Genomic DNA, 55,728 nt, shown 5'->3' with positions numbered 1-55,728 from the left:
GGCGCCTACGCGGTCTGCCAGTTCACCGGGCCGAATGTGCTGAAGGTCACCACCAGCAAGGGCGAGTGGTACTTCGTGCCGGGCATGGGCCAGCCGGCGACCATCGCCACCCCGCACGACATCGCCCACTGCGTGATGGCCTCGAACTTCACGATGTGAGCGCCGCTCAGCCGGGCGCGTAGCAGTCCTGGACGGGAGGCTCGGCCTTGGGCAAGGGCGCCTCGGCCCCGCCCGTACCGCCCCTGGGCCAGCGAGAGGTGACGAAATGGCCGGAGTCCGGGGGCCGGAACCGGCGCGGGGGCGCCTTGGGCCGCGAAAGCTGAGCCTTGAGGCGCGCCAGCAGATCGTCCAGGCTCTCGTCGGAGCCGGTCTGATCCTGCATGAAACTGCGCTCTGTCATGACGCAGCGTTATACGCCTACGGGGCTTTCAAAACCACCCCGCGAGCCGGAACCCGTGCTATCGCGGCTCACGTCTTCGAGATCAGGGAAGGGACATATCGTGAAGCTCTTTAACTCCATCGGACCCAATCCGCGGGTCGTGAACATGTTCCTGGCCGAGAAGGGGGTGACCCTCGACAAGGTCGACGTCGACCTGCGCACGGGCGAGAACCGGCAGGCGCCGTACCTGGCCAAGAACCCGTCCGGCCAGACGCCCTGCCTGGAGCTGGACGGCGGCGCATACCTCAACGAGATCACCGCCATCTGCGAGTATGTGGACGAGAAGTTCCCCGGGGGCTCGCTGATCGGCGCCACGCCGGAGGAACGGGCGGAAACGCGGATGTGGACGCGCCGTGTTGACCTCAAGGTCTGCGAGCCGATGGCGAACGGGTTCCGCTACGCCGAAGGCCTGCCGATGTTCCAGAGCCGCATGCGCTGCCTGCCGGAGGCCGCACCGGGCCTGAAGGCGGTGGCTCAGGACGGCCTGCAGTGGTTCGAGGACCACATGGTCGGCCCCTACCTCTGCGGTGAGCGCTTCAGCCTGGCCGACATCCTGCTGTTCGCCTTCCAGGACTTCGGCAACGTGGTCGGACAGCCCCTGGATGCGAAGTACGTGAAGCTGAACGCCTGGTTCGCCGCCGTGAAGGCCCGCCCCAGCGCAGCGGCGAGCGCGTAGCGGCTTTCCCGCCCCATCAAGGGAGAGAAAAGCGCGACTTACCCCACCTTGCGGTCGCGGCCTTCCCAGTACGGCTTGCGTAGCTCGCGGCGCAGCACCTTGCCTGAGGGGTTGCGCGGCAGGGCGTCGATGAAGTCCACGGTCTTGGGCGCCTTGAACCCCGCGATCCGCTGGCGGGCGTAGGCGATGATGTCGGCGGGGGCGGGGTTCGCGCCGGGCGCGGCCACCACGATGGCCTTCACCGCCTCACCCCAGCGCTCGTCCGGGACGCCGATGACGGCGGCGTCGGCGACGCCCGGGCAGCCCAGGATCGCGTTCTCCACCTCGGCCGGATAGACGTTCTCGCCGCCCGAGACGATCATGTCCTTCACCCGGTCGTGGACGAAGAAGAAGCCCTCGGCGTTCATGTATCCGGCGTCGCCGGTGCGCAGCCAGCCGTCCGGGCGGATGGTCTCGGCGGTGGCCTCCGGACGGTTCCAGTAGCCGGCCATGACGATCGGCCCACGGATCTCGATCTCGCCGATGTCGCCGACCGCGACCTCATGGCCCGCCTCGTCGGCGATCCGGGTCTCCAGCGTCGCCCAGGGGCGCCCACAGGCGCGCATCAACTCGCCCCGATGTTCGCTGGGCGCCAGCGTCGTGCCGGCCCCGGTGGTCTCGGTCATGCCGTAGAACTGGATGAAGCCGCAGCCGAACGTCTCGGTCGCCTTGGCCAGCACCGCTTCGGAAATCGGCGAGGCGCCGTAGCTCACGGTCTTCAGGCTGGAGAAGTCGGTGGTCTCGACGCCCGGCGTCTGCAGCAGGGCGTTGATCATCACGGGCGCCAGGAAGCTGTGCGCCACCCGTTCGACCGCAATGGTCTCCAGGACGCGCGACGGGACGAATTCAGCCTGCAGGACGATCCGCCCGCCGGCGGCGAGGCCGGAGAAGCTGATGTTGGTGCCGGCCACATGGAACATCGGCATCAGGATCAGCACGGTGTCGTCCGCGCCGTACGCGAAGCCCTCCACCTGGTGTCGAAGCGCCAGGAACGCGGCATAGTTGGCGTTGGTCAACCGCACGCCCTTGGGCAGGCCCGTGGTGCCGGAGGTGTAGAGCTGCAGGACGTCGTCCGTGGCCTGCGGGGTCTCCAGCCGGGGCGCCGGGGCGGCGTCGCGCAGCGCGGCATAGGACTCGAACGCCGGGTGTTCGCCGCCCACCGCCACCACGCGGATCGGCCGCCCGGCATACTCGGCCACGGTCGGAATGCAGTCGAAGAACTCCGGGGTCACGAAGAACACGTCCGCGCCCGAGTCCTTCAGGATGAAGGCGATCTCGGGGACCGCCAGGCGCGAATTGATCGGCGCGAAACAGGCCCGCGCCTTGGCCACGCCGAAGAAGATCTCGTACCAGGCCTCCGACGGGCGTCCCAGCCAGGCTATCCGGTCGCCGGGCTTCACGCCCAGGCCCTGCAGCGCCGCCGCGACCTGGTCCGACCGGCGGTCCAGCTCCGCGTAGGTCAGGTCGCGGCCCTCGAACGATACCGCCACATGCTGTCCCCGCTCGGCGCCATGGACGCGTGGGATGTCGATCAGGGTCTTGATGGGATCGTCGATCATGGGGTTCCTCTCGGCCGGGCTTGTGGCCGCCCGTCTCCGCAGACTTGCTAGCCGAAGCCGCGCCGAGCGCCAACCGGCGCCCCGGCCCGCCTCACGTCACCGCCGCCCGAGCCTGGAACGCCGGCTGGTCCCAGGCCCGGGTCTCCAGCACCTCGCGCAGGATTTCCACCGCGTCCCAGACGTCGGCGTAGCGGACGTAGAGCCCCGGAAAGCCGAAGCGGGCGATGTCGGGCGCGCGGAAGTCGCCGACCACGCCGCGGGCGATCAGCGCCTGGACCAGGGCGTAACCGTCCGGATGGGCGAAGGAGACGTGCAGGCCGCGCTCGGCGATGTCACGGGGCCCGATCAGCCGCAGGCCCCGGCCGGCGCAGCGGTCCTCGACCAGCTGGATGAACAGCGCGCAGAGCGCCTTGCCCTTGGCCTCGACGGCGGCCGCCGAGGCCTCCAGCAGGATGTCGATCCCGCACTCCAACGCCGCCAGCCCCAGGATCGGCGGCGTGCCGCAGAGCTGGGCGCGGATGTCGGCGGCCGGGCGGAAATGGGGCTCGAACGCGAACGGCTCGGCGTGGCCCATCCAGCCGCTGAGCGGCGAGCGGACCGCCGCCTGGTGCCGTGCGGCGACGAACAGGAAGGCCGGCGCGCCAGGGCCGCCGTTCAGGTGCTTGTAGCCGCAGCCCACCGCCAGGTCGGCGTCCGCGCCGTTCAGGTCGCCGGCCAGGGCGCCAGCCGTGTGGCTGAGGTCCCAGAGCGCCAGCGCGCCCTTGGCGTGGGCCGCGGCGGTGACGGCGGCCATGTCCCACGTCCGGGCCGAGGCATAGTGCACGTGGGTCAGGGCCACGAGTGCGGTCTGCTCGTCGATGGCGCCGACCACATCCTCGGTCGGGACGATCTCCAGGGTCGCCCCGGCCAGCGCCGCCAGGCCCTCCAGCACGTAGACGTCGGTGTGGAAGTTGCCGATCTCGGTGAGGATCTTGCGCCGTCCGGGCCGCAGCGACAGCGCGCCCGCCGCCAGCTTGAACAGGTTGACCGAGGTGGAGTCGGCCACGACCACCTCGTTGGCCTGGGCGCCGATCAGCCGCGCGATCTTGTCGCCCACCCGCTGCGGCGCCTCGATCCAGCCGGCGGTGTTCCAGCTGGTGATCAAGTCGCGGCCCCATTCGCGCCGGACCAGGTCGTCGATCCGCGCCGCCGCCGTGCGGGGCAGGGCGCCCAGCGAATTGCCGTCGAGGTAGATCAGGCCCTCCGGCAGGTCGAACGACCGGCGGAAGCGGGCCAGCGGGTCGGCGGCGTCCAGGGCTTCGGCGTGTCGGCGGTCCATGCGCGCTTCTAAGCAGAGAATCGAACCTCGCCCAACAGATGGTCATCTCGCAGGCTCCCTTCCTCCTCGATGGGGGAAGGGCGGGGGATGGTGGTGTGCGCACGATGATGGGGTGAGGAGCTCTGTAAGGCGCCGGCGCTAACCCGCGCCGTCTGCGCCACCGCCGTGGCCACACCACCACCCAACCCTCCTCCATCGAGGAGGAGGGCTTTCGCTGTGCGATCCGTTGGGCGATCTCGGCAATCTTGCTTAGCGTCCACCTTGCCGCCCGGAAGGACGCTGGCGGCGCGACCCGTGCCGGAGCAGGTGCGGGGGGTCGTGGATCGGCTTGCAGCGGCGCACCCGCGGGCGCCAAGGACGGGGAGTCAGGCTGTGCCCATCGCGGTCATGTTTTCCAGGGCCATGACGTCGTTGGCGTCCTGCGCGTCCATGAGCTTCAGCAGGCGGGCGCGGGCGCGGTTCACCCGGCTCTTGATGGTGCCGAGCGCGCAGCCGCAGATCTCGGCGGCCTCCTCGTAGGAGAGACCCGCCGCGCCGACCAGGGTCAGCGCCTCGCGGTGCTCGGCCGGCAGTTGCTGCAGCGCCGCCTGCAGGGCGCGCATGGCCACCGTCCACTCCTGGGTCGGGGCGCTGTGCAGGGTGGCGGCGTACTGTCCGGTCTCGTCGCGCACCTCGCGGCGGCGGCGCACCACGTTGGTGTAGTAGGTGTTTCGCAGGATCGTGAACAACCACGCGCGCAGGTTGGTGCCCGGCTGGAACTTGTCGCGGTGGGTCCAGGCCTTGATCAGGGTGTCCTGCACCAGGTCGTCGGCGTCGGAGCCGTTGTGGCTGAGCGACCAGGCGAACGCCCTGAGGGCGGGGATCAGGCCGACGACCTCATCGCGCCAACTTGGTGCGGAACTCATACCGACCCCTAGGACTCCGGCCGTGCCGACCGACTAAGCGCCTCCCACCAGCCGCCCTTGAACGCCGCCCCGGTTCGATGCGTTCCGGCGGCGATCCCCAGGAAATCAGCGATCTTTCCGGCCGGCCGGCGTGGCGACCGCCTGCGGAGGCCGACAATCGTCCGGTCAAATGCAGCCACTTGCGCCGCAAGTGCGTTGTGCGCCGGCGAGGCGGCCCCCACATTGAGGGCCGGGAGACGGTCGCCATGCGGCCGGACGAGGGGAGTTGGCATGCGCGAGTCCGAACGTCCTGGGGCGCAGCTGCGCGGCGCCGTCCGCGCCGCGCCGTCCGACGCGCTCGAGCGCTACCAGACGTTGAGGCGAGCCTCCGAAGCGCTGACCCGTTCCCTGACGCCCGAGGACATGGGCGCCCAGTCGATGCCGGACGCCAGCCCGACCAAATGGCACCTGGCGCACACCACCTGGTTCTTCGAGACCTTCATGCTCACCCCGCACCTGGCCGGCTACCGGGTGTTCGACGCCAGGTTCGGCTACCTGTTCAACTCCTACTACGAGGCCATCGGGCCGCGGCAGCCGCGGCCGGCGCGCGGGCTGATCACCCGGCCGTCGGCCGCCGACGTCCTGGCCTATCGCGCCCACGTCGATGCCGGGATGGCCAGGCTGCTGGCCAACGGCGCCGGCGATCTCGCCGGTCTGCTGGACCTGGGCCTGGCCCACGAGGAGCAGCATCAGGAGCTGATCCTGATGGACATCCTGCACCTGTTCGCCCAGTCGCCGCTGTCGCCCGCCTTCGCCCCGCCACGGCCGCCCGCGGCGCCCGCCGAGATGACGCCCGCGACGTATGTGGCCTTCCAGGGCGGGCTGGTGGAGATCGGTCACAATGGTCAGGGGTTCGCCTTCGACAATGAGGCCCCGCGCCATCGCGTCTGGCTGGAGCCGTTCCGCCTGGCCGACCGCCTGGTGACCAACGCCGAGTGGCTGGCCTTCATGGCCGATGGTGGCTACGCGCGGCCGGAGCTCTGGCTCTCGGAGGGCTGGGCCGTGGTCCGCGCCGAGGACTGGCAGGCGCCCGTCTACTGGCGCCCCGCGCCAGGGGCCGAGGACGGCTGGCGGGCCATGGGCCTGCACGGCCTGCGCCCGTTGGACCCCGACGCCCCGGTCAGCCACGTCAGCTACTACGAGGCCGACGCCTATGCCGCCTGGGCCGGGGCGCGGCTGCCCACGGAGGCGGAGTGGGAGCACGCCGCCGCTTCGGTCGCGCCGGAGGGCAATTTCCAGACCTCCGGCCGCCTGGCTCCCCAGCCGGCGCCGGCGGGCGAGGGCCTGCGCCAGATGTTCGGCGACCTCTGGGAGTGGACCCGCAGCGCCTATCTGCCCTATCCCGGCTTCAAGGCCGCGGCCGGCGCCGTGGGCGAGTACAACGGCAAGTTCATGGCCGGCCAGTTCGTGCTGCGCGGCGGGGCCTGCGTGACGCCCGGCGGCCACGCGCGCGCCAGCTACCGCAACTTCTTCTATCCCGGCCAGCGCTGGATGTTCTCCGGCCTGCGGCTGGCCCTCGACGGCCTGGGCCAGGGACATGGCGTCTCGGACTTCGAGGCCGACGTGGTCGCCGGCCTGGCGCGGCCGAAAAAACAGGTCCCGCCCAAGCACTTCTACGATGCGGAGGGTTCGCGCCTGTTCGAGGCGATCACCGAGCTGGAGGAATACTATCCGACCCGCACCGAGATCGCCCTGCTGCGCGACGCGGCGCCGGAGATCGCCCGCCACATCCCCGACGGCGCGGCGCTGGTGGAGTTCGGCAGCGGCGCCAGCACCAAGACCCGCATCGTCCTGGACGCCGCGCCGCAACTGGCCGTCTACGCCCCCATCGACATCAGCGCCTCGGCGTTGGAGGGCGCGGCTCAGGCGATCCGCGCCGACTATCCAGGGCTGACCGTCGCCCCGCTGCGCGACGACTTCACCAATGCGCTCAGCCTGCCGTCAGAGACCGACGGTCGGCCCGTCGTGGGTTTCTTCCCCGGCTCGACCATCGGCAACTTCACGCCGGACGAGGCTCGCGCCTTCCTGGTCGGCGCACGGCGCCTGCTGGGCGCGGGCTCGGCCTTCCTGGTGGGCATGGACCTGGTCAAGGACGCGGCCACCCTGGTGGCGGCCTATGACGATGCCCAGGGGGTCACGGCGGCGTTCAACAAGAACCTGCTGACCCGCATCAACCGCGAGCTTGGTGGGGATTTCGACCTCGACGCCTTCGCGCACCGGGCGGTGTGGAATGCCGTCGACAGCCGGATGGAGATGCATCTGCTCAGCCTCAGCGACCAGACGGTCCAGGTGGCCGGCCGCGCGTTCCACTTCGCGGCGGGCGAGACCCTGCACACGGAGAACTCCCACAAGTTCACCCTGGACGGTTTCGCCAGGCTGGCGGCTTCGGCCGGCTGGACCTTGGAACGGCAATGGGCCAGCGAGGCGCCGGCCTTCGGGATGGTGCTGCTGCGGGCGTGAGGGGTGGCGCTGGTCCTGCGCGCCAGGACAGCAAGCGCAGCCTGGACGCAAGCGCCCCCCCACAGGCCGTGGGGAGGCGCGCTGTGACGTTCAGGCCGGATCGAAGGTCGGCCTACGCCTCTCGGCCGCGGGTGCGGCCGCCGCCGCGGGAGGCCTCGCCGCCCTTGCGGCCAGCCGTGGCGGCCAGATCGCGGTCCTTCGCGAAGCTGCGCTTCTCGCTGGGGACGGAGGCCCCGCCCTTGCGGGCAATCTCCCGGCGGCGCTCGGGGTTCATGGCGGCGAAGCCGCGTCGGGCGCGGGGCTTGTCGGTGTCGATGGTGGGCATTGGGGGGCTCTCCTCATCGGGGGACGTGGGGTCGAGGTCCCGCGAGGCGCTGGGGGATTGTAGGTCGTACCGTTTCGACGGCTTTGACATGACCTCTCGCGGGGGCTTGTGGGGCTAACCCCCGAGTGGCGGTCAAGGTTGCGTCGCTGCGACCGGTTCTTATTCCTGCCGCAATGCCTCGATGGGGGTCGAGGCGGTCTGCGCGCCATTTGCCACATACCGCCGCTTCGACGCAGTATCGCCCGGGGCGTCGACCCCGCGCCCTGAGGCAAGGTCATGGTCACGACGCCAGGAGGTGAAGGCCAGCGGGCGAGGCCGACCGAGCGGCTTCTGGTCTGCGCCGGCGTCGCTGCGGCGGCCTTCGCCCTGGCGTGGCTGTCCCTGGCCATGCTGGGACCCAGCCGGATCGCGCCCGTCTGGCCCGCGAACGGCGTGCTGCTGGCCGCCCTGCTGCGCCGGGAGCGCCGCGAGTGGCCGGCCATCCTGGCCGCTGGCCTGATCGGCATCGCCGCGGGTGGCCTGATGAACGGCGGCGCGGTGCGCTCGTCGTTCGGCCTGGCGCTGTGCGATCTTCTGGAGGTGGGCCTGAGCGCCACGGCGATCCGCGCGTTCGGCGGCGGCGCGCCCGATCTCTCGCGCCTGCGGGTGGTGGCGGTCGGAGGCCTGGCCGCGATCGCCTCGGCGGCGGTCGGCGCGGTCGGGGCGGGCGTCGTGCTGGACTGGCTGGGGCGGGGCTCCATCCTCTCGGCGGCCGTGGTCTGGACCCTGGCCAATGCGCTCGGCCAGATGACCGCCGCTCCGATCGTGCTCCTGCTGCGGCCGCCGGAAGGGCGGCGGGCCATCTCGCGCCGCAAGCTGGTCTGGTCCGCCTTGAGCCTGGCCGCCCTGGCCGGGACCGTGAGCCTGGTGTTCCAGCAGGCGCACTACGACCTGATCTACCTGATCTTCGCGCCGCTGCTGGTGGTGGTCTTCCAGCTGGAGGTGCTGGGCGCGGCGATCGGAATCCTGCTGACCGCGATCCTGGCGGTCGGCTTCACAGTGCGCGGCCATGGCCCCATGTGGCTGATGGCGGACGACCCGACAGAGCGGGTGATCCTGCTGCAGCTGTTCCTCCTGGGCGTGGTCGCGACCAATTTTCCCCTGGCCGCGGCCCTGGCCGACGGGCGCCGGGGCCATGACGCGGCGCGCCTGGGCGAGGCGCGCTACCGACTGCTGGCCGAGAACTCGCGGGACATCGTCTTCGAGTTCGATGCGCAGGCGAACATCCGCTATGCCTCCGCCGCGGTCCGGCAGCTGGGCTATGAGCCGGCCGATCTGGTCGGCCACAGCTGTTTCAGCTTCGTGCACCCCGACGACGTGGCGACGGCCCGCAAGGCGATGGCCGTCCAGCTCGATCCCAGCCTGGCCGACGGCGTGGTCAGCCAGGAGTGGCGGTTGCGCACCGCCGCCGGCGACTATGTGTGGGTCGAGGGCAATCCGGCCGTCTCCCGCGACGCCGAGGGCCGTCCAGTCGGCTACACCGACAGCGTGCGCGACATCTCCCGGCGCAAGGTCCTGGAGGCGGACCTGCGTCGCAAACAGGCGCAGGCCGAGGCGTCCGAACGGGCCCGGCGCGCCGCGGAGGCGCGGGCGCGCGAGAACCTGGACGAACTGGCGCGGGTGTCGCGCGTCCTTTCGGTCGGCGAGTTCGCGTCCTCGATCGCCCATGAGCTGAACCAGCCGATCGCTGCGATCGTGACCAACGGCGACACCGCCCTGCGCTGGCTGGGGAACGATCCGCCCGACCTGGCCGAGGCGCGGCTGGCGGTCGGCCGTTCGATCCGCGACGCCGAACGCGCCGCCGCCATCATCAACCGCACACGGGCGCTCCTGTCGAAGCATCCGCCCGCCTTCGCGGAGGTCGACATCGATGCTTGCGTCGATGACGTCCTGCTCTTCACGGACCTGGTTCTGCGCCGTAACCATGTCGAGGTGCGCAAACATCTGGCGGCGCGGATTCCGCCGGCCTGGGGCGACCGGGTCCAGCTCCAGCAGGTGCTGCTCAACCTGATCGGGAACGGGCTCGACGCCATGGTGGGCAATGAAGGAAGGCCGCGGGTGCTGGACATCACCACGGGAACCGATCCGGCCGGCCGCGTCGTGGTCACGGTCGAGGACAACGGCTGCGGGCTGGCGCCCGAGGTGGCGGAGCGGCTGTTCGACTCCTTCTTCACCACCAAGACCGATGGCGTCGGCCTCGGCCTGCCCATTTCGCGCTCGATCGTCGAAGCCCATGGCGGGCGCCTCTGGGCCACGCCGCGCAAGGGCGGCGGCACGGCCTTCCGCTTCACCGTGCGCGCGTCCGTGGGGCAGCCGGGATGAGCGCCGCCCCGCCCAATGTGATCGTGGTCGACGACGACCGGGGCATCCGCGAGGCGCTGGAGGGGCTGCTGCGTTCGGTCGGCCTGCAGGTCAGCCTGTTCGGCTCAGTGGCGGAATTCCTGGCCGCGCCGCTGCCGGCGCGGCCGCGCTGCCTGATCCTCGACGTCCGGCTGCCGGGGCGCAGCGGCCTGGACCTGCAGAGCGAACTCGCCGGCGCGGATGCCGGGCTGCCGATGATCTTCATCACCGGGCATGGCGACATCCCGATGTCGGTCGGCGCCATGAAGGCCGGGGCGGTGGAGTTCCTCGCCAAGCCGTTCCGCGATCAGGACCTGCTCGACGCGATCCAGGTGGCGCTCGACCGCGACCGGGCGCAACTGGCAGGCGCCGCCGCAGACACCGCCCTGCGTACCCGGCTGGAGACACTCACGGCCCGCGAACGCCAGGTCTTCGCCCTGGTGGCGTCCGGCCGGCTCAACAAGCAGATCGCGGGCGAGATCGGCGTGGCGGAGATCACCGTGAAGGTTCACCGCGGCCAGGTGATGAAGAAGATGGGCGCGCGCTCCATCGTCGACCTGGTCAGGATGGCCGACCGCCTCGACCTCGCCGGCGCCGACGGCAGACGGGCCCCTTAGCTTCGGCCAGCCGCTATACCTCCGCATAGGCAGCCCTATACATCAGGCCAACCGGCGCATCCCACGGTCGCCTTGAAACCCGCCCCGCCACTGCGAAGATGAGTCCACGCCGCGAGGCGAGGTAGACGCCTGACCCCAGGATCGGGAAGGAGTGATGGCGACGTGGCTTTGCGCACGGTCTGCATCGTCGACGACGACATCTCGTTTCGCGAAGCCCTGGAGGGCTGGGTCGGGTCGCTGGGGTTCGCGACGCAGTCCTTTGGGTCGGCCGAGGCGTTCCTGGCGGTCGAAATCCCGCCAACGATCCATTGCTTGGTCCTGGATGTGCAGATGCCGGCGCTCAGCGGGCTGGACCTGCAGGCGCATCTGCGGGCCACTGGCCATGCGATTCCGATCGTCTTCATCACCTCGCACAGCGAGCCCCACCATCGGACCCGCGCGCTCGATGCGGGGGCGATCGGCTTCCTGAGCAAACCCTTCGACCGCGACGTGCTGATGGAGATTTTCAAAAGCATCGCCTAGGGGTCGGGCCGACCGCTACGCGCCCCAAGTCGTCGCCATGTCGAACCGCCCGATCGAGGGGCCGGCGAACTATACGAATGTATAGCGCGGACATACTGAATGTCAGTGATGAAAAGACCCACATCTAATACTCGCAGCGCCCCAGCTGGACTAGCAGGACGCGCTCAGACATCCGACGAATTCAAAGGCCAATGCTGTGAGCCCCAACTGCGATCTGCCCATCCATGAGTCCGATCGCCAAGGTCAAGTCCTGCGCCTGGTCCTGGCCGGCAAGTTCGATCACGAGATCGCCGAGGAACTCGCCATTCCGCTCGCCGCGGTGGCCAGCACTCTGGCGAAGCTTGAACGCGTCGCGGCGACGACGAAGTGTTTCGACCTCGTGGTCCGGCTGGTGAATGCGCAGCGCACGGGCCAGGTGCAGACGCCGGCTGTGCCGACGCTGGGTTCCGAGCGGCAGCCCGTGCGGCGGCTCCTGCTGGCGGACGATCATGAGATCAACCACCTGACGATCCGGGCCATGGTCGAAGACCGCGGGATCGAAGTGGTGCCCGCCTTCGATGGCGCGGAAGCGCTGGCGAAATTCAAGGACGGCGGCGTCGACCGGGTCCTGATGGATATCGAAATGCCGGGGATTGACGGCCTTGAGGCCGTCCGCGCCATCCGCATGTTCGAGCGCGAGCAGGGCGCTGGCCGCACGCCGATCGCCATGTTCACCGCCCATTCCGGCCCCGAGATCGAGCAGGCTTCCAGCGAGGCCGGCGCCGACAGCTACATCGTCAAGCCGATCTCGCTCAATCAGCTCTACGCCTTTGTCGGGTCGAAGGTCGCGGCCGGGTAGACCCCGGACGCCGCTACCCCATCGGCAACTGTACCCGCGCCCGCAAGCCGCCGCCGGCCCGGTTGATCAGGCTCACGTCGCCGCCGTGGCCGCGGGCGATGGAGCGCACCACGGCCAGGCCCAGGCCGATGCCGCCGGTCGTACGGCTGCGCGAGGGTTCGCGGCGGTAGAAGGGCTCGAACACCCGCTCGGTGTCGGCCGGCGGGATGCCGGGGCCGTCGTCGTCGATCTCCACCACCGCATGGCCGGCGTCGCTGAACACCCGCGCCCGCGCCCGGCCGCCGAATTTCACGGCGTTCTCCAGCAGGTTGGCGATCAGCCGGCGCAGCGCCATCGGGTCGGCCTCGAGGATCACCTTTTCCCCCGCCTCGACCTCGGTCCTGGCGCCGGTCTCGGCCATCTCGTCGCAGAGGCTCTCTACCAGCGACGACAGCTCCATCCGGGTACGTTCGCCGGGCCGCGTCGCGTCGCGCACGAAGGCCAGGGTGGCGGTGATCATCTCCTCCATCTGGTCCAGGTCGGAGGCATACTTGGCCCGCTGGTCCTCCGGCAGGGCCTCGATGCGGAATCGCAGGCGGGTGAGCGGCGTGCGCAGGTCGTGGGCGATGGCCCCCACCATCGCCGTGCGGTCGTCGACGTAGCGGCGCAGGCGTTCCTGCATCTCGTTGAAGGCGCGCGCGGCCACGCTGATCTCGGCGGGGCCCTTGACCTCCAGCGGCGGCGCATTGGGGTCGCGGCCCAGCCGCTCGGCGGCGTCGGCGAACACCTGGATCGGCTTCGACAGCCGCCGCGCGAAGATCCAGGCCACCGGCGACATGGCCAGCCCCGACAGCGCGAACCACAGGGCGACGCGTTGCTGCCAGTCGTTGAGCAGAAACGGCTGCTGGGTCCTGACCACCGTCCAACCGCCGTCGGGCTGGCGCACGCCCACCTTGAACGGCGCGATGAGGAAGTGCTCCTCCTCGCGCCGGTCGACCCGGGCGGCGCGGTCGCGGATGATCCGCCCGACCCGACGGTCGGCCAGCGGCCCGCGCTCGCCGGCGATGACGATGCTGGCGACCGGCAGGCCCAGATCCGCCGCGATCTTGGCGCGGATGGCGGGCATCGCCTGGCCCTCGAGCTGCGGCGAGGGCGGCTTGTGCACCCGTTCCAGCTCCAGCGCCTTGCGGTCGGTGAAGACCGGCGGCGTTGCGCGATAGGTCCGCTCGATCTCGGACAGGCGGTAGAAGTCCGGCGCCGGCGGCGGCAGCATGAACAACAGGAAGGTGCTCATCGCCCAGGCCGCGACCAGGGTCAGGCCGGTGAGGGTCAGAAGCTGAATGACCAGCGGGGCCGCGGGCAGGCCGCCGGACCTCACGTGCGCTTCACCTTGGCGGTGAACATATAGCCCTCGTTGCGGATCGTGCGGATCAGGTCGTGGCCCCCGCCGCCGTCGTCCAGCTTACGCCGAAGCCGGCTGATCTGCACGTCGATGGCGCGATCGAAGGCGTCGCTGTCAGGCCCGCGGGCGAATTCCAGCAGCTGGTCGCGGGTCAGCACCCGCTGCGGCCGCTCCACGAAGGCCCGCAGCAGCGAGAACTCGCCGGACGAGAGGTTCACCACCACGCCGACGGGAGAGCGCAGCTCGCGCCGCACCAGGTCCAGCCGCCAGCCGGCGAACTCGCAACCCGCGCCCAGGGCGCCGCCGCTGGTCCGCTGCTCGGCCCGGCGCAGCACCGCCCGCACCCGGGCCAGCAGCTCGCGCGGATTGCAGGGCTTGGCCAGGTAGTCGTCGGCGCCCAGCTCCAGGCCCACGATGCGGTCGGTGTCCTCGCCCATGGCCGACAGCATGATGATCGGCGGCGCGGAGTCGGTGGAGGTCAACCGGCGGCACACCGCCAGCCCGTCCTCGCCCGGCATCATGATGTCCAGCACGATCAAATCGACGGGCCCGCGCTCCAGCGCGCGCTCCATCTCCTCGGCGTCGGCTGCGGTCTCGACCTTGTAGCCGTGCTTGCCCAGGAAGTCGGACACCACGTCGCGGATACCCGGGTCGTCGTCGACCATCAGGATACGGGCGCCGGCCCCGGCCATGTCAGTCGCAAACTCCATGGGCGGCAACGTGTGCGCCGGCCGTAACCTGCGGATGTCTCACTTGAAACCGAGGTGTCCCAATGGTGACCGAAGCGCGGCTCATTCGCCCGCCAGCACGGCGTCGGCCACGAACGGATTGGTCAGGCGCTCCTGGCCGAAGGTCGACATCGGCCCGTGGCCCGGCACGAATCGCACGTCGTCGCCCAGCGGCCACAGCTTGCCCGTGATCGCGTCGATCAGGTCCTGATAGTTGCCGCGGGGAAAATCCGTCCGCCCGATCGAGCCCTGGAACAGCACGTCGCCGACCTGGGCGAAGCGCGCCGCCCGGTTGAAGAAGACGATGTGCCCCGGCGTATGCCCCGGGCAGTGGATCACCTCGAACGCGGTCTCGCCCAGGGTGACCACGTCACCGTCGTGCAGCCAGCGGTCGGGGGTGAAGCCCTTCGCCTCCGGCATCCCCCATTTCGCGCCAGACGCGTCGATCTGGTCGATCCAGAAGGCGTCGTCCGGATGCGGGCCCTCGATGGGCACGCCGGTCAGGTCCTTCAGCGCCGCCGTGCCGCCCGCGTGGTCCAGGTGGCCGTGGGTGATCCAGATCTTCTCCAGCGTCAGGTCGTGCTCCTTCAGCGCCGCCATCAATCGCGGGACCTCGCCGCCGGGATCGATGATCGCCGCCTTCCTGGTCCTGGCGCACCAGACGATGGTGCAGTTCTGCTGCAACGGGGTCACCGGCGCGATCAGGGCGCGGATCGGCAGGGGTGGGGCTGGTGCGTTCATGTGCCCCCATGATCGTGTTTCAGGGCGCAAATTGGAAGGCCGGCGACAATCTGCCCCCGATTGCGAGGTCGGGTTGGCACAGCTAGCGTGCCGATAAGCCCTTTGCGGGCAGAATCGATATGGGAAACAGCCGTATGGCGAATGGAATGGCGCGCATCTTCCTGCGCAAATCGGTCGGGCAGATCCAGGCCGAGCATGAGCATGGGGAGCTGAAACGCTCGCTGGGGGCGCTGAACCTGGTGCTGCTGGGGATCGGCTGCATCATCGGCACCGGGATTTTCGTGCTGACCGGACGCGCGTCCGCCCAGTTCGCCGGCCCCGGCATCATGATCTCGTTCGTCATCACCGGCACGCTCTGCGCCTTCGTGGCGCTCTGCTACGCCGAGCTCGCCTCGGCCCTGCCGGTGTCGGGATCGGCGTATTCCTACACCTATGCCTCGATGGGCGAGGGGGCGGCCTGGGTCATGGGCCTGCTGCTGGTGCTGGAGTATGGGCTCGCGGCCTCGACTGTCTCGGTCGGCTGGTCGGGCTACTTCGTCAGTCTGATGCACGACTTCGGGCTCGACATACCCGCGGCGCTGCAGGCCGCGCCGGGGGTGATCGTCAAGAACCACGATGGGGTGGTGATCGGCACCGGAGTGTTGAACCTTCCGGCCATTGCCATCGTCGGCCTGGTCACCCTGCTGCTGATCCGCGGGGTCTCGGAGTCCGCGACCGTCAACAACATCATCGTCGCCATCAAGCTGACGGTGGTCGTGCTCTTCATCGCCATCGGCTCGCAGTACGTGCACCCGGCCAACTGGTCGCCGCTGGTGCCGGCCGAAATCCCGGCCCGGCCGGTGGGCACCAACATGGACATGCTGCACCAGATCTGGCGCGCGCTGGTCGGGGTGGTCACCGGCGACACCTCGCACAAATACGGCATCGGCGGCGTCATCCACGCCGCCGCGGTGATCTTCTTCGCCTACCTGGGCTTCGAGGCGGTCTCCACCGCCGGCGCGGAATCCCGCAACCCGGGCAAGGACATGCCCATCGGCATCCTGGGCGCCCTGATCATCTGCACGGTCCTCTACATCATGACCTGCGCGGTGCTGGTGGGGATCGTGCCCTACGCCGACCTGGACGTTCCGGCGCCGATCGCGCTGGCCGCCGACCGGATGCACCTGCCTTGGTTCGCCCTGCTGGTGAAGATCGGGGCCATCGCCGGGCTCTCCTCGGTGATGCTGGTGCTGCTCTACGGCCAGACGCGGGTCTTCTACACCATGTCCCGCGACGGGCTGCTGCCGCCGGCGCTGGCCAGCGTCCACAAGACCTTCCTGACCCCGTGGATCAACACCATCATCGTCGGCGTCGCAGCCATGTGCGCCGCGGGCTTCCTGTCGCTGGACGCGTTGTCGGACCTCTCGAATGTCGGCTCGCTCGCCGCCTTCGCCCTGGTCTGCATCACCGTGATCTACCTGCGCCGCAGCGAACCTGGGCTGGTGCGCCCCTTCCGGACACCGCTCTTCCCGTTGGTGCCCATCCTCGGCGCGGTCATGTGCGTCATCCTGCTGATGAGCCTGATGTCCACTCCGGCGACCCGGAACTTCTTCCTGATCTATCTGGCGCTCGGGATCGTGGTCTATTTCGTCTACGGGATCCGCAGTTCCAAGCTGGGCCGCGGCATCCTGGTCACCGGCCATGAGCCCGAGCCGTTCGTCGATCTGCCGCGCCGGGGCGACCTGGACTTGTAGCCGGGGCGGCGGCGCGCTCGCGCTCATGCTGCCGATCCACGAGGCTCTGCCGGGATTGAAGGCGGCGCTGTCCTCGGGCCGCGCCGCCGTTCTCGTGGCCCCGCCCGGGGCCGGCAAGACCACCGTGGTCCCGCTGGAACTGCTGGCCGAGCCGTGGCGCGGCGACGGGCGGATCATCGTCCTGGAGCCGCGCCGCCTGGCCGCCCGCGCCGCCGCCGAGCGGATGGCCGCGACCCTGGGCGAGCGGGTGGGCGACACCGTCGGTTTCCGCGTCCGCATGCAGTCGAAGGTATCGGCGGCTACCCGCATCGAGGTGGTCACCGAAGGCGTCTTCACCCGCATGATCCTGGGCGATCCGGAGCTGGCCGGGGTGGCCTGCGTGATCTTCGACGAGTTCCACGAGCGCAGCCTGGACGCCGACCTGGGCCTGGCCCTGGCGCGCGACGCCCAGAAGCTGCTGCGCGAGGACCTGCGCCTGCTGGTGATGTCCGCCACCCTGGACGGCGCGGCGGTCGCGCGGCTGCTGGACGACGCGCCGGTGATCGAGAGCCAGGGCCGGATGTTCCCGGTCGAGACGCACTACCTGGGCCGCGACGACCGCGCGCGGATCGAGGACCAGGTGGTCCGGGCGGTCGAGAAGGCCCTGGCCGAGAAGCCGGGCGGCCTGCTGGTGTTCCTGCCCGGCCAGGGCGAGATCCTGCGCACGGCGGAACGGCTGGCCGAGCGCAAGCGGCCCGGTGTTGAGATCGCGCCGCTCTACGGCGCCCGGGACCCCCGCGACCAGGACCGCGCGCTCCAGCCGTCGACGGCGGGCGTGCGCAAGGTGGTGCTGGCCACCTCCATCGCCGAGACCTCCCTGACGATCCAGGGCGTCCGGGTGGTGATCGACGCGGGCCAGGCGCGTGTGCCGCGCTACGACCCGGCCAGCGGCCTGACCCGCCTAGCCACGGTCCGCGTCTCCCGCGCCGCCGCCGACCAGCGCCGGGGCCGCGCGGGCCGCACCGAGCCCGGCGCCTGCTACCGGCTGTGGGACGAGGCCGAAACCCGCGCCCTGCCGGCCTATGCCGACCCGGAGATCCTCGACGCCGATCTCTCCGGCCTGGCCCTCGACCTGGCGCGTTGGGGCGCCCGGGACGTCGCCGACCTGGCCTTCCTCGACCCGCCGCCCGCCGCCGCCTTCGCCGAGGCCCGCGCCCTGCTGGTGCGCCTGGAGGCCCTGGACGCGACCGGCGTGCTCACCGCCCATGGCCGCGCGCTGGCCAAGGTCCCGCTGGCGCCGCGCCTGGCGCACATGGTGCTGAAGGCCGCCGACACCGGCCAGGCCCTGCGCGCCGCCCGTATCGCCGCCCTGGTCACCGAGCGGGGCCTGGGCGGCCGCGACGCCGACCTGCGCCATCGCCTCGATGCCCTCGACCGCGACCGCTCGCCGAGAGCCCGCGACGCCAGGGCGCTGGCCGACCGCTGGGCGGGGATGGCGGGAAAAGCCGGGACCGGCGAGCCGCTGGGCGACGGCCTGCTGCTGGCCTTCGCCTATCCCGAGCGGATCGCCAAGGCGCGGGGCGGGCAGGGGGAATTCCAGCTGGTCACCGGCCGCGGCGCCTTCCTCGAAGCTACCGACGCGCTGGCCCGCGAGCCCTGGTTGGCCATCGCCGAGCTGGGCGGCGGCGAGCGGCGCGACCGCATCCTGCTGGCCGCGCGGCTCGACCCCGCCGAGCTCCGCGCCTTCGCCGGCCAGTTCGAGATGGAGGATCGCCTGGAGGAGAGCGACGGCGGCCGTCTGCGCGCCAAGCGCCTGACCCGTCTCGGTCGCCTGACGGTCCGCGAGGAGACCCTCGACAATCCCGACCCGGCGCTGATCGCCCGCGCCCTGGCCGACCGCGTCCGCCGCGACGGGATCAAGGCGCTGCCCTGGAGCGCGGCCAGCGCCGGCCTGCGCAAGCGCGCGGCCTTCCTGCGGTCCCGCGCCGCCGACTGGCCGGATCTCTCCGACGCGGGCCTGATCGAGCGCCTGGACGACTGGCTGATCCCGCTGCTGACCGGGGTGCGGTCGCTGGCGGGGCTGAAGCCCGACGGCCTCGACGCCGCCCTACGCGCCCTCGTCCCCTGGGACCTCCAGCGCCGCCTGGACGCCGAGGCGCCCGCGCGCTGGACCGCCCCTACCGGCAACAGCTTCGCCATCGACTACGCCGCCGAGGCCGGCCCCCGCGTCGACGTCCGCGTGCAGGAGGTGTTCGGCCTGGCGCAGCATCCCACCGTCGGCGGCACGCCCATCACCCTGTCCCTGCTGTCCCCCGGCCACCGCCCGATCCAGACCACCCAGGACCTGCCCGGCTTCTGGAAAGGCTCCTGGAAGGACGTCCGCGCCGACATGCGCGGCCGCTACCCCAGGCACGCCTGGCCCGAGGATCCCGCCAGCGCCGCGCCGACGGCCCGGGCCAAGCCGAGAGGAACGTGATCTTTTCCCTCCACTTCATGGGGAGGGACAGACTGCGTAGCAGTCCGAGTGGGGAAGTGTGCGCCGGAAGGCGGCGTCGAGGAGGATCGCGGGCTCCCCACCCCGCTCGGCTTCGCCGAGTCGACCCTCACCATGAAGGGGAGGGAAACGGCCCGCTCAGGATGCGAGCTGCAGTTCCGCGGTGATCCGGTCGGCGGTGGCGCGGACGACGCCGGAGGTTCGCTCGAGCAACCCCGCCACTTCCAGGGCCGTGACGTCGGCGTGGACGCGGCGATACTGGCGGCCGAGCGCGCGGGCCAAGGCGGATACGGACGGCTCCGGGTGGGCATTCAGGTGGCGCAGCAAACGTAGCCGCTCTCCCGTCATCACGCTCGCTAGCCCCTCCCAGCTTTCAAAGGCCAAGACATCCTCGGCCACCGCCTCGCCGCGCTCGGCCCGGCGCCAGGCGCCGACGAAAGCCGCGAGGTCGTCTTCCACGGCTCCGCCGACCACGACGGTCATGCTGGTCATTTCGCTTCGTCCTTCTTTTCGCGCCGCAACTGCTCAGCCCGTATGTCCGCCAGAAAGTCCGTTACCAGCTGTTCCGGCGAGACGAACCGATAGGGCGCCTCGTGGGCGCCGAGATGGCGGTGATCCCCCTTGCCCGCCTCATTGTCGTACCCGATCCAGCGCTGCCCGGGCTTTCCGTAGTAGAGGCTGTACTTGAAGACATGCGACGATCCCCCCACGGGCGTCGTCACCTGCCACAGCTTGATCTCGGAAATCGATCCGTCATCAAAGATACGCTTGCGATGCAGGATCAGCGTCGCCTCGGGCATATGACAAAGCATGACATAGAGGGGCTATGACGTCAAGTGTCATAGCTCGCGAGATCACGCTACCCCGTGGCGGCGTAGATCATGATCCCGGTCGCCACCGACAGGTTCAGGCTGTCGGCCCGGCCGCGCATGGGGATCTTCACATTGACGTCGCACAGCGCCGCCATCTCCGGCGGCAAGCCCTGCTGTTCGTTGCCCATCAGCAGCAGGGCCGGCCTGGCGTAGGTGGCCTGGCGGTGGTCGACCTCGGCCGAGAGCAGGGCGCCCACCACCGAGCCGGTCCAGCCGGCCCGCCAGGCGGCGAACTCGGCCTCGGTCGCCTCGACCAGCGGCACGGCGAAGATCGAGCCCATGGTGGCCCGCACGCCCTCGACCGAATAGGGATCGCAGCACTCGCCCACCAGGATCACCGCCCCGCAGCCGGCGGCGTCGGCGGTGCGGACGATGGTTCCCAGGTTGCCCGGGTCGCGAACGCGGTGCAGGGCCACAACGCACTGCGCCAGGCCTGAGGTGACGGTCGCAAGCGGCTGGAAGACCTGCGGAAACACGCCCACGACCGCCTGCGGATTATCCCGCCGCGAGACCTTGGCCAGGATGTCCTGGGTGACCTCGATCACCTCGCCCCGCGCCGCCACTGTGGCGCGGACCGCGTTCTGCAGCAGCGGGTGATCGGCGGCGTTCTGGCCGTACAGCAGGATCTTCGGCGCGTGGCCGGTCTCGACCCCCTCGATGACCGTCTTCAGCCCCTCGGCGACGAACAGGCCGGTCGCGTCGCGCGCCTTGCGCATGTGCAGGGCGCGGACGGCCTTGACCGTGGGGTTGCTCAAGGAGGTGACGGTCCGCTCGCTCACGCCGACCACCGCGCGAAGAAGCTCATTCCCACCGCGCGGTCGCCGCGCGCTTCGACCAGGTCAAGTTCGCCCCACTCGATCCGTCCGGCGCGGCCGGCCAGCTTCTCCGCCAGCAGCCCGGCCAGCGCCGCGCCGGAGATCCGCTCCGCATAGGCATTCAGCACCAGGAACCTGGCGTTTTCCGAAAGAAGTTGAGCACATAAGCCGGCAAGTTGCGGCACGTCCTCGAACAGTCGCCAGACTTCGCCATCCGGCCCGCGGCCATATTTCGGCGGGTCCAGGATGATCCCCTCATAGGTCGAGCCGCGGCGGACCTCGCGCTGGACATATTTGCGCGCGTCCTCGGTGATCCAGCGCACCGGGCGCTCGGCCAGGCCCGACAGCGCCGCGTTCTCCCGCGCCCAGCCCACCGCCTTCTTCGAGGCGTCCACATGGGTCACCGCCGCGCCGGCCGCCGCCATCACCAGGCTGGCGACGCCGGTATAGCCGAACAGGTTCAGCACCCGCGGCTGGCCGTCGGCGGCCCGCACCTGGGCGTCCAGCCACGCCCAGTTGGCCGCCTGCTCGGGAAAGAACGCCAGGTGCCGGAACGCCGTGAACCGGCCCTGGAACCTCACCTCGCCCCAAGCCAGCGGCCAGCTCTCCGGCGGCCGCGGCTGGCCGAACCGCCAGCGGCCGGCGTCTTCCTCATCGGTCGGGTCGAACACCGCGTCGGCTCCGTCCCAGGCTTCGGCGCCCAGCCGGGGGCTCCACAGGCACTGCGGTTCGGGCCGCACCACGGTGTAGGGGCCATAGCGCTCCAGCTTTCGCCCATGCCCGCTGTCCAGCAGCGCATAGTCCGCCCAGCCGGTGGTGCGCATCACCTCGGCGGTGTCGGCGATCGTGGGCGGGCTCATACGCCGCCCCTTAGCGCACGTCCCGCCCGCCGACAAAGACTTGTCACATCAGCGGTTTTGGGGTCCGCTGTTACGGCTGAGACTTGGGGAGTCTGCATGGGCATTGTCGCGACGGCGACGCGGAAGACCGCGCGCAAGGCGAAGGGGGACGGGCACCTACGACGCGCCGAGATCCTGGAGGCCGCCGAACGCATTTTCGTGGCCGAGGGCTACGAAGGCGCCACGATCCGCAAGATCGCCGACGAGGTCGGGGTCTCCTCGACCGCCCTCTACATGCACTTCCAGGACAAGGGCTGCATCCTTGCCGAGATCTGCGAGCGCACCTTCCGCCAGCTGCTGACCTCCAACAGCGACATCGCCGCCCGGCCGCTGGACGCCGTGGTGCGCACCCGGATGATGCTGGAGGCCTATATGCGCTGGGGCCTGGCGCATCCGAACTCCTACCAGCTGGTCTATTGCGGCCGCAGCCCGGTGGCCGCGCCGTTGCCGGAGGGCACGGCCGAGCTCAGCCGCCAGTGCTACGACACCTTCGCCGGCGTCGTGCGCGAGGTGGCCGCCCACGGCCGGCTGCGCACCGGCAGCGCCGGCTCCGCGGCCCAGGCGCTGTGGATGGCCTGCCACGGCCTGGTGGCCCTGATGACCAGCCGCCCCAACTTCGACTGGGCCGACCGCGAGGAACTGATGACCGTCACCCTCGACGGCATGCTGCATGGCCTCGTCATCGACTGAGCCGCCTGTCCGCGAGGGGCTACGCCCTAAGGATCGCTCGCGCTCACCGCCGTCCCGACAGGCGCGCTGTAGCCGTACGCCCCGCGGCGCAGGTCCGCGGAGAGGGTGATCGGGGCGGTGCCACCGTTCATCTTGGCCCGGTAGACCTCCATGTTCTCCAGCACCCGCATGACGTAGTTGCGGGTCTCCGAGAACGGGATGCACTCGATGAAGTCCAGCGGGTCCTGGCTGCCGCCGCGCGGATCGCCGCAGAAGCTGGTCCACTGGCTGGGCCGCCCCGGCCCGGCGTTGTAGCCCGCCGCCGCCATCACGTAGGAGCCGGAGAAGCGGTCCACCAGCTGGCCCAGGTAGGCCGAGCCCAGCTGCATGTTGTAGTCGGCCTCGTAGAGGCGGCCGGGCGAATAGCCCATGCCCAGCCGCCGCGCGACCACCGAGGCCGTCGAGGGCAGCAGCTGCATCATCCCGCGCGCGTCGGCCCCTGAGCGCACGGTCGGGTCGAAGCCGCTCTCCTGGCGCGTGATGCCCAGCACCAGCGCCAGCTCCGGCGCGCCCTGCACGCCGGGCGGCGTCCGCACCGGATAGGCGCGGTCGGCCAGGATCAGCCCGCGCTGGGCCAGCGCCCGGCCGGCCTTCATCGCGGTGTCCTGGTCGCCATAGCTGCGGATTGCGTCGATCAGCAGCGCGCCTTCCACCACGTTGGGGGCGGTGTCGTCGAGGTGCAGGGCGAAGGCGCGGAACAGGTCGCGCTGGCCCTGGTCGGCCAGCAGCCGCATGGCCTGGACGGCGTCCTTGCGCTCGAAGGCGGCGCGTTCGGCGTCGTTGGCCACCGGGTCGCGCGGCAGCACCAGCGGCCGGCCCAGCTTCTCGGCGGCCAGCTGGCCGTAGAAGGTGGTCACGTGCTCGGCGCCGCGGCCGTAGAAGTTCTCGGCGGCGACCGCGTCGCCCCGCGCCTCGGCGGCCCGGCCCTCCCAGTAGAAGGCCCGCGCCCGGGTGATCGGCGACTGGCCGATCCGCTCGATGGCGGCGAAGTGGCGGCCGGCGGCGGCGGGGTCGTTCAGGCGGTTCAGCGCGATCCAGCCGGCGTAGAACTCCGCCTCAGTGGCGTCCGCCCCGACGGTGAGGCCGGAATTGGCGGCGGCCTGGTAGGCGCTCTTCCAGTCACCCGCGCGGATGGCAGACAGGGCCAGGCGGTGGCGCTCGTCCCACATCCGGTCGGCGCCCTCGGGGGTGACCATCTCCCTGGGGAAGGCGGAGACCAGGGCCATGGCCTGGGCGTCCTGGCCCTTGCGGCGCAGGTAGGCGGCGCGTTCGAAGGCGACGCCGGGCGCGCCTTGCGCCTGTGGCGTCAGGCCCGCCCAGACGTCGTCGGCGGTGCGGGCGTCGCTGCGCAAGGAGATCCGCGCCAGGGCCGCCGGCTGCTGGTCGGCCGGCAGCAGGGCCACCATGTCGCGTGCGGCGGGCCCCTGGGCGCCGTAGAGCAGGATGTCGGTGCGGCGGATGTGATCGTCGAGGGTCAGGACGTCCGGGAACCGGGCCAGCATCGCGCGCTGCACGTCGCCCTCGAAGGTCTTGGTGCGCCACCAGCTGCGGATCAGGTCGGCCGCCTCGGCCTGGCGGCCCACGGCGCGGTAGGCCGCTGCCAGCGCCATGGCGCCCTGGGCGCTCTGCGGCGCCTGGCCGGCGAACCAGTCGACGACCTGGCCGGGGGACTTGCCGGCGCTCTCCAGCAGCTTTTCAGCGGCGACCTGGCGGCGCATGGGGCGAGGAAAGCCTGACAGGTCGCGCCGCGCGGCGTCGACCTCGTAAAAACTCAGCGATTCAGCGTTGGTGTCGACCAGGGCCCAGGTGGCGGTCTTGCGCGCCACCGGATCGGTCAAGCTGCCGATGGCGCCCCGCGCCCCGTTCACGTCCCCGCGCCTGGCCGCACCGAGGGCTTGCAGGAATAGGGCGCGGTCGGCGGCGCTCAGCGGACTAGCAACCGTCTGGCGCGCCGACACCGTGCTGGGGCCCGACGTCGACTCCACCTGCTGGGCCAGCAGGTCGCCGATCGGGTCGACCGGCTGGGCGCGCGCCATCGTGGTCGCCACGACGACGGCGCATCCAACCAGCAGGGCGTTGCGGATCCTGGCGTCCAAGCGTTACTCCCCCCGACTCAGGGGTGCAGTGAATCGGCGTTGCGGGCTAAGCCTGCGCCAACATATTGTCCCGGCAAATCTGAACGTCCCCTCACCAGGCCGTATCATCACGGTCTTTTGCTTTTTTCCTCCGAACCAAAACAAAAAATGTCCGATCCCATGTTTCGCGGCGTCATGCCCGCGCTCGTCACGCCGTTCCGCGACGGCCAGGTCGACGAGGCCGCCTTCGTGGCCCTGGTCGAACGCCAGATCGCGGCGGGCGTCCACGGCCTGGTCCCCGTCGGCACCACCGGCGAGACCGCCACCCTGAACCACGACGAGCACCGCCGCGTGGTGGAGCTGTGTGTCCAGACCGCTCGCGGGCGCGTGCCGGTGATCGCCGGCGCCGGCTCCAATTCTACGGCGGAGGCGATCGAATTGACGCGGCACGCCAAGACGGTCGGGGCCGACGCCGCCCTGGTGGTGACACCCTACTACAACCGCCCCAGCCAGGAGGGGCTCTACGCCCACTACCAGGCCATCAACGACGCCGTGCAGCTGCCGGTGCTGGTCTATAATGTCCCCGGCCGGACCAGCGTCGATATCTCCAACGAGATCCTGGCCCGGCTGGCCATCCTGCCGAATATCGTCGGGATCAAGGACGCCACCGGCGACCTGGGCCGCGCCAGTGGCCAGCGGGTGGAGTGCGGCGAGGACTGGGTGATGCTGTCCGGCAACGACGACGCCGGGCTGGGCTACATGGCCCATGGGGGGCACGGCTGTATCTCGGTGACCTGCAACGTCGCGCCCGAGGCGTGCGCCCAGTTCTACAACGACGCGCTGGCCGGCCAGTGGCAGGGCGCCCTCTACGGCCAGGACCGGCTGATCCGCCTGCACAAGGCGCTGTTCAGCGACGCCTCGCCGGCCCCCACCAAGTTCGCCCTGGCCCACCTGGGCCTCTGCCTCGAGGACGTCCGCCTGCCCATCGTGCCGGCCTCGGAAGCTTCCCGCGCCGAGGTGCTGGCTGGCATGCGCGACGCCGGGCTGATCTGATGGCCGGTAAGCTGATCGCCGAGAACCGCCGCGCGCGGTTCGACTACTTCCTCGAGCAGACCTTCGAGGCCGGGCTCGCCCTGACCGGGTCGGAGGTGAAATCCCTGCGCGTGGGCCGGGCCAACATCGCCGAGAGCTATGCGGCGGTCGAGGGCAAGGAGATCATGCTGATCAACGCGGACTTCCCGCCCTACGCCCAGGCCGGCCCGCATTTCAACCACGAGCCGCGCCGGCACCGGAAGCTGCTGCTGAAGCGCAAGGAGATCGACAAGCTGATCGGCGCCGTTCAGCGTGAGGGCCGCACGATCATCCCGATCAAGCTCTATTGGAACGACAAGGGCCTGGCCAAGCTCGAGATCAGCCTGGCCAAGGGCAAGAAGGACCACGACAAGCGCGAGGCCACCGCCGCGCGCGACTGGCAGCGCGACAAGGCCCGGCTGATGAAGGGCGATCGGAGCTAGGTTGGGCCCCGCGGACATCGAGAGCCTTGAGCGGGCCACCGTCGAGGGCGTCGCCCCCGCCAAGGTGGTGGAGATCGGCGGCTGGCTGGTCCCGCTCGACGACGGCGCCATTGGCCGGGCCAAGAGCGCCGTGCCGCTGCGCCACGACCTGGACGCCGCGGCGATCGGCGACATCGAGGCCGCCTACTGGACCGAGGGCCTGTCGCCGGCCTTCCGCGTCGCCGAGGGACCTGGCCTTCAGGCGGTGCGCGAGGCGCTGGCCCGACGTGCCTACGTGGGCGGCAAGCCCACGGTGGTGAAGGTGGGCGACGTCGCGCGGCTGGCGAGCCTGCGCGACACGCCGGGCGAAATCCTGGCCGAACCGGACGCGGCCTGGGGCGCGGTGTTCCTGGGCGAGGGATTCGACCCGGAAGACGGCGCGAGCCGGGTCGCCGCCCTGAGTCGTTCGCCGGACGCGATCTATGGCCTGGCGAAGGAGGACGGCCGTACGGTGGCGGTCGGCGTCGCCACCTTCGGCCACGGCTGGGCCGGCATCCACGGCATGCGCACCGAGGCGCGCCGCCGCGGGCGGGGCCTGGCCAGCACCGTCCTGGCCGCGCTGGGCCGCGCCATCCAGGCGCGCGGCGTCGAGCGGGTGTTCCTGCAGGTGGAAGAGGCCAACGACGCCCGCTCCCTCTACCGCAAGGCCGGTTTCCAGGAAGCCTGGCGCTACCGCTACTGGACGCGCTGACCCGAAGCGTCGTCGGCAGGTCATGAAAGCGACGCCGATTCCGAGCGTTCAGCTTCTCTAAACCATCATCCGATCGGCACGGCGCCGTCATGCTGCGGCGCCACACAGGCCCCATTCCAGGGGGACCAGATGATCGCAAGCACCTCGACGGTCGGCCGATGCCGCCTCGCACTCTTCGCCTCCGCCGCCCTGGCCGTCGGTGTCTCGTCCCTGGCGCACGCCGAGGTCGCGGCGGCCACGGCGGACGACTCCTCGGCCATCGGCCTCGAGGAGGTGGTCGTCACCGCCCAGAAGCGCGAGACCAAGCTGCAGGACACGCCGATCTCGATCTCGACCCTCAATGGCGACGACCTGGTCAACCGCCACGCGCAGTCGGTCGAAGACCTGATCGACGGCTCGATCCCCTCGCTGCGGGTGGCGCCGTTCTTTGCCCGCAGTTCGGCCCTGACCATCGGCATGCGGGGCATCGGCGCTCTGGGCGACGCCAACCAGCCGGCGCGGGACCAGGCGGTCGGCGTCTATATCGACGGCGTCTATCTCGGGCGCGCCCAGGGGCTAGGCTCGGCGCTGTACGACGTGGCCCGGATCGAGGTTCTGAAGGGCCCGCAGGGCACCCTGTTCGGGCGCAACACCGAGGGCGGCGCGATCAGCATCGTCACCCGCCAGCCCAGCGGCGTGTTCAAGGTCAATGCGACAGCGGGCTACGGCAATTACAGCGCCTACAAGGCCGAGGCCCACGTCGACCTGCCCACCTTCAACAAAATCAGCCTGAAGTTCGACGGCCTGCTCAGCAAGCGCGACGGCACGACGCACAATCCGATCACCTCCGGCGAGCCCGACTTCAATTCCTACGACAAGCGCGGCTTCCACGCCGAGGCCCTGTGGAAGCCGCTGGACAATTTCAGCGCCGACTACGCCTTCGACATCTCCTATGACGGAACCACGCCCTACTATGTGCAGCTGCTGGGGCCGGGCGCCCTGGCGCGGGCGCCGCTGATCCGGCTGCAGCCGGACCGCGCGCACAGCGCCAATGTCGGCGTGCCGATCCAGCTGAGCAAAGGCAACACCTACGGCCATCGCCTGACCCTGGACTGGAACCTGACGCCCGACATCGAGATCAAGTCGGTCTCGTCCTATCGCCGGCTCAGCCAGTCGCAGTACGACAACGCCGAGGAGAACCTTTCGGTCTTCTCGCCCAACGGCTTCTTCAGCCGCTACAGCATCGCCCACACCTATCAGGACCAGTACAGCGAGGAACTGCAGGCGGTCGGCCGCGTGCCGAACATCGAGTTCGCCGCCGGCGCCTTCTATTTCCATGAAGCGGCGCGGGACAATGCCCAGACGCCGAACTCGCTGCAGTGGAACGCCACCGGCACGGGCTATACGCTGGTGACGCTGAACCTCGACAAGGTCTCCCTGGACCGCGCCAGCCACGTCACCACCGAAAGCTCCGGGGTCTTTGGCCAGGCCACCTGGACGCCGCCGGTCCTGGACGGGATCACCCACCTGACCCTGGGCGGGCGCTTCACCCACGACAAGAAGAACGGCTCGCTCGACACGGTGAACGGTGCGGTTCCCAGCTATGTCGACGCCAGCAAGGTGACGATCACCGGGCCCGTCCCGCTGGCCAAGTCGTGGAACCGGTTCGACCCGCTGGTGATCCTGGCGGTCGATGCGACGCCGGACATCAACCTCTATGGCAAGTGGAGCACCGGCTATAAGTCCGGCGGGGCCAACTCGCGCTCGCTGACCTACCGCGCCTTCAACCCGGAGACCGTCTCGATGTTCGAGGCGGGCGCCAAGACCGAGTTCTGGGACCACCGCGCCCGGTTCAACGTCGCCGCCTACACGGGCCGGCTCAAGGACGTGCAGGTCGACTTCAGCGTCATCATCCTGAACAACAACCGCGGCACCCTGGAGACCACCAACGCGGCGACTGGCCGGACGAAGGGCGTCGAGGCCGACTTCGCGCTGCAACCCCTGGAGGGCCTGACGCTGTCCGGCAGCTACACCTATACCAAGGTCAGACTGTCCAAGGCTTTCAACCCGTTCACCAATCTGCAGGCGACGGTCAATCCGCTGTATACGCCGCGCAACGCCGGCAGCCTGGCGGCAGACTACCAGCAGCCCGTGGCGATCGGGACGCTGCGCGCCCACATCGACGTCAACATGGCCGATGGCCAGTACACCAGCACCACCGACCCCAACGTCAGCGACAAGTCGGTCCTCGTGAACGGCCGGCTGGCCGTGAGCGACATTCGCATGGCTGACAGCGGCGCGAGCCTGCAGCTGTCGGTCTGGGCGCGGAACCTGTTCAACGAGCAGCACGCCTTCCTGAGGAACTTCAACGCCGCGTTGGGCACCTATGGGATCTTCAACGAACCCCGTACCTTCGGCGTCGAAGGCAATGTCCGGTTCTGATCCGAGCCGAAGGAGCGCTCCCTTGAAAACGAAACTCTTCCTGGCCCTGTCGCTGTCGGCCCTGCTGATTCACTCGGCGGCCGGCGCGAAGGTCCTGGCGGCCCAGGCCGAACGGAGCGCGCCCGATGCGCTCAGCCTGACCTGGTCCAGCCCGGATCCGGTCGATGTCTACGAGAGCGACAAGGCCCAGGTCTCGCTCAAGGATGCGCACCTGCTGGCCCGCGCCAGCACGGACGGCCACTACAGCCTCGACGGCCAGGACCGCAGCCGGCGCTACTTCGTGCTGGTGGACACCCGCGACCACGATCGGGTCGAGGTGGCCGAGCGGCTGGTGCCCCTGGAGCAGGGGTCGAACTTCCGGGATATCGGCGGCTATGTCAGGGCTGGCGGCAAGCGGGTCCGCTGGGGCCTGATCTACCGGTCCGGCGGCCAGCCCATGCTGACCCCGGCCGACGTCGCGCAGATCAAGGCCCTGGGCATCGCCCGGCTGGTCGACCTGCGCTCCAACGAGGAGCGCGTCATCGCCCCCACCCGGATAACCGGCGTGCCCTACACCGCGGTCGGCTATTCGATGGCCGAGATCATGGGCAAGGCGTCGGGCGCGCAACTTCGCAACGGGGCCGACGTCTACCGCAACATGCCGCACCTGCTGGCCCCGCAGCTGCGGGTGATCTTCCAGGACCTGCTCTCCGGCCCCGAGCCGATCGCCTACAACTGCTCCGCCGGGCAGGACCGCACCGGGTTCACCACCGCGATCATCCTCACGGCGCTGGGGGTGTCGCGCGACGACATCCTGGCCGACTATCACCTGTCGACCCGCTATCGTCGGCCGGAGTGGGAGATGCCGGAGCTCGACGCGGCCGCCCATCCGAACGATCCGGCCGTCCAGCTGTTCGCCCAATACCGCAAGGCGCCGAACTGGAAGACGCCGGCCCCGCTGATGGATGCCGATGGCCAGCCGTTCCTGCGCGGCGCCTTCGAGGAGATCGAGGCGAACTGGGGCTCGGTCGACGCCTATCTCGAAAAGGAGATCGGCGTCAGCCATGCGGACGTGGTCAAGCTCCGCGGCCTCTACCTGGAATAGGCGCGCTACTCCGCCGCTTCCTGCAGGATCACCGCTTCGCGCCCGCCGCGCACCAGGCCGCCGGGCAGGGCGCCGGTGTGCTGGCCGTCGTCGAAGGTCACCTGGCCGGACTTGACCGTGTAGCGATAGCCCTCGGTGCGCTGGACCAGGCGCTTGCCGCCGGCCGGCAGGTCGGCGATCGCCTCCGGGCGGAACAGGCGCAGCTTGTCGAAGTCGATGATGTTCACATCGGCCAGCAGGCCGGGCTTGAGCTGCCCGCGGTCGTTCAGGCCGTAGGCGCTAGCGGTATCGCTGGTCAGCTTGCGGACCAGGAACTCCAGCGGGAATTTCGGCCCCTTGGTCCGGTCGCGCGCCCAGTGGGTCAGGATGAAGGTCGGCATCCCGGCGTCGGCGATCACGCCGCAGTGGGCGCCGCCGTCCGACAGGCCGAACAGCACATTCGGGTGGCTCATGTTCTTCGAGAAGAAGTCGAAGTTGTAGGTCACGTAGCCGCCCAGCGGCTGGTAGAACAGCTCGCGCCCGCCCTCGCGGATCAGCAGATCGTACATCATCTCCAGCGGCGACACGCCGGCGGTCTCGGCCATCCCGGCCACGCTCTGGTCGCGGTCGGGCTCGTAGTCCGGCTGTTCGCCCAGGGGGAAGATCCGCCACAGCAGGCTGCCGCCGAACGCCACGGCCAGGTCTCCGGCCTCGCCGTCGCCGATCGCCGCCTTGATCAGCGGGCTAGGCTCGGACAGCAGCGCCGCGCGAACCTGCGGATCGGCCATGGCTTCGAGCCGGCCGTCGAGGTCGAGCGACGCCAGCTTCTCCTTCCAGGTCGGGCTCGCCATGAAGACGTGGAAGTTGGAGGTCAGGCCGTGGAGGATGCCCGTCGGCCGGCCGGCGATCTGCGGCCGGATGTCCATGCCGTGGGCGCGAGCCTCCTCGGCGATGTTGTACATCTTGTTGCCTTCATAGGCCTGGGCCGAGGTCGCCACCAGGGTCACCGGCAGGCCGGTCTGCTCGGCGAAGCCTTTGACCCACATCCACTCGTCGTCGTCGCCCAGGTGGTCGGAGACCATCTCGAACACGCCGTGCTTCAGACCCTTCATGCTGAGGCCCAGCGCCAGCATCTCGTCCGAGCCGGCGAAGGTGCCCGGCATGTGGACCCCCTTCAGGTCCTTGTGCAGCAGGGTCCGGCTGGTCGAGAAGCCCAGCGCGCCGGCCTCGACGCCCTCGCGCACCAGCCGCGCCATCTCGGCGATCTCGGTGGCGTTGGGCTGGTAGTCGGTGTTGCAGCGGTCGCCCAGCACATAGGCGCGGATCGGGGCGTGCGGCACGTGGGCGCCGATGTCGATCGCCCGCGGCTTGGACTCCAGCACGTCGAGGTATTCGGGGAAGGTCTCCCAGGTCCAGTCGATGCCCTCGTGCAGGGCCACGCCCGGGATGTCCTCGACGCCTTCCATCAGCTCGATCAGGAAGGTGTGCGCGTCGGGCCGCACCGGGGCGAAGCCGACGCCGCAGTTGCCCATGATCGCCGTGGTCACCCCGTGCCAACTGGACGGCGCCAGCAGCGCGTCCCAGGTCGCCTGGCCGTCATAGTGGGTGTGGATGTCCACCCAGCCCGGCGTCACCATGTGGCCGGCCGCGTCGATCTCGCGCTTGAAGCTGCCGGAGATGGCGGTCCCGACCTCGACGATCCGGTCACCCTGGATCGCCACATCGCCCACGAAGGGCGCGCCGCCCGTCCCGTCGACAATGGTCCCGTTGCGGATGATCAGGTCACGCATTGCAGCCTCCCAGCTGACATGTCTGCCGGGAGGGTACGCCGGCGCCCCCACGGAAGCGCCAGTGATTTTCGCGGCGCGCTGTCGTCGCCCTAAGGGCGGTTCCCCCTTTGATCGTCATCCCCGGCCTTGTGCCGGGGATCCAAGCCTCAGCTCGCGCGAGTGACTGCGGCAGGCCGCGCAGCGCGGCCTGCTCCCACGGCCGTGCCGGCGGGACGATGGATCCCCGGCACAAGGCCGGGGATGACGGGCCGGGTGGGGACGTGGCGACGGACGAGGACCCTAGCCTGCGCCCCGCGGCGGCATGTTCATGATCACCTCGGTGCGGCCGAGTACGTTCATCTCGGCGGGCGGCGGGGCGTCCTGGAATTCCATCCGGCGGTAGAGCCCCAGGGCGACCTCGAGCCGGTTGAAGGACTGCAGCCACAGCGTCGCGCGCCGGTGGGCGCAGAAGTCCAGGCAGGCCTCGACCAGGGCGCGCCCCACGCCATGGCCCCGCGCCGCGTCGGTCACCACCAGCTTGCAGAACTCGAAGCCGGCCGGCCCCAGGCCCTTCAGCGCGACGCCGCCGACCACCTCGCCGTCCAGCAGGGCCAGCAGGGCGTCGCCCCCGCTGCCCCCGTAGTAGGCGGCGGGGTCGGCCATGGCCAGCACGTCCTCCGGCTCGGGATCGAGGCCGATGGTCTCCTTCAGCCACGGAACCCAGATGCCCGCGAGGGCGCCGCGGTGAGCCACGTCGATGGGCCGGATTTCGAGGCTCATGTGGCTACTTCGCCAGGTCGCGCAGGATCGAGTCCCAGTGGGCCAGGTCGCCGTCCAGGGTGGCCAGGGGCGCCTTCTCGTTGAGGCCGTGGGCGAAGGATTCGCCCGGCTTCTGGAATATGCCGGAGACGCCGTAGCTGGGGATCCCCAGGGCGCGGAAGTACATGCTGTCCGAGGCGCCCGAGGCCTGGGCCGGGATCACCGGCAGGCCCGGATAGCGCGCGTGCACTGCCTTGCCGATCGCCGCCAGCACATCGGGGCGCAGCGGTGAGGCCGGGCTGTCCAGACCGCCGTCGGCCTGGCGGGTCACCGTCACGCTGGGGTCGGCGATGGTCTGGACCAGGGTCTGGCGCACGCTGTCCGACGACGTCCCCGGGAAGATGCGGCAGTTGATGTTGGCGCTGGCCCGCTGGGGCAGGGCGTTGGGCGCGTGGCCCCCGGAGAGCATGGTCGCCACGCAGGTGGTGCGCAGCATCGGGTTCTGGTTCGGGTCGGCCGACAGGGTCTCGATGGCGGCCCGGTCGGTGGGGTCGGCGGCGAACCGCCTCAGCGCCTCGCCCACGGGGCCTGGCGTCGTGGCCGCCTCGGCCAGGGCCGCGCCCTTGGTGATCTCGTTCTGCTTGGCCGGGAAGCGGTAGGCGGCGATCCGGTCCAGCGCCCGGGCCAGGCGGTAGATGGCGTTGGTCGGCGTGGGTCGGCTGGAGTGACCGCCCGGGTCGGTGACCGCGATCTCGAAGTCGGCGTAGCTCTTTTCCGCGCCCTGGATGCCGTAGGCCATCGGCTTGCCGTCCGGGTCCAGCGACCCGCCGCCGCCGTCGTCGTTCAGCACCATTTCGGCGTCCTTCAGCCGTTGCGCCAGGACCGCGGTGGTGCCCATGGCGGTCTCCTCGTCGCCCGACAGCGCCAGGATCACGCCGCGGCCGGGCTTCCAGCCCGTGCTCCGTAGGTGCGCCAGCGTGGTCACCACGACGGAGACGTCGAACTTGTTGTCCTCCGCGCCGCGGCCATAGACGTAGCCGTTCTCCACCACCGGGGTGAACGGGTCGCGGGACCAGTCGGCCGGGTTGGCGGCCACCACGTCCATGTGGCCGGAGATCACGATCGGCTTCTTCGCTGGGTCGGCCCCGGGATAGCGGGCGATCATGAAGGCGGTGCCGTTCATCGGCTCGATGGCGATCTCGTCGGGCTTGTAGCCGCCCGCTACCAGCAGGCCCTTGAGGTACTCGGCATAGGCCACGGTGTTGCCGGCGCCGGCGGAGGTCTTGAACGCGATGCTCCGCTTCAGGGTCTCCAGCGCCTGGTCGTGCAGGGCCGGGTCGACCTTCGGCGCCGCGGCCTTGGGCGCGGCGAGGGCGGAGCTGGCCAAGAGGGCGGCGGCGAGGCCGATCAGTACAGTGCGCATCAAGTCACCTTCAGCGGTCGATGAGAATCTTGGCCCGCTCGAACACGGCCTCGAACATCGGCGCCGTCAACCGGCCGGTGTTCGTATTGAGCCGCGAGCAGTGATAGCTGTTCAGCACGGTGTACGGGCCGGCCGGGAACTCCGACCCGTGGCCCGGAATCCCGGCAGACGCCTTCAGGCCTAGCGCCCGCATCACATTGCGCCGCGAGACGTCGCCCAGGGTGACGATCACCTGCAGCCGGGGCAGGGCGGCCAGGCGGCTGGCCAGGAACGGGCGGCACGCGGCCTCTTCGGAAGTCTCCGGCTTGTTGCCGGGCGGGGCGCAGCGCACCGCGTTGGTGATGATGCAGTCGATCAGGGTCAGGCCGTCGCTCGGGTGCGCCTCATAGACCCCGCGAGCGAAGCCCACCTTCAGCAGGGTCTCGTACAGCATCCAGCCCGCGCCATCGCCGGTGAACGGCCGCCCGGTGCGGTTGGCCCCCATCCGTCCGGGCGCGAGGCCCACCACCGCCAGCCGTGCGTTCACGTCCCCGAACGACGCCACCGCGCCGTTGAAGCCGCCCGGGATCGAGCGCCGGTTGGCCTCGCGATAAGCCACCAGCCGCGGGCACAGCGGGCAGTCGGCCGGCGCCTCTGGCGGGGCGGCGACGGCCTCAGTGACCGGCATCGGCCTGGCGATCTTCCTCGCGGGGGCCGCGGGCTTCGGAGATGAACTTCGGCAGGCGCGTGGGGCGCCCGATCAGGTCGGAGAGGTCGGCTAGGTCCACGAAGCTGTCGGCCTGGCGCCGCAGGTCGTCGCTGACCATCGGCGGCTGTGACTTCACGGTGGAGACCACGGTCACCCGGCTGCCGCGCCGCTGCACCGCCTCGACCAGCCGGCGGAAGTCGCCGTCTCCGGAGAACAGCACCATGTGGTCGGCGTGCTCGGCCATCTCCATCATGTCGACGGCGATCTCGACGTCCATGTCGCCACGGAAGCGCTTGCGGCCATTGGCGTCGGTGTATTCCCGCGCCGGCTTGGTCACCAGCCGGTAGCCGTTGTAGTCCAGCCAGTCGACCAGCGGCCGGATCGGCGAGTACTCCTCGTTCTCCACCAGGGCGGTGTAGTAGTAGGCGCGCACCAGCACGCTGCGCTTGCGGAACTCCTCCAGCAGCTTGCGGTAGTCGATGTCGAAGCCGAGGGTCTTGGCGGTCGAATAGAGGTTCGACCCGTCGATGAACAAGGCCAGCCGGTCCGTGGGATAGAAGGTCATCAGCGCGACGTTCCAAAACGATCCGGCGGACCTCGACCGGGCGGTCATCGTCGCGCTCGGCAGCAACCTGGCGGGCGACTACGGCTCGTCCGAGGCGTTGCTGGAGGCGGCGCTGGCGCGGTTCCCGGAGGTCGGCTTGCCGATCCTGAAAAGGTCGCGCTGGTGGCGCTCCGCCGCCTGGCCCGACCGACAAGGCCCTGAGTACCGCAACGGCGTCGCGCTTGTCGAGGCGCACGCGGGCCCCCAGGCGGTGCTGGCCTGTCTGCTGAGACTGGAGACGGCGCTGGGCCGCGAACGGTCGGAGCGCAACGCGCCGCGCACGATCGACCTCGACCTGATCGCCTACGGCCGCCAGATCCTGGACGAGGCTGGCCTGACCCTGCCGCACCCCCGGGCCCATGAGCGGCTGTTCGTCATGGGCCCCCTGGCCGAGATCGCGCCGGACTGGCGGCATCCCCGCCTCGGCCGCACGGCCTCAGACCTGATGGCGGAGGCTCGCGTGGCGGTTGATGCGAGTCCGATTCCCTAGGCTGCGAGCGCAATGCGGCGCCGGCGCAAGGTCGCACCGGTCAGTCCGAAGCCGGCAAGCAGGAGCGCCCAGGTCTGTGGCTCCGGGACCGCGGCCGCCGCCAGGCTGCCGAACAGGCCGTGGGTCTCTCCATCGGTCCCGGCGGTGAAGTAGATCTTGTCAGCGTCGCCGCCGGCGGCGCCATTGCCGGGCAGAAGCGCCCAGAGCCCGTCGATCACCAGTGGAGCGCCACCGCCGCCAGGGAGCTTGCCGAGGAAGGCGCCGCTCGTCTTGTTGAAGGCGCTGATCGTGCCGTCGCCGAAGTTGCCGACCAGTAGCGCGCCGGCGAAGGCGCCGAAGCTGCCTGGCGCGATCGCGAGACCCCAGGGCGCATTGATCTCGCCCCCTGGAGACGCAATCCGGCGGTTGAACGCGCCAGAGAGGCTGAACACGTCAACATAGCCCAGGCCGGCGCCGGCCAGCTCGTCATGGCCAGCGGCGTCCTGTCGGGCATAGGTGACATAGAGCTCGCCGCCCAGGACCTGCACGTTGAAGGGGGCGAAACCGGCGGCCAGGGTCGGATCTGTCAAGGTTCCCGTCTTCGTGTAGCTGTCGTCATAGACCTCCACGTTCCCGCCGTGGAAATCCGCGGCGTAGAGGCGGTTCGTCGCGCCGTCATTGCTCAGCGCCAGGCCCTTGTAGACTGCGCCCGCGGCGCTGTTGTTGACGGCGATGGCGGCGTTGGTGAGCGACAAGGTCGGAGCCCAGCCGGAGATCACGCCATCTTCGCTGTCAAAGAGGAAGATCGGCTTCCGGCCCGAGATAGCGAACGCCGCGGAGCCTGAGCCGCTGTTGAACGCGACCCCGGTCGGCGTGGACGCCGCCACGCCGCCCGGCGGGATGGTCACGGTGAGGCCGAGTTTCGTGCCGGCGCCGTTGTAGAGCGTGGCCAGTCCGGTCCCGTTGTCGGAAGTCCAGAACGGACCGGTCGGCGCAGAGGCGAGGCCCCAGGGATTGACCAGGGACGGATCGGTGACGGCGCCGGGCGTCGGCGTGTCCGTCACCAGCTTGGTGACGACGAACTTGCCGGCCTGGGCCGACCCGGCGCACAGCAACAGGGCCAGGGCGGACGCGCCGGCGGCGAGACGGATAGGGGTCATGGCGATGGCCTTCCACGGAATGGAACCGCGACATGCCGCCGCACACGGACTCAAGAGTCAACCGGTGAGATAACGCGCGTATCCGACCTTGATTTGGGCGAGCATGGCGCGAGCGCCTCGCGCGATGGCGGACGTGGGGTGCTGCGACAACGGCCTGGCCGGTTGGGCCACCGCCTCGGAGTCGTTAGGGTCATTTCAGCGGATCGGGCGCCTATGATCATTCATCCCACCGGCAAGTTCGATAACCACGCCCGCGACTACGCCCACATCGAGGCGCTGCCGCTTGCCGCCGCCATGGGGGCCGAAATCCGTGGCGTGAACCTGTCGGCCGTCAGCGACGCCCAGTTCGCGGAGGTCCGCGACGCCCTGTTCCGCCACAAGATGATCTATTTCCGCGACCAGCGGATCAGCCACGGCGACCAGGAGGCGTTCAGCCGCCGCTTCGGGCCCTTCGCCCCGGACGCCTACACCCAGGGCGTCCCCGGCCATCCCGATGTCCAGCCGCTGATCAAGGAGGCCGACGCGCGGGCGGGGATGGTGTTCGGGGCCGGCTGGCACACCGACTCGCCGTTCCTGCCGCAGCCGCCGGCGATCAGCATGCTCTACGGCGTCGACATCCCTCCGTATGGCGGCGACACCCTGTGGGCCAACGCCGCCCTGGCCTACGCGCTGCTCAGCGATACGATGAAGACCATGCTGGCGCCGCTGAAGGTGCGGATGTCCATGCGCCGCGTGCTGGCCACGGCCCAGGCCCACCAAGCGCCGGACGACAGCATCCTGGGCCGGGTGGCCGCCACCCGCGATCTGCCGCAACTGCCGCAAGACATCGTCCGGAAGGTCGAGGGCTCGGCCCACCCCCTGGTTCGGACCCATCCGGTGACCGGCGACAGGTCGCTCTACTGTGACGGGACCTATGCCCTGGGCCTCGAGGGGCTGACCCCCGCCGAGGCCGAGCCGCTGCTGGGCTTCCTGGTCGCCCACATCACCCAGCCCGCCTTCACCTGCCGCCTGCGCTGGGCGCCTGGGACCTTCGCGCTGTGGGACAACCGCCTCTGCCTGCACCAGGCCTTCAACGACTATGACGGCTTCCGCCGCGAACTCTACCGCACGACGATCGCGGGCGAGACCCCGGCCTGAACCCGGGCCAAGCGGGTCAGTCGGGCAGTTCCAGCGGATCGCCGGCGGCCAGCCGCCCGCCCTGGATCCAGGCGCGGGCCGACGGCGTGAACGTCGCGGTCGCCAGGGCGTCGAACCGGGCCAGGTCCGCGTCCGTCAGCGCGGCCTTCCAGCGCCCGTTGACGCCCTTGTTCAGGAACCGGTCGTGACCGCGGTCGAAGACCATCGGCAGGGCGGGCAGCAGGTCGGCGCCCTGCGCCTTCATGGCCCCGAACTCCCCGGCCTGGGCGAAGGCCGCCAGCCGGTCCGGCGGGGTGTCGATGTCCAGGAAGGCCGAGATGCGGGCGATCTCGCCGGCCAGGTCCGCCTTCAGGTCGTTGTAGTGGACCATCAGGATGTTCGGCCGCCGGCGCTCGCGCCACCAGGTCATCTCGAACTGGAAGAACGACAGGTCGGCGCCGAATGGCGCCTCGCCGTCCACCTCGGCCTCGGCCTCGCCGATCCAGTTCAGGTAGAAGTCCCGCGGGTCTTCCGGGGTGGGCGGCGGCGGCGTCTGGAAGCGGGGATCGACCGCCGGGGCTCCGGCCGCGATCATCTGCTTGGCCTCGGGCCGTATCCCGGACATGTGGTTATGGAACGAGAAACAGGCGTCGCGGCCATCGCGCGCCACGTGGACGTATTTCACCTCGTCGAAGAACGGCAGGCTGTCGAACGGCAGGTGGGTCTTGACCGAGCGCCGATGCGTCTGGCTCTCCAGGGTGGCCAGGTTGTCGGCGGCCGGCGCAAAGAATGTGGCGTCCAGCCAGGGATAGAGCTGCATGATCGGCCGCGGCGCGGCGGACTGGTGGATCAGCATGTCCACGATCCGCTGCATCCAGGTGGTCCCGCACTTGGGATAGGTGGCCACCACGATGTCGTCGGCGCGCGGCCGGAAGGTCGCCCACCGCCGGCTGTCGGTGATCGGCGTGACATAGGTGCGCGTCGGCTCGCGCAGCAGGCTCGGCATGGTCATCCCCCCGGATTTCGGCGTTCGGCCACGCTTAGGCCGAAAGGCGAAAGTCGAGCCAATCGGTGGGATAAAGGCCGCTCATCTTTCGGAAACCCAACGGCCCCCAGGCTCCTGCGGCCTTTGCGGCGTTGCACAATCGGGTCGCAACCTCTATTTTGGCCGGTTCTATCCCAGCTGAGAGACTCCATGGCCCGCGTCACCGTCGAAGACTGCATCCAAAAGGTGCCGAACCGCTTCAACCTCGTGCTCCTTTCGGCCCACCGCGCCCGCGCGGTTTCGGCCGGCGCGCCGATCATGGTCGATCGCGACAACGACAAGAACCCCGTCGTGGCCCTGCGCGAGATCGCCGACGACGTGGTCGACGCCGAGGAACTGCGCGAGGCCCTGATCGCCTCCCTGCAGCGCGTCGACGAGCGCTCGGAAGCTGAGGAAGAGGCCGAGACCCTGGCCCTGCTGGCCGATCCCACGCACATGCAGATGAGCGAACTGGAACTGGTCCGCGCCCTGCAGAGCGACCGCGATGGCGGTCAGGAGGAGCGGTACTGAGCCCAGAAGGCGCAGAACCGCTGATCCAAGAGGCGGCGACCCCGACCGCCGCTCCCATTGCTGTTGTTCCGAGCTCCGACGCCCCGGCGTCGGAGACCCGCACGCCGGCCATGGCCCCCGCGGGCCGGCCGAAGATGCTTCGCCAGTTCGAGCTGATCGAGAAGGTCCGCTCCTACGACCCCACCGCCGACGAGGCGCTGCTGAACCGCGCCTATGTCTACGCCATGCGCGCCCACGGGGCGCAGAAGCGGGCGTCCGGCGATCCCTATTTCGCCCACCCCATCGAGGTGGCGGGCATCCTCACCGAATACCGCCTCGACACCGAGACCATCGTCACGGCCCTGCTGCACGACGTCATCGAGGATACCGAGACCACCCGCGAGAAGATCGAGGAGCTGTTCGGGGCCGAGATCGCCGAACTGGTCGAGGGCGTCACCAAGCTCAGCAAGCTGGAGCTTTCCCAGGAGCACCTGCGCCAGGCCGAGAACCTGCGGAAATTCATCCTGGCGATCTCCAAGGACGTCCGCGTCCTGCTGGTGAAGCTGGCCGACCGGCTGCACAACATGCGCACCCTGCATTTCATCAAGCAGGCGGCGAAGCGCGAACGGATCGCCCGCGAGACCCTCGACATCTATGGCCCCCTGGCCCGTTCCATCGGCGTGCACCGGATCTGCGAGGAACTGGAGGAACTGGCCTTCTTCCACCTCAACCCGGTGGGCCGCGACGCCATCATCCGCCGCCTGGCGGTGCTGCGCACGGAGCAGGGCGGGGCGGTCTCCCAGGTCAGCCAGGACATGGCCGCCAAGCTGGAGGCGGCCGGCGTGCCCGCCCGCGTGTTCGGCCGCGAGAAGAACCCCTATTCGATCTGGCGCAAGCTACAGCGCAAATCGATCGGCTTCTCGCAGCTCAGCGACATCTATGCCTTCCGGGTGATCGTCGACAGCGAGGACGACTGCTACCGGGCGCTGGGCGTCATCCACCGCACGTGGCCCGGCGTGCCCGAGCGGTTCAAGGACTTCATCTCCACGCCCAAGCGCAACAACTACCGCTCGATCCACACCACCGTGGTCGGCAACCGCGGCATGCGCATCGAGATGCAGATCCGCACCGAGGCCATGGACCTGGTGGCCGAAGAGGGCGTGGCCGCCCACTGGCACTACAAGAACAAGTCCTACGGCTTCGACGCCGAGCACCAGAAGGCGGCCGGGGGCCGTGACCCGCTGGTCAACCTGCGCCACCTGGTCCAGGTGCTGGAACACGGCGGCGACGCCGAGGAACTGGTCGAGCACGCCAAGCTGGAGATGTACCTCGACCAGGTGTTCGTGTTCACGCCCAAGGGCAAGCTGGTCAGCCTGCCGCGCGGGGCCATGCCGCTGGACTTCGCCTACGCCCTGCACACCGACCTGGGCGACACCACGCTCGGCTGCAAGATCAATGGCGAGCTGAAACCGCTGCGCACCACCCTGGCCAACGGCGACGTGGTCGAGGTGATCCGCGGCGGCAAGCCGGTGGTGCCGCCGGACTGGCGCTCGCTGACGGTCACCGGCCGCGCGCGCTCCGCCATTCGCCGTCACATCCGCCAGACCGAGCGCGAGGAGTTCATCCGGCTGGGCCGCGCCACCGTCGACCAGACCTTCGAGGCGGCCGGCAAGGCGCGCAAGGACGTCTCCCTCCGCCCGGCCCTCGACCGCTTCGCCGTCGCCAGCGAGGACGAACTGTTCGACGCCGTCGGCCGCGGCCGCGCCACCCCGGCCCAGGTGCTGGAGATCGTCTTCCCGGGGCTCAAGGCCTCGGTGCGCGAGGCGGCCACGGCGCGCCGCCACATCCAGGAGGGCAAGAGCGCGCGGCTCTATGTGCGTGGCGGCGGCCTGACCCCGGGCATCACCCTGCACTTCGGCGCCTGCTGCTCGCCGGTGCCGGGCGACCGCATCGTCGGCATCCTGGAGAGCGACGGCCGCGGCCTGACCGTGCACACCATCGACTGTGAGAAACTGGCCGAATACGAGGACCGCGAGGAACTCTGGCGCGACCTGCAATGGACGCCGGAAGCCGAACGCAACGCCATCGCCCGCGCCCGCCTCACCGCCACCATCCGCAACACGCCCGGCGTCCTGGGCCAGGTCTGCACGATCATCGGCGAGGCGGGCGGCAATATCGTCAACCTGCGCATGCATCACCGCCAGTCCGACTTCTTCGACGTGGACATCGACGTCGACGTCCAGGACGCCAGGCACCTCACCCACATCTCAGCCGCGCTGCGGGCCAACCCGAGTGTGGAAGAGGTGGAGCGGACCAAGGGCTGAGCTCGGCGCCGCCGCCGCGCGAGGGTCAGGCCAACTCGCCCATAAGGCGAATTCCCTAGGACAAGCGTGGCCGTGATGGTTAATTATTTCTGAATAGACAGAACGCGCGGGGCTGCGCGGGGTTTTGGGGGACTGCAAATGCGCAAGATGATCTTCGCGGCCGTGCTGGCCGTAACCCTGGGTGCGGCCTCGCTGGCCCAGGCCGCTCTGGTCACGACGATCGTGAAGCTGAACGTGAAGTGGAGCGGCGCAAGCTTCGGAAACGACGCCAGGGCCAGCGGCTTCATCACCTTCGACAGCAACATCCTGCCGGACGCGTCGCCCGGCGATATCCATCTGCTCCCCGGCTCGGGGGTCGTCGACGTGGGCGTGGACATCACCGGCGCCAGCTCCGGCAACGGTCACTTCGGACTGGCCGACTTCCGAGGGTTCGTCTTCCATTCGATCTCGCCGCTCGACCTCACCCATGAGCTGATCGGCCAACTCCAAACCAATGGCTGTGCCTACGGCGTCTCGACCGGCGAGTGCGGCGATGGCGCCGGCGGCGATTTCAATCTGTTCGCTGGCTCCCCGGACGCCGTTGCGAGCGAGCTCGGCGCCACAGCGCCAAACGGCACCTCCTTCTTCGAGCTCACCACCCAGGGGGGCTTTGCCGACCACATGCTGGTCACCTCGATGAACGTCGGCAGCGGGGCCCCCGAACCGGCCGCCTGGGCCCTGATGATCGGCGGCTTCGGCCTGGCCGGTACGGCGCTGCGCCGCCGCCGCAGTCTGGCGCTCATCGCCTGATCCGCAACACCGTCAGCACCTCGGACGCCGCCGGTTCATCCCGGCGGCGTTTTCCGTTTCGGCGCAGCATTGCGCGCGCCCTCATGATCGCCCGGCGAAGCCGGATCGAGCGCTGCCAAACGTCACCCGCCGATCCTCCCAACGATGTCATCCCGGTTTCGCCGCAGCCAAAGACCGGGACCCACCCTCAAGCTCGGGCATTTCGCTGTCGCCGTGCCGCCGCGTCCGGTCGTGGATCCCGGTCTTCGCCTGCGGCGAAACCGGGATGACATCCATAGGGAGGAAAGGCGGGAGCGCCCTATTCCACTCAGCCCGGGACCGCGGGCATCTGCCATGGCGGGCTTGGCGTCGAACGCCGAGGCGTGGCCGTTCACTCAGCGCCTTAAGCGGCCACGAACACCCCATGCAGACTGACCGGCAGGGCGCGGGCGGCGCGCCAGGTGCAGAGCGGGCCGTCGGCCACATGGCGGGCGTCGAACACGTGCAGCTCCGTGGCCCGGGCTGCCAGGTTGACGCTGGCGCCAGCAGCCAGCCGTCCAGCTCCTCCGCGCCGCCGGGCCTTGGGGTGAACACCGCCTCCTCGACCAGGTGCGAGGGCCCGAACTGGAAGCTGTCGCTGCGCCCGGTCTTCCAGTCGTGCACCGCCAGGCCGTGGAACAGCGGCCCGTCGTTGGCCCCGCCGGTGGCGTGGACCGTGTAGCGCTGGGCCACACCCGCGAACCGCGCGTCCGAGCGCGGGAACTCGGCCGTCACGCCGGTCCGCTCGATCCGCGCCGGGCCGCCGCCGCCGGGGGGCAGGGTGATCAGCGCCAGGCCGGGGCTCGGCTCCGGGGTCCAGACCCCCTGCATCAGGCTTCGGCCGTTCTGGGTCGCGAAGCTGGCGTCCGGCGCCAGGCAGCCCGCGAAGCGGATCGTGCCGTCAGCCTCCTCCCAGCCCGCGCCATAGTGGAATGCGAAGAACGGCGGCAGGTCGTAGATCCGCCGCCGGCTCAGGTCGGCCTTGTCCAGCACCAGCACCTTGACCCCCAGCTCGGGCTTCCAGCGGAAGCTGTCGCCATAGGGCATGCTCATGTGGTCCTGCACCCAGGGCTGCAGGATCACGATCAGGCTGCGGGCGGTGGCGCTGAAGTCGTGGACGTAGCTGGCCATGGGCAGGTCGGTGAGGTCGGCGGAGATCACCGACCCGTCGGCCGCCAGCCGCCAGACGATGGCCTTGGCGCCGGAAACACCCAGATTCCACACCTCGCCCCCCGGCTCCGGTCGCGGGTGGGCCAGGAACGGCATGTGCGCCAGGTCCGGTCGCAGGGTGCGGACCCCCTTGGTGCTGAGGTCCTTCGGATCCACGGCGATCGGCGAGCCGGCCTCCCACAGCGCCCACAGCTCGCCGCCGGCCGGCATGACCGAGATGTTGGCGGCGTTGGCGTCGTCGTTGTTGCCGACCTGGGCCCCCGGCCGCGCGGGGGTGCCGAAGCCCGGCGTCACCACCGCGCCGGCGGCGATGTCGGTCCGCCGCTTGGCGGTGTCGATGAAGCGCGCCGCCAGGGCCGCCTCGCCGCCGGAAACCCGGAATGCGCGCATCAGGCCGTCGCCGTCGAACCAGTGGCCCACCGATCCGCCCGGCCGGTGGAACTTACCCGGCCCATTGCGGTAGAGGCTGCCGGCCAGGCCCGCCGGCGCGCGGCCCTGCACGCGCGGCATCGGTGCGGGCGCGAGGTCGGCGTCCAGGTCGGCGAACCCCAGCCGCCAGTCCAACCCGGCGGCGGCGCCACGGCTGAGCTGGGCGGCCGCCTGGGCGATCTCGGGGGCGAAGCCTCCGACTACCGTGGCGGCGGCGAAGGTCTGCAGCAGATGGCGGCGGTGCATAGCGGATCTCCGGTCGCAGAGGGTCAGTCGATCTCGATGGTCTGGGTATTGGCGCCGGCCGTTACCTCGAAGCTGGCGGCATCCCAGGTTGGCGGCCCCATGACCGCGCGCGCGCCATTGGAGAAGGCGAAGGGCTCGGTCGGGATCCCGAACGGGTTCTGGCCCATCTTGCCGTCGCCGTTGACGTCATGGAACGCCTTAACCGCATAGCGCCCTGGGGGCAGGCCGTTGAATGTGGCGGTCACCTCGGCGCCCTCGACCTTGAGCACCGCCTGACCGGCGGCCGGCGCCTTGTCGCCATAGGCGGCTTCGCTGCCGGCCAGGGTCATCATGACCGCCCCGGTGGGCGTCCTGATGCCCTTGAACACCACGTTCAGCGTTGCCGTGTCGGCGGCGCGGGCGTCCGGCGCGGCGATCAGCGCGGCGCCGGCCAGGGCGATCGACAGGATGTGGGCGAGGGCGGCGCGGCGGGCCTGGGACAGGGCGGGCATGGGGCGTTTCCTGTGAGTCGATCTCGATGGCCTGAACCTAGTTTCGCCGCGCCGCGCTGTCCCGGCGGACTCGTGGATCGCCGCCAGGACTTCGCGGACGGTCGCGGGGCCCGTTGGCGCTTCGCGAACGGCGATGGTGAAGAAGCGGGTTCCGACCGGGCCGAAACGGCATTATCTCCCCCTCCATGAATACCGAAGACGTCCTCGACGAGTTCCGCGGCGCCGGCGCGCTGCGCGAAGGCCATTTCATCCTGGCCTCGGGCCGCCACAGCGCGATGTTCCTGCAGAAGAACCTGGTCTTCCAGTACGCCGAGCGCACCGAGCGGCTCTGCAAGGCGCTGGCCGCCAGGATCGAGGCCCGGTTCGGCAAGCCCGACCTGATCGTCTCCCCGGCGGTCGGGGCGATCATCCCGGGCTACGAGACCGCCCGCTGGCTGGGTGTGCCCTCGATGTTCGTCGAGAGGGAGGACGGCGGCTTCAAGCTGCGCCGCGCCTTCCGGATCGAACCCGGCGCGAAGGTCGTGGTGATCGAGGACGTGATCACCACCGGCGGCTCGTTCCGCGAGGCCGTTGCGCCCATCGAGGCGGCCGGCGGGGTGATCCTGGGCTGCGCCTGCATCGTCGACCGCTCGGGCGGCAAGGCCGACGTCGGCTGGCCCCTGGTGGCGCTCGCCACCGTCGACGTGCCCTCCTACGCCGCGAACGAGATCCCCCCCGAGCTCGCCGCCCTCCCGGCCGAGGAACCGGGCTCCAAGAGGCTGCGGGCATGACCTCAACCACGCCACCCACCCCCCCAGTGTCATCCCGGTTTTCGCGGCACGCGAAAGACCGGGATCCACGAGCACCCAGGGCTAAGGGCGAGTTCGCGGCGCTCGCCCTCGGGGACGTCCCTCGGACTTGGGCGATCATGGGTCCCGGTCTTCGGCTGCGCCGAAACCGGGATGACAGCCTTGAGATGAGCGGAGTGTGCACATGACCCGTCTCCGCCTCGGCGTGAACATCGACCACGTCGCCACGGTGCGGAACGCGCGCGGCGAGGGCTATCCCGACCCCGTGCGCGCCGCCGAGATGGCGCTGGCCGCCGGCGCCGACGGCATCACCGCGCACCTGCGGGAGGATCGCCGCCACATCTCCGACGCCGACATCGATGCGCTGGCCGTCATCACACGGCGCCGCGGCCGCCCGCTCAACTTCGAGATGGCGGTCACCACCGAGATGGAAGCCATCGCGCTCGCCCACCGCCCGCACGCCGCCTGCCTGGTGCCCGAACGCCGCGAGGAAGTGACCACCGAGGGCGGCCTCGACGTCGCGCGTGGCCACAACACCATCGCGCCCGTTGTGCAAAGGCTTGTTCAAGCGGGAATCCGCGTCTCGGCGTTCATCGACGCCGACCCGGTCCAGGTCGCCGCCGCCAAGGCCGCCGGCGTCCAGGTGATCGAGCTGCACACCGGCGCGTACTGCGAGGCGGTGCGCGAAAAGCGTCCGCAGGCGCAGGCCCTGCTGCGCAACCTCAAGGCCGCCGCCGCCCAGGCCGCCGAGCTGGGCCTGGAGGTCCACGCCGGCCACGGCATCGACTACGAGACCGTCAAGCCCATCGCGGCGATCCCCGAGCTCATGGAACTGAATATCGGCCACTTCCTGATCGGCGAGGCGATCTTCATCGGCCTCGGCCCGGCGATCGCCCGGATGCGGGCGCTGATGGACGAAGCGAGAGCAACCCGCGCAGCATGACGGTGTTCAAGTGATCCTCGGCCTGGGCTCCGACCTCTCCGACATCCGCCGCATCCAGGCCAGCCTCGACCGGTTCGGGGACCGGTTCCGCCAGCGGGTGTTCACCGAGCTCGAACGCAGCCGATCCGAGCGCAAGGCCGACGCCGCCGCCAGCTACGCCAAGCGCTTCGCCGCCAAGGAGGCCTGCGCCAAGGCGCTGGGCACCGGCATGCGGCGCGGCGTGTTCTGGCGCGACATGGGGGTGATCAACCTGCGCTCCGGCCAGCCCACCATGGCGCTCACCGGCGGCGCGGCGGAACGGCTAAAGCAGATGACCCCGCCCGGCATGAAGGCGGTCATCCACCTCAGCCTCACCGATGACCACCCCTACGCCCAGGCCTTCGTGATCATTGAGGCGCTGCCCGAGTAGAGTAAGCTTCCCGCGCATCATCCGGGAGAGTCCCATGCGCAGACTGATCCTCGCCGCCGCCGTCCTGGCCCCCACGGTCCTGGCCTTCGCCGCGCCGGCCTTCGCCGACACCCTGCAGGAAGTCACCACCCGCGGCATCGTGCTGACCATCCAGGGCATGGACATCGACGTCACCTACACGCCGGACGGCAAGTTCACCGCGCTGGACGGCCAGGTCACCGGGACCTGGAAGATCGACGGCGATAAGCTGTGCACCAGCTCCAACTTCGATCCGAACGTGACCTGCGTGGCCTATCCGCACGACAAGAAGTCCGGCGACTCCTTCGACGTCACCAGCGACCAGGGCACGGCGACGATCCGCATCAAGTGACATCGACGGCGCGATCTTGACCGCCGGGGGGCTGCCCAAATGACCGAACTGAAACCGCCGGCGGGATTCATCGACACCCCGCACCCGCCGGCTCTGGGCCACGACCAGCTGGTCACCCGGGTGGAGGAGATCGTCGTCGAACGCCCCCTTGCCCAGGTCATGGCCGCGATCGCGGCGAGCGAACACGCCGACTGGATCCAGGAGGCCGGCGGCCTGCCCGGGGTGAAGGGCACGCACGTCCTGACCGAGCACGGGGCCTTCGACGCGCCGGGTTCGCGGCACATGGTGTTCCTCACCGACGGATCGACCATTGTCGAACAGGTGCTTGAGAAGGTGGCGACGCCCACCGAGCACCGGCTGCGCTATGTGGTCTGGAACTACACCAGCGCCACGGCCAAGCCGCTGCGCTACGGCCACGCCGAGTTCGTCTATGCGGCCCTGGACGAGCGCCGCACGCGCATCCGCTGGACCTACGGCTTCGAGCTGCGCCGCGACCGCTTCCCGGGCTTCCTTGGCCCGCTCGGCGGCCCGCTGCTGAAGGCGGCGTTCCTCAACGGCCCCTACGCCAAGTGGATGCGGGCCTGCCTCGGCCATCTCAAGGCCAACGCCGAGGCGTGGAAAGGGTAGGGGCCGCCCAATCCCCGCTCATCCCCGCCTGCGGGGGATGAGCGGATGACGGGTTCAGGACCCTCGCTTCGCGGGCCCCGATCTTGCTCATGCGCCGGGGACCGTCTAGGCAACACCCGCTTCGAGACGTCGGGGCGCAAGGGACCACGCATGAGTCAGGCCGGCCAGGGCGCCCAGGCGCCCGAGAAGAACAGTGCGGTCAAGGAGATCGTGGAGATCGTCAAGACGGTCGTCTACGCCCTGCTGATCGCGCTGGTCCTGCGGGTGGTCTTCTTCCAGCCGTTCACCATTCCCTCGGCTTCGATGGAGCCCAACCTGTATCAGGGCGACTACATCATCGTGTCGAAGTTCAGCTACGGCTATTCGCGTCACTCGATCCCGTTCAGCCCGCCGATCTTCCAGGGCCGGATTCTGGAGCGGCAGGCCCAGCGCGGCGACATCGTGGTGTTCAAGCTGCCCAGCGACAATCGCACAGACTACGTCAAGCGCGTGGTGGGGGTGTCCGGCGACCGGATCCAGATGCGTCAGGGCCTGCTCTATGTGAACGACAAGCTGATCCCGCGTGAACTGCTGTCGCCAACCAGGACCGAGCTTCCGGGTGGCGAGGTCCGCCAGGTGAACCGCTTCCAGGAGCGCCTGGACAGCGGCAAGACCTACGCCACCCAGGATTTCGGCCTCGACAACCCGCTGGACAATACGGACGTCTTCGTGGTGCCGGAGGGCTATTATTTCATGATGGGCGACAACCGCGATGACTCCTCCGACAGCCGGGTCAATCCGGCGGTGGGTGGGGTCGGCTATGTCCCGGCAGAGAACCTGGAAGGCAAGGCGCAGCTCATCCTGCTGAGCTGGAAGCCGGACGCCTCGATCTTCAAGCCCTGGACCTGGATCCTCGACGCGCGGCCCAGCCGGTTCTTCAAGGTCCTCAAGTGAACACCCCATTCCCATGAACAAGCGGGCCGCCGCGGTCGACGAGCTCGAACGCCGGATCGGTCATACCTTCGTCGACCGCGACCTGCTGGAGCGGGCCCTGACCCATGCCAGCGTCGGCGACGGCGCGCGCGACGTGCGCCACAACGAGCGGCTGGAATTCCTGGGCGACCGGGTGCTGAACCTGTGCGCCGCCGAGCGGCTGATGGCGCTGGACCCCGACGCGCGCGAGGGCGAGATGTCGCGCAAGCTGGCCAGCCTGGTGAACTATCACGCCTGTGCGCGGGCCGCCGAGCGCGCCGGCCTGCCCGATGCGCTGCGCCTCTCCGCCAGCGCCAGCAAGGTGGGCGCGCGCCGCTCCGACGCGGTGCTGGGCGACGCCTGCGAGGCGCTGATCGCGGCCCTCTACGTCGACGGCGGCCTGCAGACGGCCAAGGCCTTCTTCGAGACCTTCTGGGCGGAGGCCTTCGTCGACATCGACGCCCCGCGCTCCAAGGACCCCAAGACCCAGCTCCAGGAATGGGCGCAGGGGTTGGGCCTGCCGCTGCCGGCCTATGCGATCGTCGGGCGCGAAGGCCCGCCGCACGCCCCTGTCTTCACCGTCGAGGTCCGCGTCCAGGGCTTCGAGCCCGAACGCGGCGAGGGGGGCTCCCGCCAGACGGCCGAGAAAGCCGCCGCCCAGACCATGCTGCTCAAGCGCGAGGGTCCCAATCCCCCTGGCGAGTCCGAACCCGAGACCGAAACATGACCACCTCAGAGACCCCTCCCGTCGCTACCCGCGCCGGCTTCGCCGCCATCATCGGCGCCCCCAACGCGGGCAAGTCGACCCTGACCAACCGCCTGGTCGGGGCCAAGGTCTCCATCGTGACGCAAAAGGTGCAGACGACCCGCTTCCCGGTGCGCGGCGTGGCCATGGCCGGCGACGCCCAGATCGTGCTGGTGGACACCCCCGGCATCTTCCAGCCGCGTCGCCGCCTGGACCGCGCCATGATCCGCGCCGCCTGGGGCGGGGCCGAGGACGCCGAGGTGATCGTCCATCTGGTGGACAGCGTCGCCGCCCTGGCCGCCCCCACCAAGGAGGGCCGCCCCGCCGACCGCAAGGCCGCCATCGATGTCGAGACCATCGTCGCGGGCCTGAAGGCGTCGGGCAAGACGGCGATCCTCGCGCTTAACAAGATCGACGGCATGCGCCGCGACACCCTGCTGGCGCTGTCGCAGACGCTATTCGAGACCGGGGTCTATTCCGAGGTCTTCATGATCTCCGCCGCCGACGGGTCCGGCGTCGACGACCTTAAGGCGCGCCTGGCCGCCCTGATGCCGGAGAGCCCCTGGCTCTATCCGGCCGACCAGACCGCCGACATCCCCGCCCGCCTGCTGGCCGCCGAGATCACCCGCGAGAAACTCTACCTGCGCGTCCACGAGGAACTGCCCTACGCCGCCGCCGTCGACACCACCAAGTTCGAGGAGCGCAAGGATGGGGGCGTCCGCATCGAGCAGACCATCTACGTCGAACGCGACAGCCAGCGCCCGATCATCCTGGGCAAGGGCGGCCAGACCTTGAAGTGGATCGGCCAGAAGTCCCGCGAGGAACTGTGCGAACTGCTGGACCGCCCGGTCCACCTGTTCCTCCACGTCGTCGTCGACGACAAATGGGCCGACAAGCGCGAGTTCTACGGGAACGTGGGGCTGGATTTCGATGCGTAGACATCGCCTCGCTCCTTCCCCGCAACGCGGGGGAGGTGGCGGCGAAGCCGACGGAGGGGGCGCGAGGCATCAGGCGCCACGCCGGCCGCCTTGCGCCCCCTCCGTCTCGCCGCGTTCCGCGCCGATCCACCTCCCCCGTCCTCTTCGGGACAGGTGAGGAGCGCGCTGATGGAATTCGAGGACGACGCCTATGTGCTGGCCGCCCGCGCCCACGGCGAGACCGGGGCCATCGTCGACCTGTTGACCGCGCGCCACGGGCGCTATGCCGCCCACGTGGCCGGCGGGGCGTCGCGCAGGATGAAGCCGTTCCTGCAAGCCGGCGCGCGGGTGCTGGTCCGCTACCGCGCTCGGGTCTCCGACCAGCTGGGTTCCGCCGCGCTGGAGCCGGTGGGTGAGGGGCCCTCGGCCCTGTTCGACGACCCCCTGGCCCTGGCCGGGATCGCCGCCGCCGCCGCGGTGGCGGCCGGGGCCCTGCCGGAGCGCGAGCCGCATCCCGGCGCCTTCCTGGCCTTCGAGGCGCTGACCGAGGCCTTCGCGCACACCGACATCTGGCCGGCGGTCTTCGTGCGCTTCGAGGCTGGCCTGCTCACCGACCTGGGCTTCGGCTTCGACCTGTCGAAATGTGCCGCCACCGGGGCTGTCGACGACCTGATCTACGTCAGCCCCAGGACCGGCCGCGCCGTCTCCCGCGCCGCCGGCGAGCCCTACAAGGACCGCCTGCTGGCCCTGCCGGCCTTCCTGCTCTCCGCCCAGGGCCGCCTGGCCTCAGGCGACATCGGCGCGGGCCTGGCCCTGACCGCCCACTTCCTGGAAGCCTACATCTTCAATCCCCTCAACCGCCCCCTGCCGCCGGCCCGGCTGTGGCTGCTGGACCGGCTGCGCGAGGCGGGGCGGCTATAAGGGGTTCGCGCCGCCTGCGCCTGGCTGGATACGCGGCCTGGCGTGACCCTGGGCGAAGCGCTTGCCGCCTTGCTGGCCTCGCCTTACGGCCGCCCCGACTGGCTGCTGGCCCACTGGTCTCGCGACGTGCTGTTCTCGGTCCAGGCCCGCCGCGAATGGGTCGAGCCGGACCTCCAGCCCCTGCCGTTCTGAGCCAGCGCCCCCTCCACCACGTCGTGGTCCCCCTCCCCCGAAGTGTCCCCTTCGGCTGAGGAACTATCCGCTCTCAGTTCCTCACCCGCGTTAGCGGGGGAGGGGGACCACGAAGTGGTGGAGGGGGCGCTGACGCCACACTGACGCGGCCGCGTGCGCCCGCTAATAGTCAGTGCTGACTGGATTTGTGATTCCCCATGGCCACCACCACCGCCCCGCCGCCGCCGCCCGGCGACCGCATCATCGACGAGCCGCTCAGCGAGGCCCTCAGCCGCCGTTATCTCGCCTACGCCCTCTCCGTTATCACCGACCGGGCCCTGCCCGACGTGCGCGATGGCCTCAAGCCCGTGCAGCGCCGCGTGCTCTACGCCATGCGCGAGATGCGCCTCTCGCCCGAGAACGCGGCGCGCAAATGCGCCAAGGTGGTGGGCGAGGTGATGGGCGGCTATCACCCGCACGGCGACCAGTCGATCTACGACACCCTGGTGCGCATGGCCCAGGCCTTCGCCCAGCGCTATCCGCTGGTCGACGGCCAGGGCAACTTCGGCAACATCGATGGCGATAACGCCGCGGCCATGCGCTACACCGAGGCCAAGCTCACCGTCGCCGCCACCCTGCTGCTGGAGGGGATCGACGAGGACGCGGTCGACTTCAAGCCCACCTATGACGGCTCCGACGACGAGCCCGTGGTGCTGCCCGCCGGCTTCCCCAACCTGCTGGCCAATGGCTCCACCGGCATCGCGGTCGGGATGGCGACGTCGATCCCGCCGCACAACGCCGCCGAGCTGATCGACGCCTGCCTGCTGCTGCTCGACCAGCCGGACGCCTCCACCGAGGCCCTGATGGCCCACGTCCAGGGTCCCGACTTCCCCACCGGCGGGGTGATCGTCGAGCCGCGCGCGTCCTTGCTCGACACTTACGCGACCGGCCGTGGCGGGGTGCGGGTGCGCGCCCGCTGGTTCAGGGAAGACCTCGGCAAGGGCATGTACCAGATCGTCGTCACCGAGGTGCCCTACCAGGTGAAGAAGGCCGACCTGGTCGAGCAGCTGGCCAACCTGATCGAGCTGAAGAAGGCCCCGCTGCTGGGCGACGTCCGCGACGAGAGCGCCGAGGACGTCCGCCTAGTCCTCGAGCCCAAGTCGCGCAACGTCGAGGCGGAAGTCCTCATGGAGAGCCTGTTCAAGCTCTCCGACCTGGAGACCCGCTTCAGCGTCAACCTCAACGTCCTGGACGCCCGCGGCACGCCCGGCGTCATGAGCCTCAGGCAGGCGCTGGCCGCCTTCCTGGCCCACCGCCGCGACGTGCTGGTCCGCCGCGCCCGTCACCGTCTGGCGAAGATCGAGGCCCGTCTCCACATCCTGGACGGCCTGATGATCGCCTACCTCAACCTGGACGAGGTGATCCGCATCGTCCGCTACGAGGCCGAGCCCAAGGCGACCCTGATCGCCACCTTCGAACTCAGCGACCTCCAGGCCGACGCCATCCTCAACACCCGCCTGCGCCAGCTGGCCCGCCTGGAGGAGATGGAGATCCGCCGCGAGCACGCCGAGCTCAGCGAGGAGCGCGACGGCATCATGGGCATGCTGGCCTCCGACCCCGCCCAGTGGAAGCTGGTCGCCACCGGCCTGCGCGACGTCAAGGCGGCGCTGGGCGACCTCAACATCCGCCGCTCCACCCTGGCCGACGCCCCGGAGATCGACACCGAGGCCGCCCTGGAGGCGATGATCGTGCGCGAGCCGATCACCGTCATCCTCTCCGACCGCGGCTGGATCCGCGCCGCCCGCGGCCGGGTCGAGGACCCCTCCGAACTGAAGTTCAAGGAGGGCGACAAGCTGGCCTTCCTGGTCCCCGCCGAGACCACCGACAAGCTGCTGATCTTCGCCGGCGACGGCCGCTTCTTCACGCTCGCCTGCGACAAGCTGCCCGGCGCGCGCGGCCACGGCGAGCCGCTGCGCCTGATGATCGACCTCGACGACAAGGTCGGCCTGGTCGACGTCTTCGTCCACAAGCCCGGCGCGCGGCGCGTCCTGGCCAGCAAGGACGGCTACGGCTTCATCCTCCCCGAAGCCGAGGCCATCGCCTTCCGGAGAGCCGGCAAACAGGTCCTCAACGGCGTGGCCCTGTCCTGCATCGCCCTGGGCGACGCCAACCACCTGGCCGTCATCGGCGACAACAACAAGGTCCTCATCTTCCCCACCGCCGAACTCCCCGAGATGTCCAGAGGCAAGGGCGTCAAGCTCCAGGCCTACCGCGAAGGCGGCCTCAAGGACGCGATGGCGTTCCGGGCGGAGGAGGGCGCGGGCTGGATCGACAGCGGGGGTCGTAACCGCGCCTGGCCGGAATGGCGCGAGTGGCTGGGCAAGCGCGCCGGGGCGGGCAAGCTGGCGCCGAAGGGGTTCCCGGCGTCGAAGCGGTTCAGGCCGAAGTCGTAGCCCTTACCTCCGTGGCCGCGAAGGTGATCGACAATGACTCTTGAGACCACACCCTACGACTCCGCCGCCCTTCTCGACACGCTGGAGGCCGTCGCCGCCTACCTCGGCGACGCCTTCGCCTCCGGCGACCTCGGCGAGATCGCCGACGCCCTGGGCGTCGCGGCCCGCGCGCACGGGATGACCGAACTGGCGCGGAAGACCGGGCTCAGCCGATCCCAGATCTACGCCTCCCTGTCGCGAACGGGGCGGCCCGAACTGGAAACCGTGCTCAAGGTCACCGAAGCGCTGGGCCTGAGCCTGATGCCGGTCCCTGCGGCGAGGTCGTCGGCAGCTTGACGGCGCGGGTGCAGGCGCGGGACTGAATTGAATGCACTGTCACCGAAACCCGCCGGACATCACGCAGTCGGTCCGCCGTCTATTTGCTGAGATCAGAAATGGTCCTAGCTTCACCCACGGGCGAGATGGGGGACTTCGGTGAAATATCATCTGGATCGTCGAGTAATTCTCAACCCGGACTCCAAACACAAGAACCTTTACCGCTGGTCGTTGAATGAGGTGGCTGACGGGCCCGGTCGCGTAGCGACTGAACAAATCCCTTGGGGATGGTCGCTCTATTTCGGCATGCACGATCTGCAGCACTTCCACGAGGATTGGCTCGACAGATACTCATCTCCCAATCCGGACGCGCCGACGCCGCGCTCACGCGAGTTCATCCGCGCAAATCTGCTGCCGCAACCAGCAACGGACGCCGGCTATAGCGAAACCTACTCGATGTTCGGCACGGACCGCCGTATCGAAGACATCACCATCGGCATCTACTCCGCTGGCGACGGGCATCCGGAAGGGTGCCAAGTGTACAGCGGCTCGTCCTACACCACGGATGTCGATTTTCGCGATATTACCGTCCCGGATAACATTGCCTTCTCTATCACGCTCAGCAGCGAGCGCTTTGGCGCCCTAGCGAGAGCCGTTGCCTGCGGCGACGTCACGGGCGGACGGCTAATGGTCTCCGGCATTTCCGGCTACGACGCTAAGCGCTCCTTGTGACGCTTAACCAGCGCTGGGCATCGAGCAGCGGTGCCCCCAGCATCACTTTAAGATCAAGAAGACGAGCAGAGCCGCGATAATCCAGCCGGTCACACGAAGCGACTTTA

General features: G+C 70.0%; 55 protein-coding genes (1 of these 55 only partly in view). 33 read left to right on the top strand and 22 right to left on the bottom strand.

The features are described from left to right. On the top strand, positions 1 to 159 hold the end of the coding sequence (locus tag Q0R13_RS19785; RefSeq protein ID WP_293907191.1) for a hypothetical protein. It extends 309 nt beyond the left edge of the window; only the last 159 of its 468 coding nucleotides appear in the window; the start codon falls outside the window, past its left edge; its stop codon occupies positions 157 to 159. 7 nt (positions 160 to 166) lie between these two features. On the opposite strand, the gene Q0R13_RS19780 is transcribed toward Q0R13_RS19785, so the two are convergent. Continuing rightward, the gene (locus Q0R13_RS19780) at positions 167 to 382 is read right to left on the bottom strand and encodes a hypothetical protein (RefSeq protein ID WP_293907189.1); all 216 of its coding nucleotides are present in this window, start codon (positions 380 to 382) and stop codon (positions 167 to 169) included. A gap of 118 nt (positions 383 to 500) precedes the next feature. Between Q0R13_RS19780 and Q0R13_RS19775 the strand changes: the two genes are divergently transcribed. Beyond that, positions 501 to 1,115: a glutathione S-transferase family protein gene (locus Q0R13_RS19775; RefSeq protein ID WP_293907187.1), complete on the top strand. Its 615-nt coding sequence runs from the start codon at positions 501 to 503 to the stop codon at positions 1,113 to 1,115. Between the two features lie 38 nt (positions 1,116 to 1,153). On the opposite strand, the gene Q0R13_RS19770 is transcribed toward Q0R13_RS19775, so the two are convergent. From Q0R13_RS19770 to Q0R13_RS19760, 3 genes are all read right to left on the bottom strand, one after another. Further along, the gene (locus Q0R13_RS19770; protein WP_293907185.1) at positions 1,154 to 2,713 is read right to left on the bottom strand and encodes a long-chain-fatty-acid--CoA ligase; all 1,560 of its coding nucleotides are present in this window, start codon (positions 2,711 to 2,713) and stop codon (positions 1,154 to 1,156) included. Positions 2,714 to 2,804: 91 nt separating this feature from the next. Then, positions 2,805 to 4,031, bottom strand: a complete 1,227-nt coding sequence (kynU, locus tag Q0R13_RS19765; RefSeq protein WP_293907183.1) for a kynureninase — start codon at positions 4,029 to 4,031, stop codon at positions 2,805 to 2,807. 365 nt (positions 4,032 to 4,396) lie between these two features. Then, complete coding sequence (locus Q0R13_RS19760) at positions 4,397 to 4,936, bottom strand: sigma-70 family RNA polymerase sigma factor (RefSeq protein ID WP_293907181.1); 540 nt, start codon at positions 4,934 to 4,936, stop codon at positions 4,397 to 4,399. Between the two features lie 270 nt (positions 4,937 to 5,206). Here Q0R13_RS19760 and egtB point away from each other — a divergent pair, with 270 nt between their 5' ends. After that, positions 5,207 to 7,435, top strand: a complete 2,229-nt coding sequence (gene egtB / locus Q0R13_RS19755) for an ergothioneine biosynthesis protein EgtB (protein ID WP_293907179.1) — start codon at positions 5,207 to 5,209, stop codon at positions 7,433 to 7,435. 112 nt (positions 7,436 to 7,547) lie between these two features. Here the strand turns inward: egtB and Q0R13_RS19750 are convergent, their stop codons facing one another. Further along, the gene (locus Q0R13_RS19750) at positions 7,548 to 7,760 is read right to left on the bottom strand and encodes a general stress protein (RefSeq protein WP_293907177.1); all 213 of its coding nucleotides are present in this window, start codon (positions 7,758 to 7,760) and stop codon (positions 7,548 to 7,550) included. A gap of 276 nt (positions 7,761 to 8,036) precedes the next feature. On the opposite strand from Q0R13_RS19750, the gene Q0R13_RS19745 reads away from it, so the two are divergent. From Q0R13_RS19745 to Q0R13_RS19730, 4 genes are all read left to right on the top strand, one after another. Then, the gene (locus Q0R13_RS19745; protein WP_293907175.1) at positions 8,037 to 10,121 is read left to right on the top strand and encodes an MASE1 domain-containing protein; all 2,085 of its coding nucleotides are present in this window, start codon (positions 8,037 to 8,039) and stop codon (positions 10,119 to 10,121) included. After that, on the top strand, positions 10,118 to 10,756 hold the full coding sequence (locus Q0R13_RS19740) for a response regulator (protein ID WP_293907173.1): 639 nt from the start codon (positions 10,118 to 10,120) through the stop codon (positions 10,754 to 10,756). Before Q0R13_RS19745 ends, Q0R13_RS19740 begins: the two co-directional genes overlap by 4 nt. 168 nt (positions 10,757 to 10,924) lie before the next feature. Beyond that, on the top strand, positions 10,925 to 11,278 hold the full coding sequence (locus tag Q0R13_RS19735; protein WP_293907171.1) for a response regulator: 354 nt from the start codon (positions 10,925 to 10,927) through the stop codon (positions 11,276 to 11,278). A 196-nt stretch (positions 11,279 to 11,474) separates the two neighbouring features. Next, positions 11,475 to 12,116 (top strand): response regulator, encoded by a 642-nt coding sequence (locus Q0R13_RS19730; protein WP_293907169.1) that lies wholly within the window; start codon positions 11,475 to 11,477, stop codon positions 12,114 to 12,116. 13 nt (positions 12,117 to 12,129) lie between these two features. On the opposite strand, the gene Q0R13_RS19725 is transcribed toward Q0R13_RS19730, so the two are convergent. From Q0R13_RS19725 to Q0R13_RS19715, 3 genes are all read right to left on the bottom strand, one after another. Beyond that, positions 12,130 to 13,473, bottom strand: a complete 1,344-nt coding sequence (locus Q0R13_RS19725; protein ID WP_293907167.1) for an ATP-binding protein — start codon at positions 13,471 to 13,473, stop codon at positions 12,130 to 12,132. Beyond that, positions 13,470 to 14,207, bottom strand: coding sequence for a response regulator (locus Q0R13_RS19720; RefSeq protein ID WP_293907165.1), 738 nt, complete (start codon positions 14,205 to 14,207; stop codon positions 13,470 to 13,472). The genes Q0R13_RS19725 and Q0R13_RS19720 overlap by 4 nt, the downstream gene beginning before the upstream one ends. Before the next feature lie 81 nt (positions 14,208 to 14,288). Next, complete coding sequence (locus tag Q0R13_RS19715) at positions 14,289 to 14,966, bottom strand: MBL fold metallo-hydrolase (RefSeq protein WP_293907163.1); 678 nt, start codon at positions 14,964 to 14,966, stop codon at positions 14,289 to 14,291. A gap of 146 nt (positions 14,967 to 15,112) precedes the next feature. Between Q0R13_RS19715 and Q0R13_RS19710 the strand changes: the two genes are divergently transcribed. Together Q0R13_RS19710 and hrpB are read left to right on the top strand one after the other, a co-directional pair. After that, positions 15,113 to 16,699, top strand: a complete 1,587-nt coding sequence (locus Q0R13_RS19710) for an amino acid permease (protein WP_293907161.1) — start codon at positions 15,113 to 15,115, stop codon at positions 16,697 to 16,699. Positions 16,700 to 16,724: 25 nt separating this feature from the next. Continuing rightward, positions 16,725 to 19,154: an ATP-dependent helicase HrpB gene (gene hrpB, locus Q0R13_RS19705; protein ID WP_293907207.1), complete on the top strand. Its 2,430-nt coding sequence runs from the start codon at positions 16,725 to 16,727 to the stop codon at positions 19,152 to 19,154. 156 nt (positions 19,155 to 19,310) lie between these two features. Here hrpB and Q0R13_RS19700 read toward each other — a convergent pair whose 3' ends face one another. Genes Q0R13_RS19700 through Q0R13_RS19685 form a run of 4 tightly spaced genes read right to left on the bottom strand, consistent with a single transcriptional unit; the run spans position 19,311 to position 21,719 of the window. Further along, positions 19,311 to 19,664 carry a hypothetical protein gene (locus Q0R13_RS19700; RefSeq protein ID WP_293907159.1) on the bottom strand — a complete coding sequence of 118 codons (354 nt, stop codon included), beginning with the start codon at positions 19,662 to 19,664 and terminating at the stop codon, positions 19,311 to 19,313. Continuing rightward, positions 19,661 to 19,972 (bottom strand): DUF6516 family protein, encoded by a 312-nt coding sequence (locus tag Q0R13_RS19695; protein ID WP_293907157.1) that lies wholly within the window; start codon positions 19,970 to 19,972, stop codon positions 19,661 to 19,663. Before Q0R13_RS19695 ends, Q0R13_RS19700 begins: the two co-directional genes overlap by 4 nt. A 59-nt stretch (positions 19,973 to 20,031) precedes the next feature. Next, entirely contained in the window at positions 20,032 to 20,823 is a 792-nt protein-coding gene (locus Q0R13_RS19690; protein WP_293907155.1) for an RNA methyltransferase, read from the bottom strand. Continuing rightward, positions 20,820 to 21,719 carry a class I SAM-dependent methyltransferase gene (locus tag Q0R13_RS19685; protein ID WP_293907153.1) on the bottom strand — a complete coding sequence of 300 codons (900 nt, stop codon included), beginning with the start codon at positions 21,717 to 21,719 and terminating at the stop codon, positions 20,820 to 20,822. The genes Q0R13_RS19690 and Q0R13_RS19685 overlap by 4 nt, the downstream gene beginning before the upstream one ends. Before the next feature lie 96 nt (positions 21,720 to 21,815). On the opposite strand from Q0R13_RS19685, the gene Q0R13_RS19680 reads away from it, so the two are divergent. Then, positions 21,816 to 22,448: a TetR/AcrR family transcriptional regulator gene (locus Q0R13_RS19680; RefSeq protein WP_293907150.1), complete on the top strand. Its 633-nt coding sequence runs from the start codon at positions 21,816 to 21,818 to the stop codon at positions 22,446 to 22,448. Positions 22,449 to 22,474: 26 nt separating this feature from the next. Here the strand turns inward: Q0R13_RS19680 and Q0R13_RS19675 are convergent, their stop codons facing one another. Further along, entirely contained in the window at positions 22,475 to 24,583 is a 2,109-nt protein-coding gene (locus Q0R13_RS19675; RefSeq protein ID WP_293907148.1) for a lytic transglycosylase domain-containing protein, read from the bottom strand. 147 nt (positions 24,584 to 24,730) lie between these two features. Here Q0R13_RS19675 and dapA point away from each other — a divergent pair, with 147 nt between their 5' ends. From dapA to Q0R13_RS19650, 5 genes are all read left to right on the top strand, one after another. Then, positions 24,731 to 25,615: a 4-hydroxy-tetrahydrodipicolinate synthase gene (gene dapA, locus Q0R13_RS19670; protein ID WP_293907146.1), complete on the top strand. Its 885-nt coding sequence runs from the start codon at positions 24,731 to 24,733 to the stop codon at positions 25,613 to 25,615. After that, positions 25,615 to 26,076: an SsrA-binding protein SmpB gene (gene smpB / locus Q0R13_RS19665; protein ID WP_293907145.1), complete on the top strand. Its 462-nt coding sequence runs from the start codon at positions 25,615 to 25,617 to the stop codon at positions 26,074 to 26,076. The genes dapA and smpB overlap by 1 nt, the downstream gene beginning before the upstream one ends. Before the next feature lies 1 nt (position 26,077). Beyond that, the gene (locus Q0R13_RS19660) at positions 26,078 to 26,806 is read left to right on the top strand and encodes a GNAT family N-acetyltransferase (protein WP_293907142.1); all 729 of its coding nucleotides are present in this window, start codon (positions 26,078 to 26,080) and stop codon (positions 26,804 to 26,806) included. A gap of 129 nt (positions 26,807 to 26,935) precedes the next feature. Next, positions 26,936 to 29,227, top strand: coding sequence for a TonB-dependent receptor (locus Q0R13_RS19655; RefSeq protein WP_293907139.1), 2,292 nt, complete (start codon positions 26,936 to 26,938; stop codon positions 29,225 to 29,227). 22 nt (positions 29,228 to 29,249) lie between these two features. Next, positions 29,250 to 30,311, top strand: a complete 1,062-nt coding sequence (locus Q0R13_RS19650) for a tyrosine-protein phosphatase (protein ID WP_293907137.1) — start codon at positions 29,250 to 29,252, stop codon at positions 30,309 to 30,311. Between the two features lie 5 nt (positions 30,312 to 30,316). Here the strand turns inward: Q0R13_RS19650 and Q0R13_RS19645 are convergent, their stop codons facing one another. The 5 genes from Q0R13_RS19645 to Q0R13_RS19625 form a co-directional block, all read right to left on the bottom strand. After that, on the bottom strand, positions 30,317 to 32,080 hold the full coding sequence (locus tag Q0R13_RS19645) for an amidohydrolase family protein (protein WP_293907134.1): 1,764 nt from the start codon (positions 32,078 to 32,080) through the stop codon (positions 30,317 to 30,319). A 279-nt stretch (positions 32,081 to 32,359) separates the two neighbouring features. Beyond that, positions 32,360 to 32,839, bottom strand: a complete 480-nt coding sequence (locus tag Q0R13_RS19640; protein WP_293907131.1) for a GNAT family N-acetyltransferase — start codon at positions 32,837 to 32,839, stop codon at positions 32,360 to 32,362. 4 nt (positions 32,840 to 32,843) lie between these two features. Then, positions 32,844 to 34,241, bottom strand: coding sequence for a M20/M25/M40 family metallo-hydrolase (locus Q0R13_RS19635; protein ID WP_293907128.1), 1,398 nt, complete (start codon positions 34,239 to 34,241; stop codon positions 32,844 to 32,846). Between the two features lie 10 nt (positions 34,242 to 34,251). Continuing rightward, a complete protein-coding gene (locus Q0R13_RS19630; protein WP_293907125.1) occupies positions 34,252 to 34,908 on the bottom strand; it encodes a uracil-DNA glycosylase in 657 nt (218 codons plus the stop codon). After that, positions 34,895 to 35,494, bottom strand: a complete 600-nt coding sequence (locus Q0R13_RS19625) for an NYN domain-containing protein (protein WP_293907123.1) — start codon at positions 35,492 to 35,494, stop codon at positions 34,895 to 34,897. Before Q0R13_RS19625 ends, Q0R13_RS19630 begins: the two co-directional genes overlap by 14 nt. Between Q0R13_RS19625 and folK the strand changes: the two genes are divergently transcribed. Then, complete coding sequence (gene folK / locus Q0R13_RS19620; RefSeq protein ID WP_366853307.1) at positions 35,493 to 36,023, top strand: 2-amino-4-hydroxy-6-hydroxymethyldihydropteridine diphosphokinase; 531 nt, start codon at positions 35,493 to 35,495, stop codon at positions 36,021 to 36,023. The two genes, Q0R13_RS19625 and folK, sit on opposite strands and share 2 nt — an antisense overlap. Here folK and Q0R13_RS19615 read toward each other — a convergent pair. Then, the gene (locus tag Q0R13_RS19615; protein WP_293907121.1) at positions 36,020 to 37,162 is read right to left on the bottom strand and encodes a TIGR03118 family protein; all 1,143 of its coding nucleotides are present in this window, start codon (positions 37,160 to 37,162) and stop codon (positions 36,020 to 36,022) included. The two genes, folK and Q0R13_RS19615, sit on opposite strands and share 4 nt — an antisense overlap. A 213-nt stretch (positions 37,163 to 37,375) precedes the next feature. Here Q0R13_RS19615 and Q0R13_RS19610 point away from each other — a divergent pair, with 213 nt between their 5' ends. Further along, positions 37,376 to 38,299, top strand: coding sequence for a TauD/TfdA family dioxygenase (locus Q0R13_RS19610; RefSeq protein WP_293907119.1), 924 nt, complete (start codon positions 37,376 to 37,378; stop codon positions 38,297 to 38,299). Between the two features lie 16 nt (positions 38,300 to 38,315). On the opposite strand, the gene Q0R13_RS19605 is transcribed toward Q0R13_RS19610, so the two are convergent. Further along, positions 38,316 to 39,284: a sulfotransferase domain-containing protein gene (locus Q0R13_RS19605; protein ID WP_293907117.1), complete on the bottom strand. Its 969-nt coding sequence runs from the start codon at positions 39,282 to 39,284 to the stop codon at positions 38,316 to 38,318. Between the two features lie 189 nt (positions 39,285 to 39,473). On the opposite strand from Q0R13_RS19605, the gene rpoZ reads away from it, so the two are divergent. The 3 genes from rpoZ (at position 39,474) to Q0R13_RS19590 (ending at position 42,925) form a co-directional block, all read left to right on the top strand. Next, positions 39,474 to 39,833 (top strand): DNA-directed RNA polymerase subunit omega, encoded by a 360-nt coding sequence (rpoZ, locus tag Q0R13_RS19600; protein ID WP_293353085.1) that lies wholly within the window; start codon positions 39,474 to 39,476, stop codon positions 39,831 to 39,833. 110 nt (positions 39,834 to 39,943) lie between these two features. Next, positions 39,944 to 42,136, top strand: a complete 2,193-nt coding sequence (locus Q0R13_RS19595) for a bifunctional (p)ppGpp synthetase/guanosine-3',5'-bis(diphosphate) 3'-pyrophosphohydrolase (protein WP_293907114.1) — start codon at positions 39,944 to 39,946, stop codon at positions 42,134 to 42,136. A 138-nt stretch (positions 42,137 to 42,274) separates the two neighbouring features. Further along, entirely contained in the window at positions 42,275 to 42,925 is a 651-nt protein-coding gene (locus Q0R13_RS19590; protein WP_293907112.1) for a PEPxxWA-CTERM sorting domain-containing protein, read from the top strand. A gap of 147 nt (positions 42,926 to 43,072) precedes the next feature. On the opposite strand, the gene Q0R13_RS19585 is transcribed toward Q0R13_RS19590, so the two are convergent. Both Q0R13_RS19585 and Q0R13_RS19580 read right to left on the bottom strand, forming a co-directional pair. Continuing rightward, complete coding sequence (locus tag Q0R13_RS19585; RefSeq protein ID WP_293907110.1) at positions 43,073 to 44,788, bottom strand: carotenoid oxygenase family protein; 1,716 nt, start codon at positions 44,786 to 44,788, stop codon at positions 43,073 to 43,075. A gap of 23 nt (positions 44,789 to 44,811) precedes the next feature. Continuing rightward, positions 44,812 to 45,279 carry a DUF2141 domain-containing protein gene (locus tag Q0R13_RS19580; protein WP_293907108.1) on the bottom strand — a complete coding sequence of 156 codons (468 nt, stop codon included), beginning with the start codon at positions 45,277 to 45,279 and terminating at the stop codon, positions 44,812 to 44,814. 185 nt (positions 45,280 to 45,464) lie between these two features. Between Q0R13_RS19580 and pyrE the strand changes: the two genes are divergently transcribed. The 13 genes from pyrE (at position 45,465) to Q0R13_RS19515 (ending at position 55,621) form a co-directional block, all read left to right on the top strand. Beyond that, the gene (gene pyrE / locus Q0R13_RS19575; protein WP_293907106.1) at positions 45,465 to 46,049 is read left to right on the top strand and encodes an orotate phosphoribosyltransferase; all 585 of its coding nucleotides are present in this window, start codon (positions 45,465 to 45,467) and stop codon (positions 46,047 to 46,049) included. Positions 46,050 to 46,251: 202 nt separating this feature from the next. Beyond that, positions 46,252 to 47,010, top strand: coding sequence for a pyridoxine 5'-phosphate synthase (locus tag Q0R13_RS19570; protein ID WP_293907104.1), 759 nt, complete (start codon positions 46,252 to 46,254; stop codon positions 47,008 to 47,010). 10 nt (positions 47,011 to 47,020) lie between these two features. After that, positions 47,021 to 47,419, top strand: coding sequence for a holo-ACP synthase (gene acpS, locus Q0R13_RS19565; protein WP_293907102.1), 399 nt, complete (start codon positions 47,021 to 47,023; stop codon positions 47,417 to 47,419). 34 nt (positions 47,420 to 47,453) lie between these two features. After that, positions 47,454 to 47,789: a hypothetical protein gene (locus Q0R13_RS19560; RefSeq protein ID WP_293907100.1), complete on the top strand. Its 336-nt coding sequence runs from the start codon at positions 47,454 to 47,456 to the stop codon at positions 47,787 to 47,789. Positions 47,790 to 47,828: 39 nt separating this feature from the next. After that, positions 47,829 to 48,416 carry an SRPBCC family protein gene (locus tag Q0R13_RS19555; protein ID WP_293907098.1) on the top strand — a complete coding sequence of 196 codons (588 nt, stop codon included), beginning with the start codon at positions 47,829 to 47,831 and terminating at the stop codon, positions 48,414 to 48,416. A gap of 150 nt (positions 48,417 to 48,566) precedes the next feature. Next, the gene (gene lepB / locus Q0R13_RS19550) at positions 48,567 to 49,349 is read left to right on the top strand and encodes a signal peptidase I (RefSeq protein ID WP_293907096.1); all 783 of its coding nucleotides are present in this window, start codon (positions 48,567 to 48,569) and stop codon (positions 49,347 to 49,349) included. 13 nt (positions 49,350 to 49,362) lie between these two features. Next, complete coding sequence (gene rnc / locus Q0R13_RS19545) at positions 49,363 to 50,094, top strand: ribonuclease III (protein WP_293907094.1); 732 nt, start codon at positions 49,363 to 49,365, stop codon at positions 50,092 to 50,094. After that, complete coding sequence (gene era / locus Q0R13_RS19540) at positions 50,091 to 51,050, top strand: GTPase Era (protein ID WP_293907092.1); 960 nt, start codon at positions 50,091 to 50,093, stop codon at positions 51,048 to 51,050. The genes rnc and era overlap by 4 nt, the downstream gene beginning before the upstream one ends. 168 nt (positions 51,051 to 51,218) lie before the next feature. Beyond that, positions 51,219 to 51,950 (top strand): DNA repair protein RecO, encoded by a 732-nt coding sequence (gene recO, locus Q0R13_RS19535; protein WP_293907090.1) that lies wholly within the window; start codon positions 51,219 to 51,221, stop codon positions 51,948 to 51,950. A 42-nt stretch (positions 51,951 to 51,992) separates the two neighbouring features. Then, positions 51,993 to 52,142 carry a hypothetical protein gene (locus tag Q0R13_RS19530; RefSeq protein WP_293907088.1) on the top strand — a complete coding sequence of 50 codons (150 nt, stop codon included), beginning with the start codon at positions 51,993 to 51,995 and terminating at the stop codon, positions 52,140 to 52,142. Between the two features lie 197 nt (positions 52,143 to 52,339). After that, positions 52,340 to 54,574 carry a DNA topoisomerase IV subunit A gene (parC, locus tag Q0R13_RS19525; RefSeq protein WP_293907086.1) on the top strand — a complete coding sequence of 745 codons (2,235 nt, stop codon included), beginning with the start codon at positions 52,340 to 52,342 and terminating at the stop codon, positions 54,572 to 54,574. Positions 54,575 to 54,607: 33 nt separating this feature from the next. Continuing rightward, entirely contained in the window at positions 54,608 to 54,910 is a 303-nt protein-coding gene (locus tag Q0R13_RS19520; RefSeq protein ID WP_293907084.1) for an addiction module antidote protein, read from the top strand. 138 nt (positions 54,911 to 55,048) lie between these two features. After that, positions 55,049 to 55,621, top strand: a complete 573-nt coding sequence (locus Q0R13_RS19515; protein WP_293907082.1) for a hypothetical protein — start codon at positions 55,049 to 55,051, stop codon at positions 55,619 to 55,621. The last annotated feature ends 107 nt before the right edge of the window (positions 55,622 to 55,728 follow it).

The sequence above is a fragment of the Phenylobacterium sp. genome (assembly GCF_025351295.1).
Taxonomy (GTDB): domain Bacteria; phylum Pseudomonadota; class Alphaproteobacteria; order Caulobacterales; family Caulobacteraceae; genus Phenylobacterium.
This window is presented reverse-complemented; position numbering and strand designations above follow the sequence as displayed.

Coding starts and splice junctions, on each gene's coding strand:
- Q0R13_RS19560 (WP_293907100.1), top strand. CDS start 47,454: ATGCGCAGACTGATCCTCGCCGCCGCCGTCCTGGCCCCCACGGTCCTG.
- Q0R13_RS19715 (WP_293907163.1), bottom strand. CDS start 14,966: ATGAACGCACCAGCCCCACCCCTGCCGATCCGCGCCCTGATCGCGCCG.
- pyrE (WP_293907106.1), top strand. CDS start 45,465: ATGAATACCGAAGACGTCCTCGACGAGTTCCGCGGCGCCGGCGCGCTG.
- Q0R13_RS19615 (WP_293907121.1), bottom strand. CDS start 37,162: ATGACCCCTATCCGTCTCGCCGCCGGCGCGTCCGCCCTGGCCCTGTTG.
- Q0R13_RS19680 (WP_293907150.1), top strand. CDS start 21,816: ATGGGCATTGTCGCGACGGCGACGCGGAAGACCGCGCGCAAGGCGAAG.
- Q0R13_RS19590 (WP_293907112.1), top strand. CDS start 42,275: ATGCGCAAGATGATCTTCGCGGCCGTGCTGGCCGTAACCCTGGGTGCG.
- egtB (WP_293907179.1), top strand. CDS start 5,207: ATGCGCGAGTCCGAACGTCCTGGGGCGCAGCTGCGCGGCGCCGTCCGC.
- Q0R13_RS19640 (WP_293907131.1), bottom strand. CDS start 32,839: ATGAGCCTCGAAATCCGGCCCATCGACGTGGCTCACCGCGGCGCCCTC.
- recO (WP_293907090.1), top strand. CDS start 51,219: ATGGAATTCGAGGACGACGCCTATGTGCTGGCCGCCCGCGCCCACGGC.
- Q0R13_RS19645 (WP_293907134.1), bottom strand. CDS start 32,080: ATGCGTGACCTGATCATCCGCAACGGGACCATTGTCGACGGGACGGGC.
- Q0R13_RS19630 (WP_293907125.1), bottom strand. CDS start 34,908: ATGCCGGTCACTGAGGCCGTCGCCGCCCCGCCAGAGGCGCCGGCCGAC.
- era (WP_293907092.1), top strand. CDS start 50,091: ATGACCACCTCAGAGACCCCTCCCGTCGCTACCCGCGCCGGCTTCGCC.
- Q0R13_RS19750 (WP_293907177.1), bottom strand. CDS start 7,760: ATGCCCACCATCGACACCGACAAGCCCCGCGCCCGACGCGGCTTCGCC.
- Q0R13_RS19625 (WP_293907123.1), bottom strand. CDS start 35,494: ATGACCTTCTATCCCACGGACCGGCTGGCCTTGTTCATCGACGGGTCG.
- dapA (WP_293907146.1), top strand. CDS start 24,731: ATGTCCGATCCCATGTTTCGCGGCGTCATGCCCGCGCTCGTCACGCCG.
- hrpB (WP_293907207.1), top strand. CDS start 16,725: ATGCTGCCGATCCACGAGGCTCTGCCGGGATTGAAGGCGGCGCTGTCC.
- rnc (WP_293907094.1), top strand. CDS start 49,363: ATGAACAAGCGGGCCGCCGCGGTCGACGAGCTCGAACGCCGGATCGGT.
- Q0R13_RS19720 (WP_293907165.1), bottom strand. CDS start 14,207: ATGGAGTTTGCGACTGACATGGCCGGGGCCGGCGCCCGTATCCTGATG.
- Q0R13_RS19710 (WP_293907161.1), top strand. CDS start 15,113: ATGGCGCGCATCTTCCTGCGCAAATCGGTCGGGCAGATCCAGGCCGAG.
- Q0R13_RS19685 (WP_293907153.1), bottom strand. CDS start 21,719: ATGAGCCCGCCCACGATCGCCGACACCGCCGAGGTGATGCGCACCACC.
- smpB (WP_293907145.1), top strand. CDS start 25,615: ATGGCCGGTAAGCTGATCGCCGAGAACCGCCGCGCGCGGTTCGACTAC.
- Q0R13_RS19520 (WP_293907084.1), top strand. CDS start 54,608: ATGACTCTTGAGACCACACCCTACGACTCCGCCGCCCTTCTCGACACG.
- Q0R13_RS19760 (WP_293907181.1), bottom strand. CDS start 4,936: ATGAGTTCCGCACCAAGTTGGCGCGATGAGGTCGTCGGCCTGATCCCC.
- Q0R13_RS19745 (WP_293907175.1), top strand. CDS start 8,037: ATGGTCACGACGCCAGGAGGTGAAGGCCAGCGGGCGAGGCCGACCGAG.
- rpoZ (WP_293353085.1), top strand. CDS start 39,474: ATGGCCCGCGTCACCGTCGAAGACTGCATCCAAAAGGTGCCGAACCGC.
- kynU (WP_293907183.1), bottom strand. CDS start 4,031: ATGGACCGCCGACACGCCGAAGCCCTGGACGCCGCCGACCCGCTGGCC.
- Q0R13_RS19585 (WP_293907110.1), bottom strand. CDS start 44,788: ATGCACCGCCGCCATCTGCTGCAGACCTTCGCCGCCGCCACGGTAGTC.
- lepB (WP_293907096.1), top strand. CDS start 48,567: ATGAGTCAGGCCGGCCAGGGCGCCCAGGCGCCCGAGAAGAACAGTGCG.
- Q0R13_RS19635 (WP_293907128.1), bottom strand. CDS start 34,241: ATGCGCACTGTACTGATCGGCCTCGCCGCCGCCCTCTTGGCCAGCTCC.
- Q0R13_RS19595 (WP_293907114.1), top strand. CDS start 39,944: ATGGCCCCCGCGGGCCGGCCGAAGATGCTTCGCCAGTTCGAGCTGATC.
- Q0R13_RS19555 (WP_293907098.1), top strand. CDS start 47,829: ATGACCGAACTGAAACCGCCGGCGGGATTCATCGACACCCCGCACCCG.
- parC (WP_293907086.1), top strand. CDS start 52,340: ATGGCCACCACCACCGCCCCGCCGCCGCCGCCCGGCGACCGCATCATC.
- Q0R13_RS19610 (WP_293907119.1), top strand. CDS start 37,376: ATGATCATTCATCCCACCGGCAAGTTCGATAACCACGCCCGCGACTAC.
- Q0R13_RS19770 (WP_293907185.1), bottom strand. CDS start 2,713: ATGATCGACGATCCCATCAAGACCCTGATCGACATCCCACGCGTCCAT.
- Q0R13_RS19740 (WP_293907173.1), top strand. CDS start 10,118: ATGAGCGCCGCCCCGCCCAATGTGATCGTGGTCGACGACGACCGGGGC.
- Q0R13_RS19580 (WP_293907108.1), bottom strand. CDS start 45,279: ATGCCCGCCCTGTCCCAGGCCCGCCGCGCCGCCCTCGCCCACATCCTG.
- Q0R13_RS19780 (WP_293907189.1), bottom strand. CDS start 382: ATGCAGGATCAGACCGGCTCCGACGAGAGCCTGGACGATCTGCTGGCG.
- Q0R13_RS19605 (WP_293907117.1), bottom strand. CDS start 39,284: ATGCCGAGCCTGCTGCGCGAGCCGACGCGCACCTATGTCACGCCGATC.
- Q0R13_RS19570 (WP_293907104.1), top strand. CDS start 46,252: ATGACCCGTCTCCGCCTCGGCGTGAACATCGACCACGTCGCCACGGTG.
- Q0R13_RS19655 (WP_293907139.1), top strand. CDS start 26,936: ATGATCGCAAGCACCTCGACGGTCGGCCGATGCCGCCTCGCACTCTTC.
- Q0R13_RS19695 (WP_293907157.1), bottom strand. CDS start 19,972: ATGCCCGAGGCGACGCTGATCCTGCATCGCAAGCGTATCTTTGATGAC.
- Q0R13_RS19700 (WP_293907159.1), bottom strand. CDS start 19,664: ATGACCAGCATGACCGTCGTGGTCGGCGGAGCCGTGGAAGACGACCTC.